The organism is Kaistia granuli DSM 23481 (assembly GCF_000380505.1).
Lineage (GTDB): Bacteria > Pseudomonadota > Alphaproteobacteria > Rhizobiales > Kaistiaceae > Kaistia > Kaistia granuli.
Genome location: NZ_AQYH01000008.1, coordinates 451,691 through 508,810, shown reverse-complemented (window position 1 = coordinate 508,810; position 57,120 = coordinate 451,691). Strand labels below are relative to the sequence as shown.

The 57,120-nt window shown below is 66.6% G+C and carries 52 protein-coding genes (2 of these 52 only partly in view); 34 read left to right on the top strand and 18 right to left on the bottom strand.

All coding sequences use genetic code 11. The annotated features are described in order from the left end of the window. Together G342_RS0114760 and G342_RS0114755 are read left to right on the top strand one after the other, a co-directional pair. Positions 1-673 carry the 3' portion of an amino acid ABC transporter permease gene (locus G342_RS0114760; RefSeq protein WP_018183936.1) on the top strand. The gene continues 272 nt to the left of window position 1, outside the view, so 673 of the gene's 945 nt are visible here — the last part of the coding sequence; its start codon lies beyond the left edge, outside the window; it ends in the stop codon at positions 671-673. Then, positions 670-1,473 (top strand): amino acid ABC transporter ATP-binding protein, encoded by an 804-nt coding sequence (locus G342_RS0114755; protein ID WP_026304460.1) that lies wholly within the window; start codon positions 670-672, stop codon positions 1,471-1,473. The genes G342_RS0114760 and G342_RS0114755 overlap by 4 nt, the downstream gene beginning before the upstream one ends. Before the next feature lie 240 nt (positions 1,474-1,713). Here the strand turns inward: G342_RS0114755 and G342_RS0114750 are convergent, their stop codons facing one another. Further along, positions 1,714-3,171, bottom strand: coding sequence for a metal-dependent hydrolase family protein (locus tag G342_RS0114750; protein ID WP_018183934.1), 1,458 nt, complete (start codon positions 3,169-3,171; stop codon positions 1,714-1,716). Between the two features lie 527 nt (positions 3,172-3,698). Here G342_RS0114750 and G342_RS0114745 point away from each other — a divergent pair. The 3 genes from G342_RS0114745 to G342_RS0114735 all read left to right on the top strand — a co-directional run bounded on the left by G342_RS0114745 (position 3,699) and on the right by G342_RS0114735 (position 9,821). After that, on the top strand, positions 3,699-4,826 hold the full coding sequence (locus G342_RS0114745) for an efflux RND transporter periplasmic adaptor subunit (RefSeq protein ID WP_018183933.1): 1,128 nt from the start codon (positions 3,699-3,701) through the stop codon (positions 4,824-4,826). Continuing rightward, positions 4,823-7,990: an efflux RND transporter permease subunit gene (locus G342_RS0114740; RefSeq protein WP_018183932.1), complete on the top strand. Its 3,168-nt coding sequence runs from the start codon at positions 4,823-4,825 to the stop codon at positions 7,988-7,990. The genes G342_RS0114745 and G342_RS0114740 overlap by 4 nt, the downstream gene beginning before the upstream one ends. 202 nt (positions 7,991-8,192) lie before the next feature. Continuing rightward, positions 8,193-9,821, top strand: coding sequence for a GMC family oxidoreductase (locus G342_RS0114735; protein ID WP_018183931.1), 1,629 nt, complete (start codon positions 8,193-8,195; stop codon positions 9,819-9,821). 129 nt (positions 9,822-9,950) lie between these two features. Here G342_RS0114735 and G342_RS0114730 read toward each other — a convergent pair whose 3' ends face one another. The 6 genes from G342_RS0114730 to G342_RS0114705 form a co-directional block, all read right to left on the bottom strand. Beyond that, the gene (locus G342_RS0114730; protein WP_026304459.1) at positions 9,951-10,958 is read right to left on the bottom strand and encodes a LacI family DNA-binding transcriptional regulator; all 1,008 of its coding nucleotides are present in this window, start codon (positions 10,956-10,958) and stop codon (positions 9,951-9,953) included. Positions 10,959-11,058: 100 nt separating this feature from the next. Then, positions 11,059-11,850 carry an SDR family NAD(P)-dependent oxidoreductase gene (locus tag G342_RS0114725; RefSeq protein ID WP_018183929.1) on the bottom strand — a complete coding sequence of 264 codons (792 nt, stop codon included), beginning with the start codon at positions 11,848-11,850 and terminating at the stop codon, positions 11,059-11,061. Between the two features lie 27 nt (positions 11,851-11,877). After that, complete coding sequence (locus tag G342_RS0114720; protein ID WP_018183928.1) at positions 11,878-12,837, bottom strand: ABC transporter permease; 960 nt, start codon at positions 12,835-12,837, stop codon at positions 11,878-11,880. A gap of 2 nt (positions 12,838-12,839) precedes the next feature. After that, positions 12,840-14,405 carry a sugar ABC transporter ATP-binding protein gene (locus G342_RS0114715; protein WP_018183927.1) on the bottom strand — a complete coding sequence of 522 codons (1,566 nt, stop codon included), beginning with the start codon at positions 14,403-14,405 and terminating at the stop codon, positions 12,840-12,842. Beyond that, a complete protein-coding gene (locus tag G342_RS0114710; RefSeq protein ID WP_018183926.1) occupies positions 14,402-15,403 on the bottom strand; it encodes an ABC transporter permease in 1,002 nt (333 codons plus the stop codon). Before G342_RS0114710 ends, G342_RS0114715 begins: the two co-directional genes overlap by 4 nt. A gap of 163 nt (positions 15,404-15,566) precedes the next feature. Next, on the bottom strand, positions 15,567-16,667 hold the full coding sequence (locus G342_RS0114705) for a sugar ABC transporter substrate-binding protein (protein ID WP_018183925.1): 1,101 nt from the start codon (positions 16,665-16,667) through the stop codon (positions 15,567-15,569). A 606-nt stretch (positions 16,668-17,273) separates the two neighbouring features. On the opposite strand from G342_RS0114705, the gene G342_RS0114700 reads away from it, so the two are divergent. From G342_RS0114700 to G342_RS25335, 10 genes are all read left to right on the top strand, one after another. Then, positions 17,274-18,737: an aldehyde dehydrogenase family protein gene (locus G342_RS0114700; RefSeq protein ID WP_018183924.1), complete on the top strand. Its 1,464-nt coding sequence runs from the start codon at positions 17,274-17,276 to the stop codon at positions 18,735-18,737. A gap of 3 nt (positions 18,738-18,740) precedes the next feature. Beyond that, complete coding sequence (xylB, locus tag G342_RS0114695; protein WP_018183923.1) at positions 18,741-20,264, top strand: xylulokinase; 1,524 nt, start codon at positions 18,741-18,743, stop codon at positions 20,262-20,264. An 18-nt stretch (positions 20,265-20,282) separates the two neighbouring features. After that, entirely contained in the window at positions 20,283-20,963 is a 681-nt protein-coding gene (locus G342_RS0114690; RefSeq protein ID WP_018183922.1) for an HAD family hydrolase, read from the top strand. 1 nt (position 20,964) lies between these two features. Next, positions 20,965-21,807 carry a MurR/RpiR family transcriptional regulator gene (locus tag G342_RS0114685; protein ID WP_018183921.1) on the top strand — a complete coding sequence of 281 codons (843 nt, stop codon included), beginning with the start codon at positions 20,965-20,967 and terminating at the stop codon, positions 21,805-21,807. Positions 21,808-21,841: 34 nt separating this feature from the next. After that, positions 21,842-22,546, top strand: coding sequence for a ribose 5-phosphate isomerase A (rpiA, locus tag G342_RS0114680; protein ID WP_018183920.1), 705 nt, complete (start codon positions 21,842-21,844; stop codon positions 22,544-22,546). A 272-nt stretch (positions 22,547-22,818) separates the two neighbouring features. Further along, positions 22,819-23,895 (top strand): substrate-binding domain-containing protein, encoded by a 1,077-nt coding sequence (locus G342_RS0114675; RefSeq protein WP_245557283.1) that lies wholly within the window; start codon positions 22,819-22,821, stop codon positions 23,893-23,895. Positions 23,896-23,982: 87 nt separating this feature from the next. Then, on the top strand, positions 23,983-25,509 hold the full coding sequence (locus tag G342_RS0114670) for a sugar ABC transporter ATP-binding protein (RefSeq protein ID WP_018183918.1): 1,527 nt from the start codon (positions 23,983-23,985) through the stop codon (positions 25,507-25,509). Positions 25,510-25,568: 59 nt separating this feature from the next. Next, positions 25,569-26,570: an ABC transporter permease gene (locus G342_RS0114665; protein WP_018183917.1), complete on the top strand. Its 1,002-nt coding sequence runs from the start codon at positions 25,569-25,571 to the stop codon at positions 26,568-26,570. A 205-nt stretch (positions 26,571-26,775) separates the two neighbouring features. Further along, the gene (locus tag G342_RS0114660; protein WP_018183916.1) at positions 26,776-27,810 is read left to right on the top strand and encodes an amidohydrolase family protein; all 1,035 of its coding nucleotides are present in this window, start codon (positions 26,776-26,778) and stop codon (positions 27,808-27,810) included. Beyond that, entirely contained in the window at positions 27,797-28,528 is a 732-nt protein-coding gene (locus tag G342_RS25335) for an iron-sulfur cluster assembly protein (RefSeq protein ID WP_018183915.1), read from the top strand. Before G342_RS0114660 ends, G342_RS25335 begins: the two co-directional genes overlap by 14 nt. Before the next feature lie 276 nt (positions 28,529-28,804). Here G342_RS25335 and G342_RS0114650 read toward each other — a convergent pair whose 3' ends face one another. The 7 genes from G342_RS0114650 to G342_RS0114620 all read right to left on the bottom strand — a co-directional run bounded on the left by G342_RS0114650 (position 28,805) and on the right by G342_RS0114620 (position 35,488). Continuing rightward, a complete protein-coding gene (locus G342_RS0114650; RefSeq protein WP_018183914.1) occupies positions 28,805-29,713 on the bottom strand; it encodes a CehA/McbA family metallohydrolase in 909 nt (302 codons plus the stop codon). A 30-nt stretch (positions 29,714-29,743) separates the two neighbouring features. Beyond that, positions 29,744-30,427: an HAD family hydrolase gene (locus tag G342_RS24220; RefSeq protein WP_018183913.1), complete on the bottom strand. Its 684-nt coding sequence runs from the start codon at positions 30,425-30,427 to the stop codon at positions 29,744-29,746. Between the two features lie 68 nt (positions 30,428-30,495). Then, on the bottom strand, positions 30,496-31,776 hold the full coding sequence (locus G342_RS0114640; protein WP_018183912.1) for an ABC transporter substrate-binding protein: 1,281 nt from the start codon (positions 31,774-31,776) through the stop codon (positions 30,496-30,498). Positions 31,777-31,835: 59 nt separating this feature from the next. After that, positions 31,836-32,690, bottom strand: a complete 855-nt coding sequence (locus tag G342_RS0114635) for a carbohydrate ABC transporter permease (protein WP_018183911.1) — start codon at positions 32,688-32,690, stop codon at positions 31,836-31,838. Continuing rightward, positions 32,690-33,622 carry a carbohydrate ABC transporter permease gene (locus G342_RS0114630; protein WP_018183910.1) on the bottom strand — a complete coding sequence of 311 codons (933 nt, stop codon included), beginning with the start codon at positions 33,620-33,622 and terminating at the stop codon, positions 32,690-32,692. Before G342_RS0114630 ends, G342_RS0114635 begins: the two co-directional genes overlap by 1 nt. Then, the gene (locus G342_RS0114625; protein WP_018183909.1) at positions 33,622-34,812 is read right to left on the bottom strand and encodes an ABC transporter ATP-binding protein; all 1,191 of its coding nucleotides are present in this window, start codon (positions 34,810-34,812) and stop codon (positions 33,622-33,624) included. The genes G342_RS0114630 and G342_RS0114625 overlap by 1 nt, the downstream gene beginning before the upstream one ends. Before the next feature lie 196 nt (positions 34,813-35,008). Next, positions 35,009-35,488, bottom strand: coding sequence for an Lrp/AsnC family transcriptional regulator (locus tag G342_RS0114620; RefSeq protein WP_018183908.1), 480 nt, complete (start codon positions 35,486-35,488; stop codon positions 35,009-35,011). A gap of 139 nt (positions 35,489-35,627) precedes the next feature. On the opposite strand from G342_RS0114620, the gene G342_RS0114615 reads away from it, so the two are divergent. The 4 genes from G342_RS0114615 (at position 35,628) to G342_RS0114600 (ending at position 42,283) form a co-directional block, all read left to right on the top strand. Beyond that, positions 35,628-37,112 (top strand): aminotransferase class V-fold PLP-dependent enzyme, encoded by a 1,485-nt coding sequence (locus G342_RS0114615; protein ID WP_018183907.1) that lies wholly within the window; start codon positions 35,628-35,630, stop codon positions 37,110-37,112. 29 nt (positions 37,113-37,141) lie between these two features. Continuing rightward, entirely contained in the window at positions 37,142-38,887 is a 1,746-nt protein-coding gene (locus G342_RS0114610) for a SulP family inorganic anion transporter (RefSeq protein ID WP_018183906.1), read from the top strand. Between the two features lie 176 nt (positions 38,888-39,063). After that, entirely contained in the window at positions 39,064-39,744 is a 681-nt protein-coding gene (locus G342_RS0114605) for a TetR/AcrR family transcriptional regulator (RefSeq protein WP_245557279.1), read from the top strand. Between the two features lie 211 nt (positions 39,745-39,955). Continuing rightward, complete coding sequence (locus G342_RS0114600; protein ID WP_018183904.1) at positions 39,956-42,283, top strand: molybdopterin-dependent oxidoreductase; 2,328 nt, start codon at positions 39,956-39,958, stop codon at positions 42,281-42,283. A gap of 76 nt (positions 42,284-42,359) precedes the next feature. Here the strand turns inward: G342_RS0114600 and G342_RS0114595 are convergent, their stop codons facing one another. Both G342_RS0114595 and G342_RS0114590 read right to left on the bottom strand, forming a co-directional pair. Beyond that, the gene (locus tag G342_RS0114595; protein ID WP_026304452.1) at positions 42,360-43,298 is read right to left on the bottom strand and encodes a 4-hydroxy-tetrahydrodipicolinate synthase family protein; all 939 of its coding nucleotides are present in this window, start codon (positions 43,296-43,298) and stop codon (positions 42,360-42,362) included. 306 nt (positions 43,299-43,604) lie between these two features. Then, positions 43,605-44,513, bottom strand: coding sequence for a hypothetical protein (locus tag G342_RS0114590; protein WP_018183902.1), 909 nt, complete (start codon positions 44,511-44,513; stop codon positions 43,605-43,607). A 299-nt stretch (positions 44,514-44,812) separates the two neighbouring features. Here G342_RS0114590 and G342_RS0114580 point away from each other — a divergent pair, with 299 nt between their 5' ends. Next, positions 44,813-45,205, top strand: coding sequence for a PRC-barrel domain-containing protein (locus tag G342_RS0114580; RefSeq protein ID WP_018183900.1), 393 nt, complete (start codon positions 44,813-44,815; stop codon positions 45,203-45,205). Positions 45,206-45,443: 238 nt separating this feature from the next. Then, complete coding sequence (locus G342_RS0114575; RefSeq protein WP_198010797.1) at positions 45,444-46,886, top strand: PAS domain S-box protein; 1,443 nt, start codon at positions 45,444-45,446, stop codon at positions 46,884-46,886. Between the two features lie 15 nt (positions 46,887-46,901). Here G342_RS0114575 and G342_RS0114570 read toward each other — a convergent pair whose 3' ends face one another. Further along, positions 46,902-47,273, bottom strand: coding sequence for a response regulator (locus G342_RS0114570; protein ID WP_026304450.1), 372 nt, complete (start codon positions 47,271-47,273; stop codon positions 46,902-46,904). Between the two features lie 476 nt (positions 47,274-47,749). On the opposite strand from G342_RS0114570, the gene G342_RS0114565 reads away from it, so the two are divergent. The 6 genes from G342_RS0114565 to G342_RS0114540 all read left to right on the top strand — a co-directional run bounded on the left by G342_RS0114565 (position 47,750) and on the right by G342_RS0114540 (position 52,727). Further along, complete coding sequence (locus G342_RS0114565; RefSeq protein ID WP_018183897.1) at positions 47,750-48,517, top strand: DUF4198 domain-containing protein; 768 nt, start codon at positions 47,750-47,752, stop codon at positions 48,515-48,517. Positions 48,518-48,544: 27 nt separating this feature from the next. Continuing rightward, positions 48,545-49,180, top strand: coding sequence for a cobalt transporter CbiM (cbiM, locus tag G342_RS0114560; protein WP_018183896.1), 636 nt, complete (start codon positions 48,545-48,547; stop codon positions 49,178-49,180). Beyond that, complete coding sequence (locus G342_RS0114555; protein WP_051094239.1) at positions 49,167-49,760, top strand: carboxypeptidase-like regulatory domain-containing protein; 594 nt, start codon at positions 49,167-49,169, stop codon at positions 49,758-49,760. Before cbiM ends, G342_RS0114555 begins: the two co-directional genes overlap by 14 nt. Beyond that, positions 49,757-50,527 (top strand): cobalt ECF transporter T component CbiQ, encoded by a 771-nt coding sequence (gene cbiQ, locus G342_RS24215; protein WP_018183894.1) that lies wholly within the window; start codon positions 49,757-49,759, stop codon positions 50,525-50,527. The genes G342_RS0114555 and cbiQ overlap by 4 nt, the downstream gene beginning before the upstream one ends. Next, complete coding sequence (locus G342_RS0114545; protein WP_018183893.1) at positions 50,524-51,282, top strand: energy-coupling factor ABC transporter ATP-binding protein; 759 nt, start codon at positions 50,524-50,526, stop codon at positions 51,280-51,282. Before cbiQ ends, G342_RS0114545 begins: the two co-directional genes overlap by 4 nt. A gap of 146 nt (positions 51,283-51,428) precedes the next feature. Beyond that, positions 51,429-52,727 carry a DUF1576 domain-containing protein gene (locus G342_RS0114540; RefSeq protein WP_018183892.1) on the top strand — a complete coding sequence of 433 codons (1,299 nt, stop codon included), beginning with the start codon at positions 51,429-51,431 and terminating at the stop codon, positions 52,725-52,727. Here G342_RS0114540 and nikR read toward each other — a convergent pair. Beyond that, positions 52,724-53,260, bottom strand: a complete 537-nt coding sequence (nikR, locus tag G342_RS24210; RefSeq protein WP_083931237.1) for a nickel-responsive transcriptional regulator NikR — start codon at positions 53,258-53,260, stop codon at positions 52,724-52,726. The two genes, G342_RS0114540 and nikR, sit on opposite strands and share 4 nt — an antisense overlap. Positions 53,261-53,430: 170 nt before the next feature. On the opposite strand from nikR, the gene G342_RS0114530 reads away from it, so the two are divergent. The 7 genes in view from G342_RS0114530 to G342_RS0114500 are tightly spaced (at most 17 nt apart) and all read left to right on the top strand, a layout consistent with a single transcriptional unit that may run on beyond the window. Then, positions 53,431-53,910: a Na+/H+ antiporter subunit E gene (locus G342_RS0114530; RefSeq protein WP_018183890.1), complete on the top strand. Its 480-nt coding sequence runs from the start codon at positions 53,431-53,433 to the stop codon at positions 53,908-53,910. Further along, positions 53,903-54,163 carry an MrpF/PhaF family protein gene (locus tag G342_RS0114525; protein WP_018183889.1) on the top strand — a complete coding sequence of 87 codons (261 nt, stop codon included), beginning with the start codon at positions 53,903-53,905 and terminating at the stop codon, positions 54,161-54,163. The genes G342_RS0114530 and G342_RS0114525 overlap by 8 nt, the downstream gene beginning before the upstream one ends. After that, on the top strand, positions 54,164-54,406 hold the full coding sequence (locus G342_RS0114520) for a hydrogenase subunit MbhD domain-containing protein (protein WP_018183888.1): 243 nt from the start codon (positions 54,164-54,166) through the stop codon (positions 54,404-54,406). A 3-nt stretch (positions 54,407-54,409) separates the two neighbouring features. Continuing rightward, complete coding sequence (gene mnhG, locus G342_RS0114515; RefSeq protein WP_018183887.1) at positions 54,410-54,775, top strand: monovalent cation/H(+) antiporter subunit G; 366 nt, start codon at positions 54,410-54,412, stop codon at positions 54,773-54,775. Then, positions 54,772-55,647 (top strand): hydrogen gas-evolving membrane-bound hydrogenase subunit E, encoded by an 876-nt coding sequence (mbhE, locus tag G342_RS0114510; protein WP_018183886.1) that lies wholly within the window; start codon positions 54,772-54,774, stop codon positions 55,645-55,647. The genes mnhG and mbhE overlap by 4 nt, the downstream gene beginning before the upstream one ends. Before the next feature lie 17 nt (positions 55,648-55,664). After that, on the top strand, positions 55,665-56,039 hold the full coding sequence (locus G342_RS0114505; RefSeq protein WP_018183885.1) for a sodium:proton antiporter: 375 nt from the start codon (positions 55,665-55,667) through the stop codon (positions 56,037-56,039). Further along, a protein-coding gene (locus tag G342_RS0114500; RefSeq protein ID WP_018183884.1) for a complex I subunit 5 family protein crosses the window boundary here: on the top strand, positions 56,033-57,120 show its 5' end (the start). Its footprint extends 2,011 nt past the window's final position; the window shows 1,088 of its 3,099 coding nt (coding positions 1-1,088); its start codon is at positions 56,033-56,035; the stop codon falls past the right edge of the window. Before G342_RS0114505 ends, G342_RS0114500 begins: the two co-directional genes overlap by 7 nt.

Sequence of the window (57,120 nt, the reverse complement as noted above, 5' to 3'; positions counted from 1 at the left end):
CACGATCATCGCCATCATGCGCGTCTCGCCAAGCGCGGTGCTGCAGACTTTCGCCAGCGCCTATGTCTGGTTCTTCCGCGGTGTCCCGGCGCTGATCCAGCTGATCTTCTGGTTCAATCTGTCGCTGCTGTTCCGGACCGCCACGCTGTCCATCCCCGGTTTCGGCACGGTCTTCTCGGTCAACACCAACGATTTCATGACGCCCTTCGTCTCGGCCGTCGTCGCCCTGTCGCTCTGCGAGGCGGGCTATCTGGCCGAGATCATCCGGGCCGGCATCAAGTCGGTGCCGCACGGCCAGTTCGAGGCGGCGAGCGGCCTCGGCATGTCCTACCGGCAGATCCTGCGCCGGATCATCCTGCCGCAGGCGATGCGCTTCATCGTGCCGCCGACCGGCAACGAGGCGATCAGCCTGCTGAAGATGACGTCACTCGTCACCTTCATCGCGGTCGACGACCTGTTCTATACCGCCCAGAGCATCTATGCCCGCACGTTTGAGACCATCCCGCTGCTGATCGTCGTGGCGTTCTGGTACCTGTTCGTGGTCACGGTGATGTCGATCGGGCAGCACTTCCTCGAACGTTATTACGGCCGCAGCGACCGCCGCCAGGAGAATCCGGTGATCCGGCTGCTCCAGTCGCTGCTTGGATCTCGCAAGGGGAGGGCGCAGCCATGACATCCCAGGCGGAAACCCGCGCACGCTTTGGCGTGCCCCCGGATGCGATGGTCTTCGCGCGCTCGGTCCGCAAGTCCTACGGCTCGGTCGAAGTCCTGAAGGGCATCGATCTGACGGTGCCGAAGGGCTCGGTCGCCTGTATCATCGGGCCGTCCGGCTCGGGCAAGAGCACCTTCCTGCGCTGCATCAACCACCTCGAGCAATTGACCGGGGGCGTGCTGCTCGTTGACGGCGAGTTCGTCGGCTACGATCTGCGCGACGGCAAGCTGTATGAGGTGAAGGACAGCCTGCTGTGCAAGCGCCGCGCCGATATCGGCATGGTGTTCCAGTCGTTCAACCTGTTCTCGCACATGACCGTCATGGAGAACCTGATCGAGGCGCCGACCCGCGTGCGCGGCGTTCCCGTCGCCGAGGCCAAGGCCAGCGCCGAGGTCCTGTTGGCGCGCGTCGGCCTTTCCGACAAGGCCAGCCGGTATCCGCGGGAACTCTCCGGCGGCCAGCAGCAGCGCGTTGCCATTGCCCGCGCGCTCGCCATGAACCCCAAGGTGCTGCTGTTCGACGAGCCGACCTCGGCCCTCGACCCGGAGCTGGTCGGCGAGGTGCTGCAGGTGATGCGCGACCTGGCCGAGAGCGGCATGACCATGGTGGTGGTGACGCATGAGATCGGCTTCGCCCGCGAAGTCGGCGACGACCTGATCTTCATGGACGAGGGCGTCATCATCGAGCGAGGCGCACCGCGCGAGGTGATTGCCAACCCGAAATCCGCCCGCACCCGCGAATTTCTCTCGCGCGTGCTGTAGCGCAGACGTCCGGGGCGGCCTGGCGGCGGCACGTTGGCTTGCTGCCGTCGCGCCAGACCCTGGTTGGTGCCGGATCGCTTGTCCGGCCCTCATTGCCCTGGCCTCCGGCCGAGCCCGGCTGCCCCGACATTGGCGCCGCCGCGCGCTATGCCGCCATTGGCGGCTGGACGGCGTACTAGCCGCCAACGGGAGGGCGGGCGGAGAGGATGTTGAGGCTCTCCGTCCCGATCGGTCGGGACCTCACGCGGCCAGCGTATCCTTGTGGATTCGGCCGTCCTTCATGATGACAACCAGGCTCGACTCGGGCCGGGCGAGGAGATGGATGTCCTCAAGCGGGTTGCCGTCGACGAGCAGCAGATCGGCGAACGCTTCGTCCTCGATCACCCCGAGCTTGCCAGGATAGGGATTGCGCGGCCCCGATAGGCCCAGAAGCTCGGCATTCGTGCTCGTCGCCATCGTCAGGATCTGGGCGTTCGAATACCAGCGCGTCAGATGCGTCAGCATGATGCCCTGGCGCGCCGCCAGCGCCGCCGAGAACAGCATGTCGGATCCGAAGGCGGTCTTGATACCGTGCTTGATGGCCAGCTTGTAGGCCGTGTCGGTACCGCCGAACACCTTGAGCTGCGCCACCCGGCTCGGGCCGGTGAGCGGCACCGAGTCGTCGTCGGTCAGGAAGGGCTGCAGGCTGAGCCACACGTCCTTCTCGGCCAACATCGCCGCGGTGGCCTCGTCCATCAGGTGGCCGTGCTCGATGCAGCGGGCACCGGCCTGGATGGCGCGCTGGATGGTCGTCGGAGCATAGGCGTGCACGGTTGCATAGGCGCCCCAGCCGGCAGCCGTCTCGATGCCGGCGCGCAGTTCCTCGATGCTGAAGGTCGTCACATCGACGGGACTGCGCGGCGATGACACGCCGCCGCCGCCGACCAGCTTGACCTGCGAAGCGCCCTGCAGAAGCTGCTCGCGCGAGCGCAGGCGAACCTCGTCGGCGCCGTCGGCGATCGCCACGCCGCCGGTTTGCTCCGCCAGGCTCGCCTCTCCGCCGGGGCTGCGCGGCACGTCGGTCAGCGGCCGCAGGTCGCCATGGCCGCCCGAGGTTGTGATCATGGCACCGGAGGGATAGATGCGCGGGCCGGTCACCAGGCCCTCGTCGATGGCCTGCTTGAAGGCGAAGGCCGGGCCGCCGAGATCCCGAACCGTCGTGAATCCGCGCATCAAGGTGCGCTCGGACTCGGCGCTGGCCGCCAGATGGATATAGCCGATGTCGCTGTTGAGCAGGCTCGATATGGGCAACGCAGCGAACAGCGAGTGCCAGTGCGCGTCGATCAGGCCCGGCATCAGCACGCGTCCGCCGCAATCGATCACCCGGGCGCGTTCCGGCGGCGCCGGGTTGCCCGGCGTGAGAGAGGCAATGCGGTTTCCCTCGACGAGAAGGCTCAGTCCGTCGCGCAGGTTGGCCGACTTGCCGTCGAAGAGGCGGAAATTGCGAAACAGGGTGGACTGCGCCGGAGGCGTCGGCTGGGCAGCGGCCCGCCGCGGCAGGCCGAGCATGGCGAGCGAGGCGCCGAGACCGGCGACGAAGCCACGCCGCGAGAGGTCCGCATTCAGCCGGCGGGTGAGGGCCTGTAGTTCCGGCCTGTGGCAGGCGCAGCCAGCATGGCCTGTCAGCGGTTCATCGTGGTCGGGTGTGCACGAAAACATGGGCTGCTCCAGTCGTGGGATGCGACCGACGCAAAGGGAAACCTCCGGAGAAGTCCTTCGCAGGAAGTCTTCCTGTCGATCCGCAAGGCCGTCAGTGTAGTCTGCCTCGCCGGCGTAGGGTACCGCCGAGCCCCTCGGAACCGAGCAGCCATCAAACATTCGTTGCTGGCTATTCCGGGGCGGTTTCGAGCGCCGCCACGGCTGCCAGTGCGACTGGGATATCCGCGCCGGACAACGAGCGAGGGGCGATGCGTTGCTCCTGCCGTCGAGCCGGCTGAGTATCTGGCCAAGCGTCGCACCGCGCTCAAGACTGGCAGCGGACCTTGGATGCCGCTTCGGCAGACGGGCCCCGTCTGCAGGCTGGGCGGCGTTGTCGGCGCATCGCGTTGCTGTGACTGCCAGACCGCGCGGGGCATTAGGTGGGCCGAGCCTATCAATGCTTCGAAGCACTTATCGCTTGACCGCCTCCTGCAAGGAAGGCTGTACTGAGCACTAGCGCGTCGTCATGGCGCCGAGGGAAATGCTTCATGGCTGGACTTTCCTCTCCCCTCCGGGCAGTTGCTGTCTCTCTCGCCTGCCTGTTCTTCACTCCGGATGCCTTCGCCCAACAGCCCGCCGAGCCGCCGGCGGTCGTCGTCCAGCGCATCGCGGTCGAAGACATCAAGAAGCCGGAAGAGTTCACCGCCCGCGTCGAGGCCATCGACTCGGTCGATATCCGGGCCCGCGTCGAGGGATTTCTCCGGTCGATCGATTTCCAGCCCGGTCAGCAGGTCAAGGTCAACGATCCGCTGTTCAACATCGAGCCGGACCAGTTCGAGGCGCAGCTCGCCTCCGCCAAGGCGGAGCTCGAGCGCACCCAGGCGACGCTCACCTCGGCGACGCAGGCGCTGAAGCGTACCCAGGAACTCTTCGTGACCCGGACCATCTCGCAGGCCGCGATGGACACGGCGCAGGAGAACTATGACATCGCCGCCGCCAATGTCGCCGCGGCGCAGGCGGCGGTCGACCTGGCGGATCTCAACGTTTCCTACACCCGCATCAAGGCCCCGATCGCCGGCGTCATCAGCAAATCCAATTTCTCGGTCGGCAGCCTCGTCAGCGCCAGCTCCGGCCCGCTGGCGCGGATCGTCAGCCTGGATCCGCTCCGCGTCGCGTTTTCGCTGGCCGAAGGAACCCTGATCACCTTCCGGCAGCAGGAGACCCTTGGCGAACTGCCGCCAAAGCTCGACCTTTCGCTGCGGCTCGCCAACGGCACGATCTTCAAGGGCACCGGCAAGCTCGAATATGTCGACAGCGAGGTAAACCCGCAGACCGGTACGGTGACGGTGCGGGCGATCTTCGACAATCCCCGGCATGTCCTGGTTCCGGGCCAGTTCGTCACCCTGATCGCGGAGGAAAAGAACGCGCCGCGACTGCCGGTGGTGCCGCAGACCGCCGTTCTGCGCGACAAGATCGGCCCCTATGTCTATGTACTCGGCGCCGATGACGTGGTGTCGATCCGCCGGATCGAACTCGGCCCGCAGGTCGAGACGGGCTGGGCTGTCACCAAGGGCCTGAGCGGCGACGAACAGGTCGTCGTGCAGGGCGTGCAGCGGCTGCGGGAAGGGATCAAGGTCCGGCCGACGGAAGGGACACCGGTCGGTGACATGCCATGATCTCGAGCCTGTTCATCAGTCGACCCCGCTTCGCAATGGTGATCTCGATCATCGTCGCGCTCGCCGGCCTGATCTCGATCAATTTCCTGCCGGTCCAGCAATATCCTGAAATCTCGCCGCCGACGGTCAACGTATCGGCCGTCTATCCCGGTGCCAGCGCCGAGGTCATCGCCGATGTCGTCGGCGGGCCCCTGGAGACCGCGATCAACGGCGTCGACGACATGATGTACATGTCGTCGACCAGCTCGAATGCCGGGCAATATTCGCTTTCGGTGACGTTCCAGATCGGCACCAACGCCGATATCGCCCAGGTCAACGTCCAGAACCGGGCCCAGCTGGCGATCTCGAAGCTGCCGGCCGAGGTGCAGGCGCAGGGTGTCAGTGTCTCGTCGCGCTCGCCCGATTTCGTCCTCGCGCTCGGCTTCTATTCCCCCGACAACAAGGTCGCGCCGCTCGAGATCAACAATTTCGTCACCACGGCGATCGTCGATGCGATGGTGCGGGTGCCCGGCGTCGGCGAAGCCTCGGTCATCGGATCCAGCGAATATTCGATACGGATCTGGACCAATCCGACGCAGATGCTGGCGCTCGGCCTGACGCCGCAGGACATCTCCGCCGCGATCAAGGCGCAGAACATCCAGGCGTCGCTCGGCCAGGTGGGTGGCCAGCCCGCGCCGCCGGGAACCGAGGTCGAGTACACGCTGGTGGCACAGGGCCGCCTCGAAACCGCGACGGAATTCGGCAACATCGTGCTGAGGACGGGCGCGGACGGCGCCATCATCCGCCTGCGCGATGTCGCCCGCATCGAGCTCGGCGCGCAGAGCTACTCCACCAACGCCCAATTGAACGGCCTGCCGACGGCGATGCTGACGATTTCGCAGGCGCCCGGCGCCAACGCGATCAGCACCGCCAATGCCGTCGAAGCCGAACTGGAACGGTTGCGGCCGACCTTTCCGGCCGGACTCGAGTACCAGATCGTCTACGATGCCACGCAGTTCGTGCGCGCCAGCATCGCCTCGATCGTGCAGATCCTGGTCGAGGCCTTCATCATCGTCCTCGTGATCACCTTCCTTTTCCTGCAGGACTGGCGGGCGACGGTGATCTCGGCCATCGCCATTCCTGTCTCGCTGCTGGGGGCGATGGCGGTCCTCTATGCGCTCGGCTATTCGGCCAATACGATCACCTTGCTGGCGCTGATCCTGGCGATCGGGCTTGTCGTCGACGATGCCATCCTGGTGGTCGAGAACGTCCAGCATGTGATGGAGCAACATCCGGACCTCGACACGGCGGGCGCCACCCGGATGGCGATGGGCCAGATCACCGGGCCGATCATCGCGACGACCTTCGTCCTGCTCGCCGTGGTGACGCCGACCGGCTTCCTGCCCGGGATCAACGGACAGCTCTATCGCCAGTTCGCCGTGACCATATCGTCGTCGCTCGTCGTGTCGGCGATCGTTGCGCTGACCCTTAGCCCGGCGCTCAGCGTCGTCATGCTCAAGCCGGTGCATGCCGGCTACCGGCGCGGACCGCTCGGCTGGTTCGCCCGCTTCCTCGACGCGACCCGCACGGCCTATGGCCATCTGGTCGGCTATTTCGTCCATCACGCGATCATTCCGATCCTCGTCCTGGTCGCGCTTTTCGCCGGGGCGGCGTTCCTGTTCGTCAAGCTGCCTTCCACCTTCCTGCCGGACGAGGACCAGGGCGCGCTGTTCCTCGACCTCCAATTGCCGAATGCCGCTTCGCTGAACCGCACCCGCGAGATCATGGCCGAGGTCGAGGGAATCCTGAAGGAGACGGAGGGTGTCGCCAACGTCATGTCGGTCGCCGGCTACAGCATCCTGCAAGGGACGCAATTGCCGAATGGCGGCTTCGCGCTCGCCTCGCTCGAACCCTGGAGCAAGCGGGACACGCCGGCATTGCAGATCAATTCCCTGCTCAGCAAGCTCAGGGCGAGGTTCTCGACCATACCGGGCGCCAACGTCGCGATCTTCGTGCCGCCGCCTATCCCGGGCCTCGGCACGGTCGGCGGCCTCGACCTCCGGCTGCAGGCCCTGCGCGGCCAGCCGCCGACCGAAATCGCCCAGGTGGCTCGCTCGCTGATCAGCGCCGCCAACAAGGAGCCGGCCATTGGCGGCCTTTCGACAACCTTCAATCCCGACGTGCCGCAGGTCTACATCAATGTCGATCGGACGCGCGCCGAGGCGCTCGGACTGAGCGTCGACGGCATCTATGCGACGCTCGGCGCCAATTTCGGCCCGCTCTACGTCAACGACTTCACGCATGAGGGGCGCGTCTATCAGGTCAATCTGCAGGCGGATGCCTCGTTCCGGGCCAAGCCCGATGATGTCCTCAACATCTATGTCCGCAATGCTTCCGGCGACATGGTGCCGCTGCGCACGGTCGTGTCGCTGACGACCATTCTCGGGCCCTATGTCATCTCGCGCTACAATCTGCTGCCGGCGGCACCGATCAACGGCGTCGCGGCGCCCGGCGCCAGTTCGGGCCAGGCGATCGCCGCGGTCGAGCGGGTCGCCGCGGACACGCTGCCGGCGGGCTATTCCTACGAATGGTCGGGCCTTTCCTATCAGGAGACCACGAGTTCGGGCCAGGAGCCGATCGTCATCGGCCTTGCTCTGCTGTTCGCCTTCCTGTTCCTGGTCGCCCAGTATGAAAGCTGGATCCTGCCGATCTCGATCATCCTGTCGCTGGGGGCGGCCGCCTTCGGCGCGGTGGCGGCGCTGACGCTGGTCGGGTTGCAGAACAGCCTCTACGCGCAGATCGCCATCGTGCTGCTGATCGGCCTCGCGTCGAAAAACGCGATCCTGATCGTCGAGTTCGCGAAAGAGCAGTACGAGGCCGGCCATTCCATTGCCGAAGCGGCGAGGATGGGCGCGGAGCAACGCTTCCGCGCCGTGTTGATGACGGCGCTCGCCTTCATATTCGGCGTGTTGCCGCTCGCCGTCTCGACGGGAGCCGGCGCCGGCGCGCGCCAGGCCGTCGGCGTGACGATCGTCGGCGGCATGCTGGCGGCGTCGACCATCGGCCTGTTCATCATTCCGAGCCTGTTCGCCGTGATCGAATATGCGGTGTCGTGGGTGACGCGCAGAAAGACGGGGGAGGTCCAGCCGGTTCCGGCTGGCCACGAGCCGCCCGGCGAGGCCTGACGCTCGTCCCATCACGCCCGGGTATGCGGCGCGCGGTTTTCCATCCGGACGTCTCCCAAAAGGCGAGCGGCATGGTGTTTCCTGCGCTAGCATCGGCGAAAGACCGTCGACAGCGGCCGCGTTCGGGAGGACGTCGCGACCGCGCGATCGACCCCGCCGAACCGGAAGCGGGCGTTGCCGGCGGGCGCAAGGGAGGGGATGCATGCCTGACTATGTCATCGTCGGCGGAGGATCCGCCGGCTGCGTGATGGCCGCCCGGCTCAGCGAGGACCCGGACGTTTCGGTGCTGCTGCTCGAGGCCGGCCCGCGCGATACAGACCGCTACATCCATATGCCGGTCGGCTTCTTCAAGATCTCGGCCGGGCCGCTTTCTTGGGGCTACGAGACCGAGCCGGGCAAGGCGCTCGAAGGCCGTACCATCGTCTATCCGCAGGGGCGGGTGCTCGGCGGCGGCAGCTCGATCAACGCCCAGGTTTTTACCCGCGGCTGCCCGGAGGATTATGACGCCTGGGCCGAGGAGGAAGGTTGTTCCGGCTGGTCGTTTCGCGAGGTCCTGCCTCTCTTCATCCGCTCCGAGGACAACGACACTTTCGCCGGTCCCTATCACGGCCATGGCGGTCCGCTCGGTGTCAGCAGCGGCACGCCGCATCCGCTGACGCGTGTCTTCGTGCAGGCGGCGCAGGAGGCGGGTCTGCCGTTCACCGCCGATTTCAATGGTCTCCGGCAGGCCGGCACCGGCTACTACCAGACGACGACGCGCGGCGGCAGGCGTTGCAGCACGGCGGTCGGCTATCTGAAGCCGGTGCTCGGCCGCCCCAACCTGACGGTTCGCACCGGTGTCCTGACCCGGCGGATCGTGATCGAGAACGGCCGCGCCGTCGGGGTCGAGATCGTGACCGAGGATGGCGCGAGCGAGGTCGTGCGGGCCGAGCGCGAGGTGCTCGTCTGCGCCGGCGCGATCGGCTCGCCGAAGCTTTTGATGCTCTCCGGCATCGGTCCGGCCGCGCATCTCGCCGAGCACGGCATCGCGGTGGTCCGGGATTTGCCCGGGGTCGGGCAGAACCTGCAGGACCACACCAATATCGACGTCGTCTACGAGCTGACCGGACCGTACAGCTTCGACAAATACAAGAAGCCGCACTGGAAGCTGATGGCGGGACTCGAATATCTCGCCTTCGGCAAGGGGCCAGTCGCCTCGAACATTGTCGAGGGCGGTGCGTTCTGGTGGGGCGACCGGGCGGAGAAGACGCCCGACCTGCAGTTCCACTTCCTGCCCGGCGCCGGCGTCGAGAAAGGCGTCGGAAGCGTGCCGGGCGGCAATGGCTGCACGCTGAACTCCTATCATCTTCGGCCGCGTTCGCGCGGGTCGGTCACCTTGCGCTCGGCCGATCCGAACGACGCCCCGCGGATCGACACCAACGCCTTCGCCGATCCCTATGATCTCGCCCGCGCCGTCGACGGCGTGAAGATCAGCCAGGAGATCATGTCGCAAGGCGCTTTCAAGCGTTTCATCCGGCGCGAGCATATTCCAGGCTCCGGCGTGCGCACCCTGCGCGAGTATCAGGATTTCGCCCGCCAGGCCGCCCGCACCGCCTATCACCCGGTCGGCACCTGCCGGATGGGGCACGGCGAGGACGCGGTCGTCGATCCGGAACTGCGTGTGCACGGCATCGAGGGGCTCAGGGTCTGCGACAGCTCGATCATGCCGCGTCTGGTCTCGTCCAACACCAACGCCCCGACCGTGATGATCGGCGAGAAGGCGTCGGATCTCGTACGGGGAAACCGGGCGGGCGCAAGCGCGGCAGAGGTGGGCCTGGCGGTGGGGGCCTAGACGCCGACGTCCGGTGGCGAGGATCTTTTCCCGGCGTTTCGGCTGAATGGGTCCCGGATTTCCGCTGTGCTGCGTCCAGGATGACGGCGAGCGTGAGGCGGTTGACGGGGATCGCCGGGAGCCTCGGTTCTACCGCCGCGTTGTCGCCCGTTCCGCCAGGCGGACCGGTACCGTGGTGGTGACGCCGTCCGTGGGTTCGGTGTCGGCCATGCGGGCGTGCAGGATGGCGATCGCCGCCGCTACCATCGCCTGATGGCCGTGCACCACCGTCGTCAGGTCGAACGAGCCCCAGGCGGCGGCCGGGACGTCGTCATAGCCGGCGACCAGGACATCCTCCGGCACCCGCAGCCCGGCCCGGCGCAGCGCGTCGAGCGCGCCGAAGGCCATCAGGTCGTTGGCGCAGAACAGCGCATCCGGAACCTCGCGCCGTTCCGCCATCGCCGCGGTCGCCGCGAAGGCGTCCTCGTAGAGATAGTCGCCATTCGCGGTCCGGACCTGGTCGAAGCCATGCGTCCGCAGCCGCTCGCGAAAGCCGCGCAGGCGCTCGTCGCTGGCATAGTCGCCCTGCATGCCGCCGATGAAGCCGAAGGATCGGGCGCCACGCTTCACGAACAGGTCCGCCACCAGGGCGGCGCCGCCGGCATTGTCGGAACAGACCGACGAGACCCATTGGTTGCGCGCCGGCGTATTGAACGAGACGATTGGGATGCGGATGCGGGCGAACGCCTCGGCCGCCGCCTTGGTGACCACCGGCAGCGCGCTGACGATGGCGTCGACCCGGTAGCTGGCCAGGCGCGGCAGGATGCCGTCCAGCGCATTGCCGCCGTCGACGCTGACCAGGAGAACCTGGTGCCCGGTCTCCTGCAACGCTTTCGAGAAGGCATCGACCGCCGCGGCATAGAAGGGGTTGGAGGTGTCGCTGATGACGATCGCGACCAGGTCCGAGCGATGCTTCAACAGCATGCGCGGGAGGAAGTTCGGACTGTAGCCGAGCTGCTTGGCTGCTTCGAACACCTTGCGGCTGGTCTCCTCGGAGACGCTCTTGCCCTCGCTGAAGGCGCGCGAGACGGCGGATTGCGAGACGCCGGCGAGGCGCGCGACATCCGTCGATGACGGGTACTTTCTCGACGCTTTCATTTCGCGCAACCACAAGATGGAACGGAGGGCCTGCGTAGCGCCCGCCTCGCCGGAGTTCAATGGCTTCCGGCGTCGGCGGACGTGCCCGCAGGCCCGGCGCTCAGATCGTCTTCAGCATGCCGCCATCGATGAAATAGGTGGAGCCGACCGAGTAGCTCGCGCGGGCGGAACAGAGGAAGACGAAGAAATCGGCGATTTCCTCCGGCGAGGCGAAGCGGCCGATCGGGGCGTTCTCGCGCGCCAGATTGTCGAGATAGCCCTTCCAGTCGCCGCCGGTATCGGCCGTCAGCTGGGTCGCCGTCTTGATCCAGTCCGGTGTCAGCACGAAGCCGGGATTGACCGCGTTGACGCGGATATTGTCCGTGATGAATTCGGTCGACATCGTCTTCGAGGCCATGATCAGGGCTGCCTTGGTGACATTGTAGATCGGCTCGTACCAGAGCGGCTGCGAGGCGCAGATCGAGGCGTTGTTGAGGATGACGCCGCCGCCGCGCCGTTTCATCGACGGCACCAGTCCGCGTGCCAGCCGGATCGCCGCCATGACGTGCAGGTCCCAGTAGAACTGCCACTTGTCGTCCGGCGCATCCATGATCGTCTCGTTGCTGCCGGTACCGGCATTGTTGACGAGGATGTCGGCGCCGCCGAAGGCCTCCTCGGTCGCGGCGAGCAGCCGGTCGCAGCCGAGCGCGGTCGAGACGTCGCAATCGACGGCCAGCACGGTGACGGGGTGGGCCGCGACAATCTCGGCGCGGGCCGCCTCGAGCCGCTCGGCATTGCGGGCGGCGATGACGATCTGGGCGCCTTCGGCCGCCAGCCCCTTGGCGACGGCGAGGCCGATGCCGATGCTGCCACCGGTGATGACGGCGACCTTGTCGCGCAGTCCGAGATCCATGTTCCTGCTCCTGGGTTTGGCAAAGGTCTATTTGACGATCGGAATTTTCGATCGGTCGATGGTGATGGCGACGGCGGCGACCAGCACGACGCCGAAGACGATGTTCTGGGCGAAGATATTGACGCCGAGGAAGGTCATGCCGATGCGCACGACCGAGATGATCAGCGCGCCGACCAGCGTGCGCCAGATGCTGCCGACGCCGCCGGTGATCGAGGTGCCGCCGACGACGACGGCGGCGATCGAGGGCAGCAGCAGCTCGCTGGCGAGCGTCGGCGAGCCGCTGGCGAGGCGGCCGACCAGCACGATGCCGGCGAGGGCGGCGCAGCTCGCCGAGAGCACGAAGGCGAAGATCTTCTGGCGGTCGACCTTGACGCCGGAGGCATAGGCGGCCGGTTCGCCGGCGCCGATCGCGGCGCTGTAGCGGCCGAACGGCGTGCGGCTCTGCAGGATGTGGGCGACGACGAGCACGATCAGCGCGATGATGACCACATTCGGAATGCCGAATACGGTGCCGGTGATCCAGCCGAGATAGGCGCGTTCGCTTTCACCAAGCGTGATCGAGCGCTCCCGTGAGGTGACCAGCGCGGCGCTCGAGAGCACACCGCCCATGGCGAGCGTGGCGATGAAGGAGGGAATGCGCAGCCGGACATGGGCGATGCCGGAAAGGAGCCCCGCCAGCGCGCCGAGCGCGAACGCGAAGACAAACGCGCCGTAGCCGAAGCGCGCGAGCGTCAGCGCGACGACGACGCTGGAAAGCGAGGCCATCGACTGGATCGACAGGTCGATGCCGCCCAGCATGATGACGAAGGTGACCCCGGTCGCCAGGATGAATAGCACGGCCGTGTCGCTCGCCAGCTGCAGCAGCGTGTTCACGTCGAGAAAGGCCGGCTGGAACGCGCCGACCAGGATCACCAGGAGGATCAGCGTCGCGAGCGGCAGCCACTGTCGCATGCCGTCGTTCCGGAAAGTGTCGAGGAGCGTGTTCATGCCTAGACCATGTATCCGATGAGATCGACCTGCCTGGGTTTCTGGCCGGGGCTGGCGTCGACGCGGTGGGTGATCGCGCCGTCGCGCATCACCAGCACGGTGTGGCTGAGGCCGATCGTCTCCTCCAGCGTGTCGGAGGTCAGGATGACGGCGACGCCCTCGGCGGTGACGGCGCGGATCAGTTCGTAGACCTCCTCCTTGGCGCCGACATCGAGGCCGCGCGTCGGGTGATCGAGGATCAGGATGCGCGCCTCCGCGTTCAGCCACTTGGCCAGAACGACCTTCTGCTGGTTACCGCCGGACAGGTTGAGGCAGAGCGTATTAATGCCGGGCGTGCGCACCTTGAGGCGTTCGACCCAGCTTTCCGCCAGCCGTCGCTCCTCACGGGTGTTGATCAGGCCGGCGCGGGTCAGGCTGCCGAGGTCGGCGAGCGTGATGTTGGCGGCAACCGGCAGGAACAGCACCAGCCCCTCCACGCGCCGCTCGCGCGGGACGTAGCCGACGCCGATGTCGACGGCCTCGGCCGGGGTGCGCAGCTTGACCTCCCGCCCGCGGGCAAGAAGCCGGCCGCCATCATGCGGCGCGAATCCGGCGAGTGTGCGGGTCAGTTCCTCGCGGCCCGATCCGATGACGCCGGCGATGCCGAGGATCTCGCCGGCATGCAGCTTGAACGAGATGTCGCGATAGGCGCTGTCGTGGCGAAGGCTGTCGAGCTCGAGCACGACCTCGTCGCGATAGGGTCGCTGCAGCGGTTCGCGGTAATATTCCGCCTGCAGGCTGCGGCCGACCATCAGATGATGCAGCTGCGTGATGTCGGCCTCGGACGCTACCAGATCGGCGACGACGGCGCCGTCCTTCATCACATAGATGCGATCCGAGAGTTCCAGCACCTCGTCGAGCCGATGCGAGACGAAGATGAAGGAGGCGCGGGCGCGCAGCGCCCGGACGCGGGCGAACAGGATTTCGATCTCGGCTCGCTCCAGCACAGAGGTCGGCTCGTCGAGCAGGATGACGAGATGGCCGGGCGCGTTTTCCTCCAGCGTCAGCGCCTTGGCGAGCTCGACCATCTGGCGCGCCGCGAAGCCGAGATCGTCGGCCCGCATCCTTGGGTCGGCGTCGATCTGCACCTTGGCGAGTTGGCGCGATGCGGCGGCGTAGAGGGCGCGCCAGTCGACAATGCCGAAGCGGGTAAACTGCTTCTCATTGCCGAGATAGATGTTCTCGCCGACGGTGAGGTTGGTCAGCAGCGACTGCTCCTGGAATACCATGCCGATGCCCTGGCTCATGGCGTCGGAGGCGCTGACGAAGCGGGTCTTCTTGCCGTCGAGCAGGATATCGCCGGAATCGGGCTGGTAGACGCCGCTCAGGATCTTCATCAGCGTCGATTTGCCGGCGCCGTTCTCGCCGACCAGGCCAACCACCTCGCCGGGGCGGATCTCGATCGTGACGTCCTTCAGCGCATGCACGCCGGGGAAGCGCTTTTCGACATGCATGAGGGCGAGGGCAGGGGGCGGTGGGGCCGTGCCGGGCGCGGCGGCGGACGGGGCGGGGGTGAGGGTCGCGCTCATTTGACGATCCGCATCCGCTTGCGGTCGATCGACAGCGCGACCGCCGCGATGATCATGAGGCCCTGCACGCCGATCTGCACACTGGGCGGCACGCCCATCAGCACCATGCCGTTGGAGAGCACGACGACGATCAGCACGCCGACCAGCGTCTGCAGCACGCTGCCCTGGCCGCCGGAAAGTGCCGTGCCGCCGACGACGACGGCGGTGATCGTCGTGAACAGGCGGCCGGTGCCGATCTGGGCGTTGCCGAGGCCGAGTTGCGCCGCCGCCAGCACGCCGCCGACGGCATAGAACACGCCGGCCAGCGTGAAGGTGAGGATGCGGACGCGGCCGACCGGAATGCCGGACAGCGCCGCCAGTTCCTCGCCGCCGCCGAGCGCGTAGATGTAGCGGCCGAGGCGAGTGTAGTTCTGGATCACCAGCGCGATGGCCAGGCACAGGAGCGCGACCCAGACGCCCCAGGGGAAGCCGAGGAAGCGCTCGATGGCGAGGCCGCGAATGAGCGGGTCGTTGATGCGGATCGCCATGCCGCCGAGCAGCGCGTTGGCGGCGCCGACGCCGACAAACCACATGCCGAGCGTCACCATGAAGGAGGGGATCTTCAGGCGGACATGGATGACGCCGTTGGCGAAGCCGACGCCCGCGCCGACGATGAGCACCAGCAGCACGCCGAGCAGGCCGAAGGCGTTCTCGTTGGCGCCGTTGATCACCAGCATCGACAGGATGACGGCGGAAAGCGTCAGCCCACCCTCGACCGAGAGGTCGATCGAGCCCATCAGGATGATGAAGGTGGCGCCCATGCCGAGCACCAGCGGGATCATCGCCGCCTGGCTGATGCGGACCAGATTGCCGAAGGTCAGGAAGTTCGGATTGATCAGCGTGATGATGCCGCAGAGCAGCACCAGCACGATCAGCGGCGCCCAGGAGGCGATGCGCCAGCGACGCCGGGTGGCGGGCCTGGCCGCGGGGCCTGGATGGATGGACGTCTCGATAGTCATCAGCCGGATCGCCTCATGGGCCCGATCAGGAATGGGCTCGATCAGGAGTGCGCAAGCTCGCCGGACGATCGTCAGGGCGCTGCGCGCATCGGGCCGTCGGCTCCGGCGGACCGGAGCCGACGAAGAGGCGCGCTTGGGGAGGCGCGCCCCGCCGGGGTGAAGGCTACTCGTACTGGATCTGGCCCGTCACCCGGCCCCAGATGTCGTTCCAGTCCATCTTCGGCTCGGCCGCGATGTTCTCGTCGTAAAAGGCCTTGGCGTTGTCGGCGGTGATGATGACGCCCTTGCCATAGAACTCGCGATGGTCCTTCGGCTCCTTTGACGGGTCGAATCCGCCGGTCTTGGCCTGATAGCCAATCGAGAGGCCCATGCCGCCCTGCCAGTAGGGATCCCAGGCGACGGTGCCCGCGAGTTCGCCTTTCTGGATCGCCTCGACAGCGAGCTGGATGCCGTCGATGCCGGTGACCGGAACCTTGCCGGCCCGGCCATCGGCCCGGAGCGCCTCGACGGCGGCGAGCGCCATGTCGTCATTCGCCGCCCAGATCGCGCTGATCTGGTCGCCGAACTGCGTCAGCCAGGCATTGGTCTTGTCGAGCGCCTCGGTCGCCGACCAGTTCGCCACCTGGTAGTCGAGCAGCTTGACGTCGGGATTGGCGGCGAGCGCCTGTTCGAGGCCCTTCTTGCGCTCGATCGCTGGGACGTTCGATTCGATGCCGCCGAGTGCCACGATGCCGCCCTTGCCGCCGATCGCCTTGATCAGCGTGTCGGCCATGGCCTTGCCGTAGGGGACGCCGCTGAACGAGATATGGGCGACGTAGTTCGGGTCGAAGTCCCACGGGTGCAGGTCGGCCGGCTTGTTCCACTGGGTGACGACATAGGCGCCGGCGGCCTTGGCCGCCTCGACGATCGGACGGGCGTCCGGGCTGTCGTTCGGGTCGACATTGATGACGCAATTGCCGCCGGTCTTGGCGAGGATCGCCTTGATGTCGGCGATGCCCTTCTCGCTGTTGCCTTCGGTGACCAGCGTCACATAGTCGGCGCCGACCGATTTTGCGAAGGCGGCGCCGCCCTTGTTCCAGGTCGCGTGATAGGGGTTCGAGAGCGACCGGATCGAGTTGACGACGGTCGGCTTGTCGGCGGCGAAGGCGCGCCTTGTGATGATGGCGGGGAACGCGCTGGCGATGCCGAGGACGCCGGCGCCCTTCAGCAGATCGCGTCGCCTGATCCGCAGGCCGGACGCGCTGGAGATGAGCTTCTTGTCCATTGACCACTCCTCCCTGTTTGAAGCGCCCGGGCCTCAGGTGCGCCTATCGTTTCTGGGTCGTCGCCGTCTGTCCTGTTCCCTGGATGTGCATGTCTGGAGGTCCGCCCCTGCAGGACGGCGTTGGCGCGCCGGTCTGCCGGATGGAGTTCTGGCGGTTCTGCCCGTTGGACCTTCCGCAGCGACCCTCTGAATTATTTGGCCTTGCATAGCTATGCATGCGGCTTTCGGGCTGTCAATCGGACGCGCGCAGTCGTCCGGTTCTCCGGCCGGACGCGCTCCGCTGTTCCATCCGGCGCTCCGCGGGTTCCGGCCAATAGGGTTCGTTAGTAAAACTACTTTTCTGTTGAAAATCCGGCCTGAAACTCCACGACGAACCGATTTCTTGAGGGTGGTCATGATGAGGGGGCCTGGGCAGGAAAGTGCCAGATATCGCTTTGAATGCAGCCAGATACGGTGCAGACGCGGGGGCACGTCGGGGGCGGAATCCGGCGGCCGCGCGGCTCCCTTGCGGTTATGTAGTAATGCTATATCCTGTCATCCAGATTGAGCTTTTCGAGTGTTGCGGCGTGGTGTGATCGCCGTCGCCGGGCTGCAGGGATGGATGGAATGATCTCGGAATTGAGCGGCAAGCTGTTCATCGGCGGCGCGTGGGTGAACGGTGCCGGCGGGCGTATCCCGGTGGAGAATCCGGCCACCGGCGATGTTGTCGGCGAGATCGCCGCGTCGACCGTCGACGAGGTGAATTCGGCCGTCGCCGCGGCCCGCGCCGCATTCCGCCCCTGGGCCGACCTGCCGCCCCGCCTGCGGGCGGCGGCGCTGAAGCGGCTCGGCACGCTGATTGCGGCGGATGCCGACCGCATGGCGCGGATCATGACGCTTGAGCAGGGCAAGCCGCTCAACGAGGCGCGCGGCGAGATCCTGAAGCTCGGCGAGGCCTGCCATTTCTATGCCGAGGAAGCGGTCCGCGTGCATGGCGAGATCATTCCGAACGACACCAACGACCATCAGAGCCTGGTGATCCGAGAGCCGATCGGCGTGGTCGGCGCCATTACGCCCTGGAACTACCCGGCCGAGCTGGTCGGCTGGAAGCTGTGCGCGTCGCTCGCCGCCGGCTGCACCATCGTCATCAAGCCGGCCGACCTGACGCCGTTCACCGCGCTCGCGATCGCGCAGAAGGTCGAGGAATCAGGCATTCCGGCCGGCGTCGTCAATGTGGTGACCGGGCCGGGTTCGGTCGTTGGCCAGGCGCTGGTCGAGCACCCGGATGTCGACAAGATCGCCTTCACCGGCTCGAGCAAGGTCGGCCTGCAGATCCAGCAGTCCGCCACCACGGTGAAGCGCATGTCGCTGGAACTCGGCGGCAATTGCCCGCTGATCGTCACGGCGACGGCCGATCTCGATGCGGCGGTGAAGGGCGCGGCGCGGCGCTCGTTCCGCAACATGGGTCAGATCTGCATCGCCATCAATCGCGTCTATGTCGCCCGCGCCGTCTATGACGAATTCCTGGCCAAGCTGAAGGTCGCGGCCGAGAAGCTGACCATTGGCAACGGCATCGAGACGCCGGACGCCGATCTCGGCGCCATGGCTTCGGCCGCGCCGCTCGCCAAGACGCGCGAGCATCTCGCCGATGCGCTCGCCAAGGGCGCCACGCTGGTGACGGGCGGCTCCGCGCCGGAAGGCGCGATCTATGCGCGCGGCCATTTCTTCCGCCCGACCGTCGTCGCCGGCTGCTCGCACGACATGAAGGTGATGTCCGAGGAGACGTTCGGCCCGCTGATCGGCGTTATGCCCTTCGACGGTCTGGACGAGGCGATCGCCCATGCCAACGACACGCCCTACGGCCTCGCCTCCTATGTCTACGCCAAGGACATGGACGAGGTGCGCTACCTGACCACCCGCCTCGACTATGGCAACGTCGCCGTCAACAATGTCGACGCCGGCGTGATGAACGCCCCCTATGGCGGTCGCAAGCAGAGCGGCGTCGGCTATGAACACGGCCGCGAGGGCATGCTCGAATACATGAACTTCAAGCACATCCGCGTCCGTACCGACGATCCCAAGGGGCGCTAGATCATGACGACAGCCCTTCTGGGGATCGATATCGGCACCTCGGGCTGCAAGGCCCTGCTGATTGACGCGGACGGTGCCGTGCTCGCCAGTTCGACCGCGACCTATCCGCTGGCGCAGCCGCGACCCGGCTGGACCGAACAGGATCCGGCGCTCTGGATCGAGGGCGCGCGCCAGTCGGTCGCCGGGGTGCTGGCGGCGCGGCCGGACGTGGAAATCGCCGGCATCGGCCTGTCGGGCCAGATGCACGGCCTGACGCCGCTCGACGAGGCGCATCGGGTGCTGCGGCCGGCACTGCTCTGGAACGATCAGCGCAACGGCGCCGAATGCGCCGAGATCACGGAGCGAGCCGGCGGATTGGAGGGGCTCCTCGCCCTCACCAACAACCGCATGCTGGTCGGCTATACCGGCGGTAAGATCCTTTGGATACGCAACCACGAGCCGGAGCTCTATGGCCGCATCCGCCATATCCTTAACCCGAAGGACTATCTGCGCCTGGTGCTGACCGGCGAGATCGCCACCGAGGTTTCGGACGCGTCCGGCACCGGGCTGTTCGATGTCCGCAAGCGCGCCTGGTCGGCGCCGCTGCTCGACCGTCTCGATATCGATCCGGCGCTGCTGCCGGAGTGCCATGAATCGCAATTCGTCAGTGGCCGCGTCAGCCGCGCCGGCGCGGCGCTGTTCGGCCTCGCCGAAGGCATTCCCGTTGTCGGCGGTGGTGGTGACAGCGTGATCCAGACGCTCGGCTCGGGCGTGATGCGGCCGGGTGAGCTGCAGACGACGATCGGCACGGCCGGCATCGTCGCCAGCGCGCTCGAGACGCCGATGGACAATCCCGACGGCCGCCTGCAGGTGTTCTGCAACGTCGCGCCCGAGACCTGGCACTGCATGGGCGTCTCGCTCAATGCGGGCGGCGCGATGTCGTGGTTCCGCGACCTGGTGGCGGGCTTCGCCGGCGACGCCGGCAAGCTCTCCTTCGACGAGATCGTCGCGCGGGCCGAGACGAGCCCGGCCGGGGCGAAGGGCTTGTTCTTCCTGCCCTATCTCTATGGCGAGCGCTGCCCCCACCCCGATCCGGCGGCGCGCGGCGCGTTCGTCGGGCTCACCGCCCGGCACGATGCCGGCGACATGGCGCGCAGCGTCATGGAGGGGGTGACCCATGCGCTGCGCGACATTCACGGCCTGATGCAGAAGGCAGGCCTTCGGCACGACGTGATCAAGGCTTCGGGCGGTGGCGCGCGCTCGGCGCTCTGGCGCCAGATGCAGGCGGACCTGTTCGATTGCGAGGTAGTGACGACCGAGGGCGCGGCCGAGGGCGGCGCCTTTGGCGCGGCGCTGGTCGCCGGCGTCGGGCTCGGCGTCTGGCCGGACGCGCGCACGGCGGCGCTGGTCTGCAAATCGTTGACCCGGCAGGCGCCGGATCGCGCCACCGGCGAAACGCTCCGCAGTGCATTCGCGATTTTCGAGGGCCTTTATCCGGTGATGTCGCCCAGCTTCGCGGCGATCTCGGAATCGGCGCTGGACCGATAAGGCGGCAGAGAGGCCGATATGACCAAACCACTCGCCGCCTACAAGGCGCTCATCTTCGATCTTGACGGCACGCTGATCGACAGCGCGCCCGATATCGCCGCCGCCGTGAACGGCTATCTCGCGTCGCGGGGGTGGCCGACGCAGGAGACCGCCTTCGTCGAGCGCTTCATCGGCAACGGCCCGCGCCGGCTGCTGCTCGACATGTTCGTCGAACTGGGCCTGCCCAGCGACGACGCGACGGTCTCGGCGGCGCACGCCGCCTATCTGGCGAATTACGGCGAGGCGCCGGCGCGGCTGACGAAATTCTATCACCATGTCCGCGAGGATCTGGCGGCGCTCAGGGAAGCCGGATTTCGGCTCGGCATCTGCACCAACAAGCCGCATGAGCTGACGCTGCGGATCCTCGGTCTCCTCGGTATCGCGCCGTTGTTCGACGCCGTGCTCGGCGCCGATGCGGTGCCAGCCTGCAAGCCCGATCCCGGCCATCTCCTCGCCGTGGCGCGGCGCATGGGACTTGCCGAGGGCGACTGGGCCTATGTCGGCGATACCGCCGTCGACCAGGCGACGGCCCGGTCGGCCGAGGCTCCGTTCTTCGTCGTCCCTTGGGGCGGCGGCGCGTTGGTCCGCACCCAGCCGGAACAGCGCTTGACGAGATTGCTCGACCTGCTGGCCTATCGGCCGATCCACCAGGAAAGCTGACATGTCGACCAACAGTCTGCTGCAGCGGATTCTCCAGGAACATGACCGCATGGGACCGGCCGAGCAGCGGCTGGGCAATTTCGTCAAGACCCATCCCGGCAAGGTCATCCACATGAGCATGGCGCGGCTGTCGCAGGAATGCGACGTCAGCGATCCGACCGTGATGCGGTTCTGCCGGCGCTTCGGCTTCGAGGGCTACCAGGATTTCAAGCTCAATCTGGCGCAGAGCCTCGTGCCCTCGGCGCCGTTCGCCTATGAGCAGATCGTGCCCGGCGACTCGATCGAGAGCATCGTGCGCAAGACGGCGCGCAACTCGCTGAACGCCATTCAGCGGGCGCTGGAAGACCTGCTGCCCTATCAGATCGAGGAGGGCGCCAAGCTGCTGCAGGCGGCGAGCTGGGTCGGCATCTACGCCACCGGCATTTCCGAGGTGACGGCGATCGACGCCGAGCACAAGTTCCAGCGTCTCGGCATGCGCTGCTCGGCCGTCATGGGGCGCACCAAGCAGTGGCTGCACGCCGAGGCGTCGCGGCCCAACGAGGTGGCGCTGATCTTCTCCCAGTCCGGCCACACCAAGCAGATGGTCGAACTTGCCATCGCCGCCCGCACCGGGGGCGCCCGGGTCGTCTCGATCACCGCCGCCGAGAGCCCGCTGGCGCGCGTCTCGGACGTGCTGATCGCTGTGACGCCCTATGACCGCACCGAGCTGCTGACGCCGCTCGCCTCGCGCCTGAACCACCATCTGGTGATCAACATGCTGGTCACCTCGATTGCCGTCACCAGCGGCAGCGAATTCCCCGACCAGTTGCCGGCGCTCGATTCCTGGCAGACCGACAAGATCTGACCGCCGCCCCCTTTTCGTGTTCCAAGGACAAGCCATGACCGTACAGGATGAAGCCAAGAAGCTGGCCGGCCGCAAGGTGATCGACGAGTTCGTGCGGGACGGCATGAAGCTCGGCCTCGGCTCCGGCACCACCTCACATTTCTTCGTCCGCGAGCTGGGCAAGCATGTCGCCGAGGGCCTGAAGGTCACCTGCACCACGACCTCGCGCGCCACCAACGACGTCGCCCGCGAGGTGGGCATCAAGATCACCGATCCGAACGAGATCGGCGAGCTCGACCTGACCGTCGACGGCCCGGACGAGATCGACCGCCAGTTCCGCATGATCAAGGGCGGCGGTGCCTGCCTGCTCTGGGAAAAGATCATCGCCCATGCCTCGCGCCAGATGATCACCGTCTGCGACGAGACCAAGATCGTCGATCAGCTCGGCGGCTTTCCGCTGCCGGTCGAGGTGGTGCAATTCGCCTGGAAGCAGACCGAGCGCATGGTCGCCGGCCTGCTCGTCGAGCACGGCATAGACGGCGCCGTGATCGTCCGGCGGATGCGCGACGGCCAGCCGGTCGTCACCGATTCCGGCAATTTCATCCTCGATTGCCGCTGCCTCGCCATTCCCGGCCCGGAAGCGCTGGAGATCGAGCTGAACCGCATCCCGGGTGTCGTGGAGAACGGCCTTTTCACGCGCGAGTCGCAGGGCATGGTGGTTGGCTGCTTCGACGGCACTGCCTATGTCGGCATGCGGTGATGTAGTAAAACAAACATTCTGCCGTCGCGGCGTGTCGGCGCTTCGGAATCACCCGCCCAGGCCGGGCGGGACGGCGGGGCATGGTTATTCGATTTAATTCTTGAGTCGAACGCCATCTATTCATGAAATCCTCGCGTTTTACCAACAGGCAGGCGTGCGTCGCGGCGCGTCGTCCCATTGACAGTTGGACCGCGATGTAGTGAAACTAGATTGCTATCCCATTCGGCAGGGACCAGGGAGCCGACGGGAATTGGGAGGATCGATTGACCAACGTGAACAATCTCAGCCGCCGTGGCCTGCTCAAGGCCGGCGCGGCGCTCGGTGTCGGAACGATGCTCGGCGGCGGAACCGCCATGGCGGCCGACCGCGTCTTCGTGCCGTACAGTAACAAGAGCCTCGATTACTACTTCTTCGTCATCCAGGAAGAAGCAGTGAAGCGCGCAGTACAGGCGAATACCTGGGAATTCCAGGCGACCAACGCCAATTTCGACAATACGCGGCAGCTGGAACAGTGGCAGAGCCTGATGCTCTCCGATCCGTCCGCGATCATCAGCGACCCGATCGACAGCCAGGCGATTGTCAGCGCCATCCGCCGCTACAACCAGAAGGGCATTCCGGTCGGTATCATCGACACGCCTGCCGATGGCGGCGATGTCGCGATCACCGTCTCCTTCGACAATTATCTCGGCGGCCAGATGGCGGCGCAGGAGATAATCAAGCGGCTGATTGCCAAGCATGGCAGCCCGAAGGGCACGGTGCTCAACTGCTTCGGCGCGCTGCAGAGCGTGGCTTGGCGCCTCCGGAAGGAAGGCATGGACGCCGAATTCGCCAAATATCCGGAGATCAAGTATCTGGCCCGCCCGACCGAAGGCGCGCTGGACCAGATGCTCGCGGTGACGCTCTCGACCCTGTCGGAATTCCCGGATCTCGACGCCGTCCACGCTCCGTCCGACTCGCCTTCGCGCGGCATCGTCACGGCGCTGCAGCAGAAGGGTCGCTGGAAGAAGGTCGGCGAGGAAGGCCACGTCATCTTCGTCAACATTGACGGCGAACCGGTCGCGCTCAAGTGGATCCAGGACGGCTTCATGGATGCCTGCGTCTCGCAGGATCCGATCGCCTATGGCGAGATCGCCGTCGAGATGCTCGGCAAGCACGCGATGAAGGGGCAGCCGGTTCCGATCGGCGCCTATGAGAACAAGAAGTACTTCTGGGAGAAGGGCGACATCGTCGCCGGCAAGACCGGCCCGACGCTGATCATTCCGCCCTTCGTCATCGACCAGTCCAATTCGGCCGATCCGCGCCATTGGGGCGCGATTGCCGAAACCGAGTGGAAGATCCCCTATACCTAGGGAGACCAGGCGCCGCGCCCCTGACGGGCGCGGCGTCGCCTTCTGCTGCGCCGCGCCGATGCGCGGTCGATCCGATCAAGACGGGAGATGCGCGTGACGGTGCCGATGACAGCCGGATCGCAGGCCGCGGGCGACTATGTTCTCAAGGTGGAGAAGCTCGGCAAGGTCTATGGCGGCGCGATCGCGCTTCGCGATGTCAGCCTCGCCATCCGGCGCGGAACCATTCACGGACTTCTCGGCGAAAACGGCGCCGGCAAGAGCACGCTGGTCGGCCTGATTTCCGGGCAGCGCCAGCCGAGCTCGGGCACCATCTATCTCAACGACGTGCCGCTCGCCCATTCCGACGTGCAGAAGATGGAGGAGGCGGGCGTCTTCCTGGTCACCCAGGAGCCGATGATCATCGATCATCTGAGCGCCGCCGAGAACCTGATGCTGGGCATCTGGCCCCGCCGCTTCGGCTTCGTGAACTGGCGCAAGCTCCGGGCCGATGCGGCGCGCATGCTGGCCGGCACCGGCATCGACGGCGCCATGCGGGCCGGCGCGCTCGACGCGGTCGCCCGGCGCAAGCTCAACATCCTGCGGGCCATGTTCAGCGGCGGCAAGGTCATCATCCTCGATGAGCCGACCGCCGCCCTGACCGTCGAGGACCGCAAGCAGCTGTTCGATTTCATGCGCCGCCTGAAGGCCGACGGCGTCACCTTCATTTTCATCTCGCACTACAATGACGAGATCCTCGACATCTGCGACGCCGTGTCGGTGCTGCGCGACGGCGCGCTCGCCGGCGGCTCGGAGGATGTCGGCAGCCTGACCTCGGCGCAGCTTTCCGAACTGGTGCTCGGCCGCGGCCTCGTGCTGTTCCAGCGCGAGCGCCGGTCGTTCGCCACTGACACTCCGGCCGTCGAGCTGCGCGATATCGTCGGTCCCAGCGTCCGGGTGCCAGCGCTCGATCTCCGGCCCGGCGAGGTCGTCGGCTTCACCGGGCTTCCCGGTGCCGGCGCCAAGGAGCTGGCCCGCTGCATCTTCGGGCTGACGCCGGTCGAAAGTGGCACCATCCGCTTCGCCGACGGATCGGCGACGCAGGACCTGCCGACCTCGCCGCGCGACGCCTTCGCCTCGGGTATCGCTTTCCTGTCCGATGACCGTCGCCGCGACGGCGCGATTGGCCAGATGTCGATCGGCGCCAACATCTCGCTGTCGTCGCTGACGTCGGTCGCCCGCTCGGGCTTCCTGAGCAAGGAGGCCGAGCTGGCCCTGTCGCAACGCTATTTCGACGCGATGGGCATCAAGGCGCCGTCGGCCGAGGTTGCGGTCGACACACTTTCCGGCGGCAACCAGCAGAAGGTCTGCCTCGGCCGCGTGCTGGCGACCGAGCCGCGCGTGCTGATCCTCGACGAGCCGACGCGCGGCATCGATGTCGGCGTCAAGCAGGACGTGCTGCGGATCGTCGACGAATTGAGCCGGACGGGCGTGGCGGTCATCATCGTCTCGACCGATACGGACGAGATCACCCGCGCGGTCGATCGCGTCTGCATCTTCGAGAACGGCACCATCGCCCGCGAACTGACGGGCTCCGAGATAACCAATGACCGGCTCCGTGGCCTCGAGCCGAGCTAGGGCCCGCCAAGGGACCCTGCGCCAGCCGCCATGGACGCCATGCTGATAGCGAGGAAAAGATGAGCCGCACGATGACCGTCGCTGCCAAGACCCCGTCCCAGGCCGGGGCCAAAGCGGGCAGCCGCTCCGCCCTCGGCTGGGTGCTTCACAACGTCGTCTGGATCTGGCTGATCGCGCTGGTCGTGATCTTCGGCCTGTTCAACCAGTTCTTCTTCACCGTCAACAACATGCAGAACATCATGGTGCAGGCCACGGTGCTCGGCATGCTGGGGCTGGCGGTGGCGTTGCCGCTGCTGGTCGCCGAGATCGATCTGTCGCTGCCGGCCAATCTAGGTTTCTCGTCGGCGATCGGCGCCATGGCCTATTCCGACTGGGGCCTGCCTTGGTTCCCGGGCATGCTGATCGGCGTCGGCGTCGCCACCTTCATCGGCTTCTTCAACGGGCTCTGCATCACCAAGTTGAAGATGGTGTCGCTGATCCAGACGCTGTCGATGATGATCATCCTGCAGGGCGCGCTGCTGGCGCTGACGCAGGGCCGCACCATCACCAATCTTTCCGACGGCTATGTCTGGATCGGGCAGGCGACGATCGGCGGCTGGCCGATCATGCCGTTCATCTTCGTCGTCGCGCTGGTCGGCGTCGGCATCCTGCTGACCCGCACCGTGTTCGGCCGGCGCGTCTATGCCGTCGGCGGCAATCCGGTCGCCTCGAATTCGGCCGGCATCCGCGTCGACAGCGTCAAGATCATGATCTACACGCTGGCCGGCTTCCTGGCGGGCATCGCCGGCTTCCTGCTGGCCTCGTGGCAGATGGCGATCACCTCGAACCAGGGCTCGAGCTACCTGCTCTATGCCATCGCCGCGCCGATCATCGGCGGCGTCAGCGTGTTCGGCGGCCGCGGCAACGTCATCGGCGTGCTCGGCGGCGTGCTGCTCCTGACCGTCATCCAGGTTGGCCTCGCCATCATCTCGGTGCCGTCCTTCTATGTCGGCATGATCGGCGGCTTCATGATCTTCGTCGCCGTGGCGATCGACGCGATCCGGGTTCGCTATTTCAGCTGAGCGACAGCCTGGAAGGCTTCGCAGCGCGATTTGCTGCGTTGCAAAAGAATAGAGGAAGCAGCGCGGCATGGCCGGTCGGCTTCCGGACCATGCCGGCCCGAAGACAGACCAAAAGGCGCATCGGGCAGTGATCGCTAAGACAGCAACTAGTGTGGAACCACCAATCGTGGCGTAGTCTCTGCCGATATCACCTGGGAGGGGATTCATGTTTGTGACGTCTGAGGGCGAACGCGTCCTGATTGTCGATGGCCACACCCATCTCTGGGACGGACGTCCTTCGAATTGGCGCAACGACTACGGCAGGACCTTCATCGACACCTTCTGGGGCGGTCATGTCGGCTTTACGCCGATCGAGAAGCGCTGGAACCAGGACCAGTTCCGCTACTACGGAGCGGAGAAGGCGGCGCGCGACCTTTTCATCGACGGCTATTGCGACGCGGCCGTCATGCTCCCCGTCGACCTCCGGGATTTCTACAATGACGGCTTCAACACCACCGAGCAGTGCAGCGAGCTGAAGGCGCTCTGTCCGGACCGCGTCGTGCTGAACGGCCGCATCGATCCGCGCGAAGGCGCGCGCGGGCTGGCGAAGCTCGAAAAGGACCATGACCGTTTCGGCTTCAAGGGCGTCAAGCTCTATACCGGCGAATGGAACGGCAATTCTCGCGGCTACCGGCTCTCCGACGATTTCGTCCGGCCCTATCTGGAGAAGTGCCGCGAGCTCGGCATCGGCATCGTCCATGTCCACAAGGGGCCGACGACGCATCCGCTCGACTATGACGCCTTCGACGTCCGCGACGTAGACCAGGTCGCCACCTCATTCCCGGACTTGAAATTCGTCATCGACCATTGCGGCATGCCGCGCATCGACGATTTCTGCGCCGTCGCCGGCCAGGAGCCCAACGTCTATGGCGGGCTGGCGCTCGTCACCTCCTTCATCCGGGCGCGGCCGCGCCATTTCAAGGCGATGCTGATCGACCTGCTCTGGGGCGTCGGGCCGGACCGGCTGATCTTCGGCTCGGACTACGCCATCACCAGTCCGGACTGGATCATCGAGGCCTTCATGGCCTTCGAGCTCGATGAGGCGGATACGACCGAGGCGGGACACGCGCTCGATCTCGAGGCCAAGCGCAAGATCCTGGGCCTGAACGCCGCCAAGCTTTACGGGCTCGACGTCGAGGCGCTGATGAACCTGCCGCCCGTCACGCTGCCGGGCGACGAGGCCCGCCATGCGGCCGAATGACGGCGTCGCTTCGCCGGCTCAGGACGGCCGGGCTCCCGGCATCCTGACCGCGACCCGGACGGCCGAGGTTGTCGATCGGCTCGGCGAGATCCGCGATCCGGAGCTCGACGAGCCGGTCACCGCCATGGGCTTCATCCAGGCGATCGAGATCGTCGACGGCAAGGTCGGCGTGACCTTCCAGCTGCCGACAGCCTGGTGCGCGGCCAACTTCGCTTTTCTGATGGCGGTCGACATGAAGGCGGCGGTGCGGGCCTTGCCCTGGGTCACGACGGTCGAGATCGTGCTGCTGGAGCATTTCGCAGCGCGCCGCATCAACGAGGCGGTCGGGCAGGATCTCTCCTTCGTCGAGGCGTTTCCGCAGAAGGCCGAGGCCGAGCTGGACAGGCTGCGCCACACCTTCGTCGAGAAGGCGTTCCTGGCCCGCCAGCACGCGGTGCTCGAAAGCCTGCCGAACAGGCCCGGTGATGAGCCGGCGAACTGGACGATCGCCGAGCTGGAAGGACTGGCGCGGCAATCAAGGGCGCTGGCCGAACCGGTCACCCGCTATCTGGCGCTGCGTCGCCCTTTAGGTGGGACATCGGCCTTCGTCAACGCCAGGGGCGAGGCGGTCGCGCCGTCCGGGTGGCCGGCGCATAGACGCGATCTCCGGCGCACGGCGATGACGATGGCTGCGAATGCCGAGCATTGCCGCGTCCTCGCCTCCGCGCGGCTTGCCTGACGATCGTCGGGAAGCCGAAGAGAGAGGCGATGCGGCGCGGGCGGGATAGGGGCTCGACTACCGTTGCGTTGGTCAGGGGGAGAAACCGGAAAAATCGACCCCTGTTCCCCGTACCGCCATGTCCGGTTGACGCGCGCCGCATCTGGTGGGGCAACTGCCGGGACCGGGCTTGGTTCCCGGGACCGGGGTACGTCGGGATCGTCCGACGGGGCTGGCGGCTCCCGCTTCGGCGCGGCGCATGGCCCCTGGGCCACGCGCCGCCCTTGTTTCCAGAGCCTACAGCGTATCCTTCCAGACCGGGTTGGACCAGGCGCGCTTGCCGTCCTCGCCCATCACGATGACACGGAACCACGGGCTTTTCGCCAGCGGCTCGAGCGGCAGCGTCGCGCGGGTCAGACCGGTGCCGAACTGGAAGCTCATCAGATAGCCCTGGCCGACGACGAGCACGCCCTTGGCCGGCGAGCAGGCGACGGTGAGGCTGTCGCCCGAGATCGCGATGTCGTCGATGCGCGGGCCCTGGGTCGAATAGAACTGGCCCTGCTTCAGTGCTTCCAGGATGGCGTCCGGCTCGTTGGCCGAGGCCTTCAGCTCGATCCAGCCGCCGCCGAAATCGGGCGAGCGGAAATGGGCGTCGTCGCAGGCATAGGTGGTCAGTCGGTGACCCTTGTCGAGCATGCCGTCGAGCAGATAGGCGCCGTCGCCCTTGTCGTGCATCAGCTGGCAGCCGTGATTGTAGATCTCGACCGAATGGGCGGCGTCGAGCGTCTCGGCGTCGGCGAGCGACAGGCTGTACCAGGCCGGATGGGCGATGCCGACAAAGGCGCCGGCGGCGCGGGCGCGGCGGGCCAGCGCCGGACCGTCCTCATCCGGCGTCGCCGGAGCGAAGTCGAGCGGCAGGCCGACGGCGACGAAATGCCAGATATCGCTCATCTCCGTGCGCGGGGCGTGCAGTTCGGCCCCGAGCAGGGTGGTGAACTTGTCATCGCGGAAGGCGCGCGTGTCGACCAGCGGCCATTCGTAGTCGGCGAGGAAATGGTCGGTGATGGCGAGGAAGTCATAGCCGGCGTCGCGATAGGTCGCGATCACCTGCTCGGTGGTCAGCAGACCGTCCGAGCGGGTGGTGTGGGTATGGATGTTGCCGCGCAGGAAGCGGCCGACGGTCGAGAAGGGGGCAAGCGAGGTCATGGGGAGGGTCCCGGAAGGGCGAAAGGGGGATCAGGCGGAAGGCTGGAGCGCGTCTTCGGCGACGAGCGGCAGATAGGCGGCGAGCTCTTGGTACGAGCGGACGATCGCTTCGACACCGAGCGCGCGGAGCTTCTCCTCGTGGCCGTCGCGGATATGCGAGGCGCCGCAGAAGCCGATCACCCGCATGCCGGCGGCCCGCGCGGCGGTCACGCCGGTGACGCTGTCCTCGATGACGAGGCAGCGATCGGGCGCGACGCCCATGGCCTTCGCCGCCCGCAGGAACAGATCCGGCGCCGGCTTGCCGTGCGCGACATCGTCGGCGCTGAAGACACGGCCGATGAGGAGTGGCGCCAGCCCGGTCGTCTCGAAGGTGAGGGCGAGGCGGGGATGGCTGCTGTTGGAGCCGACGCAGAAGGGCACGGCGAGCTTCTCGATCAGCGCCTTGACGCCGGGCAGCGTTTGCAATTCGGCGCGAAAGGCGATTTCGAGGGCGCGCGCCGACGTGACGTTGAAATCGTCAGGCAGCGTGACGCCGTATTCCGTCTGAACGCGCCGGTGCGAGGCGCGCTCGTCGAGGCCGACGAAGCCGGCGAGGAATTCCTCCGGCGAAACGGACACGCCGTAGAGGCCGAGCTGCTCGGTCATCACGCGGACGGCGAGCATCTCGCTGTCGACGAGGACGCCGTCGCAATCGAAGATAACGAGGTCGATCATGGAGTCTCCAGGGCTGGACGCCGCGTCGGCAGCTTTGCCGGCGCGGCGCAGCACGCAGATGGCTTGTATTACTTGCCGGCGAGCGCGTTGGTCTCTTCGACCATGGTCTTCAGGCCGTCTTCCGGCGTCCGGTCGCCCCGCATCACCGTACCGATAATATCGCGCTGCTGGCGCCAGATCTTGACGCCATTATTGCCGGGATAGCCACCCCAGGCGGCGGCGCGGTCGATCTGGTTCAGGCTGGTCTTCCAGTTCGGGTTCTGGACGTAGAAATTGCCGAGCAGTTCCGGCGCCAGCGACGCCTTGTTGGTCGGCATGTAGCCCGAGCCGAGGACGGCGATCTTCTGGCCCTCGGGGCCGGCGGCAAACTTGATGTATTCCCAAGCCGCCTTCTGCTTGGCCTCGTCCTTGGTCAGGATCATGCCGGCATTGCCGCCCGTCGGGATGGTGCCGTTGACCTTGTCGGCCACGGGATAGATCGCCGAGCGCAGGTTGAAGCGATTGCCGACCAGATCGGTGAAGGCGCGCGCGCCATTGGTCGAGGAGAACAGGATGCCGACCTTGCCGGCGGCGAACTGCTGGCGGGACTGCTCGAAATCGCGCAGTTCCATGCCGCCCTCGGTGACGAAGCGGCGCGCGAGCTTGAGCGCCTCGAGGCCGGACTGACCGCCGAAGGCGACCGTCACGCCGTCCTCGTTCATGACCGGCGCCCCCTGCTGGGTGATGAGGGCCCGCCACAGCCAGTCGTCCGGCCAGGCCTGGACGTCATAGGCCATGCCGTCGACGCCGTCGCCGAGCGCCTTGATCTTGGCGCCGAGCGCGATCATCTCGTTCCAGTCGGTCGGGAACTTGTCGGGATCACCGCCGGCCTGCTTGACCAGATCGCCATTGTAGAAGACGACCGGCGTCGAGGCGTTGAAGGCGAGGCCGTACTGCTTGCCGTCGACCTGGGCGAGCTTCAGCATGGCGGGGTCGTAATTGGCGGCGAGCCAGTCGGCGCCTTCCGCCTCGACGAAGCCGTCGAGCGCTAGCACCTGGTCGCGCTTGCCGAGATTGTGCACGACTTCGGGCAGAAGGTGGAAGCCGGAGAAATAGATGTCGGGCAGCTGGTTGGTGATGGCGCCGCGCAGCAGGGCCTGATGGCCTTCGTCATAGCTCGGCGGCGAGGCGCGGAACTTGATGATGATGTCGGGGTGCTGCTTCATGAATTCGGCCGCGACCGCTTCATGGAAGGGGTTGTGCGCCGGCCAGGCATGTACGGCGTCGAGCGTGACTGGCTCGGCCTGGGCGGCGCTGGCGCCCATGGCCATGACCGCGCCGAGAAGCGCCGTCCGAAGCAAGGTCTTCATGGAAGTCTCCGTTGGGTTTCGGAAGAGGAGAGGGAGTGGGCAGGGGGCCGCTGCGCGGGTCACTTGACGCCCGTCATGGTGACGCCGCGGATGAAGTGGCGCTGGGCGAACAGGAAGATGATCATCAGGGGCGCGGTCAGCAGGGTCGCCGCCGCCATCAGCGCGCCGAAGGTCGTGCCGCTGTCATTGTCGGCGAAATACATCATGCCGAGCGGCGGCGGCGCGAGCTCGGGGCTGGTGATGACGATCAGCGGCCAGTAGAGATCGTTCCAGTGCGCCGTGATCGAGAAGATCGCGAAGGCGGCGATGGCCGGGCCGGCGCTCGGCACGACGATGCGCCAGAGGATCTCCGCCTCGCCGATGCCGTCGAGGCGGGCGGCGTGGATGATGTCGTCCGGGAACGACTTGAACACCTGGCGGAACAGGAAGATGGCGAAGACCGACAGGAAGAACGGCACCATCAGCGCGAAATAGCTGTCGAGCGTGCCGGTGAAGGCGAGCGCCACATAGAGCGGCAACGCCGGTACCTGGATCGGCACGCAGAGCGCGAACAGTACCAGCGCGAACAGCAGTGCCTTGCCGCGAAACTCGAACTTCGCCAGGGCGTAGGCGCAGGGGATGGCCGTCAGCAGCTGGACGATCAGGATGCCGGCGCAGACCAGCACGCCGTTCAGCATGAAGCGCAGCAGCGGCGCCTGCGACAGCGCGGCGCGGAAATTGTCGAGGCCGACAAAGGTCTCCGGCCACCAGCTGAAATGCGCCGTGAAGACTTCGCTCGCCGGGCGCAGCGAGGTCAGGATCATCCAGTAGAACGGGAACAGGGTGATGAAGACGAAGACGAGCAGGAAGGCGTGCACCGCAAGGTCGCGCGGGCCGAGGCCCTGCCGCCGCAGCCGGGTCAGGAGGGCGGTCATCAGTAGTGCACCTTGCGGTCGAGCAGCCGGGACTGCAGCAGCGACAGGACGAGGATGATGGCGAGGAAGACGATCGTCATCGCCGCCGCCGAGCCCATGCGCAGATACTGGAAGCCTTCGAGATAGGTGGTGTAGAGCAGCACGTCGCTCGCCCCCTGGGGGCCGCCCCGCGTCAGCACGGCAACCGTGTCGAACACCTTGAAGGCGGTGATCGACGAGGTGATGATGACGAACATCGTCGTCGGCCCGAGCATGGGCAACGTCACGGTAAAGAAGCGCTCCCACGGTCGGTCGATGCCATCGACGGCCGCCGCCTCGTAGAGGTCGGCGGGGATCGCCGTCAGCCCGGCGGTGAACAGCACCATGTTGAAGCCGGCCAGCTGCCAGATGCCGATGACGGCCAGCGCCGGCATGATCAGCTCGGGATCGCCGAAGAACTCGAACTGCGGCAGGCCGAGCGCTGCCAGCAGGTGGTTGACCGGTCCGATGCGGCCGTGCAGCAGGTATTTCCAGACCGTCGCCATGGCGATCAGGGTCGAGGTCACCGGCAGGAAGAAGGCGATCTGGTAGAAGCGCCGGCCGCGGATGAGGTCGTTGACCAGAACGGCGAGCAGCAGGCCGCTCAGCACCGAGCCCGGAACGACGAGGGCCACGTAGTAGAGCGTGTTGCGGAAGCCGCGCCAGAAGGTGGGGTCGCTCGCCAGCGCGGTGTAGTTGTCGAGGCCGAGGAACGAGATGCCGAGCGCGCCGAGTTCGTAGTCGGTGAAGCTGAGCGCGAACACCACGATGATCGGCAGCAGGAGCGTGACGATCAAGAGGACGATCGAGGGAGCGGCGAACCAGTAGGCGATGCCGGGCGCGATCTCCGCGCCGAGGCGCCGCCGGCGCTTCGCGCTGCCTTGATGCTCGGCGCCGGCGAGAGCGATCGACATCAGCTTGCCCTCTGCAGGATCAGGTCGTCGTTGCGGGCCGCGCCGGTCGCGCGCAGCTCAAGTCGCTTGCCGTCTGTGCCGAACAGCAGCGCGGCGTCGGCGTCGGCGCCGATGGTGAGAGGCGCGTCGAGGCGACCGCTTCGGCGCAGCGCCTCGATCTCCGCAAGCGGTAGGCGCAGGGTGGCGCGCTGGTCGCCGCCCTGGTCGTGGCGAAGATGGAGCAGCGCGTCGGGACCGAGATTCTCGATCCGGTGAAGCCGCGCCTTCAGGGTCAGCGCCGTGGTGCGATCGGCGATCCGCAACGCTTCCGGTCGTAATCCGAGGGTGACCGGGCCGCGCGCGTCGCACCGCAGCGGCGTCGCCTCGTCACCGAGGGCGATCCGCCCATCGGGGCCGGCATGCGCCGTGAACAGGTTGATCTCGGGGCTGCCGATGAAGCGGGCGACGCGGATATCGGAAGGGTTGGCGTAGAGCTCGGCCGGCGGGGCGACTTGGACGATCTCGCCATCCATCATCAGGGCGACGCGCGTCGACATCGTCATCGCCTCGACCTGGTCGTGCGTGACATAGATGAAGGTGGCGCCGAGCCGGCGGTGCAATTCCGCCAGTTCGCCGCGCATGTGCACGCGCAGCCGGGCGTCGAGGTTGGAGAGCGGCTCGTCCATCAGGAAGACGCGGGGCTGCCGCACCATGGCGCGGGCGAGCGCCACGCGCTGGCGCTGGCCGCCGGAAAGCTGGGCCGGGCGGCGGTCGAGCAGGCTGGTGATCTCGACCTGCGCCGCGACCTTGCCGACATCCTCGGCGACGCCGGCGCGGGCCGCCTTGAGGCCGGGCATCCAGCGGCCGAGAACGGGCAGCCGCGCCAATGTCGGCAGCCGGCGCACCTTGAGCGGCGTCGCGATGTTGTCGAACACCGTCATGTGCGGATAGAGCGCGTAGCTCTGGAACACCATGGCGACGTCGCGGGCCTTGGGCGGCGCGTCGTCGACCACCTGGCCATCAATGGCGATCGAGCCGCCATCCTGGGGGATCAGGCCGGCGATGATGCGCAGCAGCGTGGACTTTCCGCAGCCGGACGGACCGATCAGCGTCAGGAACTCGCCTGCCTCGATCTCCAGCGAGACGCCTTTCAGCGTGCGCGAGCCGCCGAAGTTCTTCTCGATCGAGGCAATGGAAACGGTTGCCGTCATGGCCAGGTCCTTTCGATTTCGGCGGGACCATGGGGACGTTCTATTTCATCAATGTGACACGTCGCGCGTGCAGCCGGGCTCGCGCGACGGCAACTGGCGCCTGCGCGAGGGAAGAGTCGGCCCCTGCAAGGCTTTGCAATGACAGGGTTATTCGGAGCGCGGGCCTATTGATATCCACACGCGGGAATAAGTCGGACTAGCCGCCGACGTCGCGGATCGGGAAGGGGCGCTGCTCCTCGATCGCCTCCATGGCGAAATAGGAGGTGACGGTGTCCAATTCGACCTTCTCGATGAGGCGCTGGTAGAAGCGGTCATAGGAAGCGAGGTCGTGCGTCACGATCTTCAGCATGTAGTCGTAATCGCCGCCGATCCGGTAGAAATCGACGACTTCCGGCATCGACTGCACATGCTGGCGGAAGGTTTCCAGCCACGCCTTGGAGTGGTGGCGGGTCCGGATCATGACGAAGACCACGACATTCATGTCGACGGCCAGGCGGTTCAGCCGGACGGAATAGCCCTGGATGACGCCGCTCTGGTGGATCGCCTGCAGCCGGCGCCAGCAGGCGTTCTGCGACAGGTTCACCTTTTCGGCGAGCTCGCGCTGCGACAGCGATGAATCATTCTGCAAGGCACGCAGAATTCGCAGGTCCATATGATCGAACTTTGGCTTCTTCATCCGATCAAATGATCGAACTTTGCTCTGTAAGTCAATTTGAACGGTGTATTTTCCGCGATGCGAAGTTGAAAGGATGCATCCACCAGCGTCTCCGGCCCGCCCCCGGAGACGAACCGCATCCATCAGAAGGCGCATCGGCATGAATGCCATCAGCGACACGATCGAGACCTCTAGCGCCACCCCGCTGCAGCGCTTTCGCGCCGGCCTCGCAAGTCCTGACGTGGTGCGCGAGCTGCGCGGCGGGCTGATCGGCGAGGGCCGCATGATCGAGGGCCCGTTCGGGCCGAAGCCGCTGCTCTATGCCGATTATGTCGCCTCGGGGCGGGCGCTGCGGCAGGTCGAGGGCTTCGTGATGGACGAAGTGCTGCCCTATTACGCCAACAGCCACACCGAGGCTTCCTATTGCGGTGGCGCCATGACGCGCCTCCGTCGCGAGGCCCGCGCCACGATCGCGCGACTGGTCGGCGCCGATGGCGATTGCGCCGTGATCTTCACCGGCTCGGGCGCCACCGCCGGCATCAACCGGCTCGTGTCGCTGTTCGGCGTCGCCGAGGCGGCGCGGCGCGGCGAGGCGCCGCTGGTGCTGGTCGGCCCGTATGAGCATCATTCCAACATCCTGCCCTGGCGCGAGAGCGGCGCCGAGGTGATTGAGATCGCCGAGGCGGCAGCCGGCGGCCCGGACCTGGCGCAGCTGGAGGCAATTCTGGCCGAGACCGGCGATCGCCGCCTGCGGATCGGCGCGTTCTCGGCCGCGTCGAACGTCACCGGCATACTGACCGACAGCGACGCCGTCACGGCGATCCTGAAGCGGCATGGCGCGCTCGCCGTCTGGGATTATGCCGGCGGCGGTCCCTATCTGCCGATGGACATGGCGCCGGGCGCAGGGCTCGAAAAGGACGCCATCGTGCTGTCGCCGCACAAGTTCGTCGGCGGTCCCGGCGCCTCCGGCATCCTCGTCGTTCGCAAGTCCGCCGTGGCGCGCACCGCGCCGAGCTGGCCGGGCGGCGGCACGGTGTCGTTCGTCTCGCCCTGGGGGCATGACTATGTGAAGGACCTCGCGGCCCGCGAGGAGGCGGGGACGCCGAATGTCGTCGGCGACATCCGCGCCGCGCTCGCCTTCCTCGTCAAGGAAGCGGTCGGCCAGGATTTTCTCGACAGGCGCCATGCCGAGCTGAACGCCCGCGCGCTGGCGACCTGGCGACAGAATCCGCGACTAGGGCTGCTCGGCGTCGACAAGGGCGCGCGCCTGCCGATCTTCTCGATGCGCGTGCTCGACGGCGAGGGCGGATTCGTCCACCACCAGCTATTCACCCGGATGCTGAGCGATTGCTTCGGCGTGCAGGCGCGTGGCGGCTGCGCCTGCGCCGGCCCCTATGCGCATCGCCTGCTCGGCATCGACCAGCCGGCCTCGGACGCCATTCGCGCCAGCCTCGGCGCCGGCCAGGAGATCGAGAAGCCGGGCTGGGTGCGGCTGAACTTCAGCTTTCTGATGGAGGACGCCAAGGCGGATTTCCTGATCCAGGCCGTCGATGCCCTGGCCCGCGACCCTTCCGCATCCGCCACCTATCTGGCCGACGTGGCGACCGCTAGGTTCAAGCCAGGCGCATCGAGCCGCGCCGCCTGACACCTCCTCCAGAACGCGGGCCCGATGCGGTGACTTCCCTTGAACGCTATCTGCCGATCCTCGGTTGGGGCCGTCGCTACAACCGCGTCACGCTGACGAGCGACCTGATCGCGGCGGTCATCGTCACCGTGATGCTGGTGCCGCAATCGCTCGCCTATGCAATGCTGGCCGGCCTGCCGCCGCAGGTCGGCCTCTATGCGTCGATGCTGCCGCTCGTCGCCTACATGCTGTTCGGCACCAGCCGGACGCTGGCCGTCGGGCCGGTCGCCGTCATCTCGCTGATGACCGCGGCGGCGATCAGCCAGGTCGCGGCGCCGGGCTCGCCCGAATATCTCGCCATGGCAGTGGCGCTCGCCTTCCTTTCCGGCGTCATCCTGGTGCTGATGGGCGTGTTCCGGCTCGGCTTCCTGGCCGGCCTGCTGAGCCGGCCGGTCATTTCGGGCTTCATCACCGCCTCGGGCGTCCTGATCGCCTTCAGCCAGCTCAAGCATATTCTCGGCGTTTCCGCCGGCGGCAGCACGCTGCCCGACATGATCGCCGGCCTGATCGGGTCGTTGGCGACGTTCAACCCCTATGCCCTCGCGGTCGGCATCGGCGTGCTCGCCTTTCTCATCTTCGTGCGTTCCTTCCTGAAGGGCCTGCTGCTGCGTCTCGGCGTCGGCCGGTCGCTGGCGGAGCTTCTGGTCCGGCTCGGGCCGATCGCGGCGATCGTCGTGACCACGGCGGCGGCCGTGCTGTTCGATCTCGGCGAGCGAGGGGTGCAGCTGGTCGGTACCATCCCGCAGGGCCTGCCCGTCTTTGCGCTGCCGGAGCTCTCGCTGGCGACAGTGACGACGCTCGCCGGTCCGGCGCTGCTGCTCAGCGTTGTCGGCTTCGTCGAATCGATCTCGATCGCCCAGACGCTGGCGGCGAAGCGGCGGCAGCGCATCTCGCCCAATCAGGAACTGATCGGCCTCGGCGTCGCCAATCTCGCCTCCGGCCTGTCCTCGGGCTATCCGGTCACCGGCGGCTTCGCCCGCTCGGTGGTGAATTTCGACGCCGGCGCCGAGACTCCGGCGGCCGGGCTCTTCACCGCCATCGGCATCGGGCTGGTGACCCTGTTCCTGACGCCCTTCCTCGCCCATCTGCCGCAGGCGACGCTCGCCGCCACCATCATCGTCGCGGTGCTGTCGCTGGTTGATATCGGCGCAATCCGGCGCGTCTACGCCTATTCGCGGCCGGATTTCATCGCCATCGCTGCGACGATCCTGGTGACGTGGATCTTGGGCGTCGAGATCGGCGTCGTCACCGGCGTGGGCGTGTCGCTGGTCCTGCATCTCTATCGCACCAGCCGCCCGCATATGGCGATCGTCGGCCAGATGCCCGGCACCGAGCATTTCCGCAATGTCGAGCGCCATGCCGTCATCACCGATGACAGCGTGCTCGGCCTGCGCGTCGACGAAAGCCTCTATTTCGGCAATTGCAGCTATCTGGAAGACAGCATCTCGAAGCTGGTGGCGGAGCGGCCGAAGGTGAGGCACCTGATCCTGATGTGCCCGGCCGTCAACACCATCGACGCGAGCGCGCTCGACAGCCTCTACGAGATCAACCGGCGGCTCGCGGATGCCGGCATCAGTTTCAACCTGTCGGAAGTGAAGGGCCCGGTCATGGACCGGCTGCATCGTTCCGATTTCCTGTCGCAGCTGTCCGGGCGGGTGTTCCTGAGCCAGATGGAGGCGGTTCGCGCCCTGACCGGGAAGGCTTCGGCCGCCCCGGCGTTTCAGCCGGCCGAATGAGGCGCCCTCCGGCGCGGCCTGGAAAATGCTGGTGACAAAGGCCGCCGAAACGGGCGGGCGACCGACTTCCTTCTCGCGGCGGGCATGGCCAGCCGGGACCATTGCGCTACTGTTGCCGGATGGGCGTCTCGGCGCCGGTTGAGCGCGAAGCGGCGCGGCAGGGGAGGCTTGGCGCCTTGGCAGCCATCGAAGGCACAGGGACGGCCGGCCGGGAGGCCGACACGCGCGAGAGGCTGATCAAGGCGGCGCTGCGCGTCTTCGCCGATCGCGGCATCGCCTCCGCGACGTTGCGCGAGATCACCGAGGAAGCGGGCGCCAATGTCGCGGCGGTCAACTACTACTTCCGCTCGAAGGAAGAGCTGACCCGCACCGTGCTGGAAACCTGCCTGCGGCCGATCAACGAGAACCGCCTGCGGTCGCTCGAATCGCTGGTGGCGGAGCATGGCGACCGACCGGTTCCGCTCGAGGATCTCGTCGAGGCACTGGTGCGGCCGATGGTGGTGAACAGCCTCGACGATTCCGGCGGTCGCTCGCCGATCCGGCTGATCCTGCAGGTCCGCGCCTTGCCGCAACCGCTGACCAATACCATCCTCGCCGACCAGTTTGATCGCATCCACCGCGCCTTCCTCGCCGCTCTCGGCCCGGCATTGCCGGGGCTGACGCGGTCCGAGCTCGCCTTGCGCTATGATTTCGCCCGCGGCTCGATCATGCAGATCCTGGGCGATCTCGATCCGGCGGCGCGCGACCTGCCGGATCTGGCGATCCAGCATGCCGGCCTCGACAATGAGGACATTATCCGCCAGCTGGTCGCCTTCATCGCCGCCGGCTTCCGCGCGCCGGCATTTTCGCCGCGCTAGCAAACTGGATCCCTCGGCAAAGGGGGAAGTCGGCCGGATCGACCCGACAGACGCCGCATTTTGAAACGGTTGCCCCTTGCCAGAAGGGGCGGCGACCGCGATGTTCCGACCCTTGAGGACTTTGGCGCGGGCCCTCGCGCCGCCTGCCCCCCGGGCGAGCCGAACGGGCCCCACCTTCGTCCCGGCGACCGATCCGTTCAGAGGGCAGACCATGACCACCAGCCGTTCGTTCCAATCCCTGGCCCATTGGGGCGCGTTCACGGCGCATGTGGAGGATGGCCGGCTGGTTCGGGTCTCGCCCTTCGCCGAGGACAAGCAGCCGAACGACCTGATCGATGCCTGGCCCGAGATGGTCTATGCCGACAATCGCGTCCAGCGCCCGTCGATCCGGCGCGGCTGGCTGGAGACCGTCGGTCGCGGCCTGCCGCATACCGGCAGCGGCCGCGGCGATGACAGCTTCGTCGAGGTTCCCTGGGACGAGGCGCTCGATCTGGTGTCGCGCGAATTGCACCGCGTCCGCAGCCAGCACGGCAATGCCTCTATCTTCGGCGGCTCCTATGGCTGGTCGAGCGCCGGCCGCTTCCACCACGCCCGCACGCTGGTGCACCGCTTCCTGGCGTCGATCGGCGGCTGCACAGGCCAGGTCACCAATTACAGCTATGGCGCGGCGATGCGGCTGCTGCCGCATGTGCTGGGCGACATGGCGGCGGTGGCCGGTCCTGTCACCGATTGGCCCGCGATCCTCGAAAACTGCGAGCGCTTCGTCGCCATCGGCGGCATCGCCGGCAAGAACTGGAAGATCCAGTCCGGCGGCGGCGGTCTGCACCCCTATGGCGAATGGATGGAGAAGGCGGCGCAAAGCGGTATCCGCTTCACCAACATCTCGCCGCTGCGCTCCGACACGGCTGATGTGCTGGACGCCGAATGGATCCAGATCCGCCCCGGCACCGACATGGCTCTGATCCTGGCGACGGCCTGGCTCGTGCATGCCCGCGGCAAGACGGACATGGATTTCGTCACCCGGCATTGCGTCGGCTTCGACCGCTTCCTCGGCTATCTGCAGGGCACCGAGGATGGCGTCGTCAAGGATCCGGCCTGGGCAGCGCCCATCACCGGCCTTTCCGTCGAGACCATCACCGCTTTCGCCGAGAGCCTGTTCGACCGCCGCGTCATGCTGAGCGCCGCCTGGTCGCTGCAGCGCGCCGAGCATGGCGAGCAGCCCTATTGGGGGCTGGTCGCGCTGGCGGCGATGCTCGGCCAGATCGGCCGGCCGGGCGGCGGCGTCGCCTTCGGCTATGGCTCGATGAACGGCATGGGCAATCCGCTCTACGACCTGCCGGTCGCCGGCATGGAAGTGCCGAAGGTTCCGGGCGAGCTGAAGATTCCGGTCGCCCGCATCGCCGATCTGCTGCTGATGCCGGGTACGCCCTGCGAGTTCGACGGCAGGACCTTCCCCTATCCGGACATCAAGCTGGTCTATTGGGCCGGCGGCAATCCGTTCCACCACCACCAGGACCTGTTCCGGCTGCGCGAGGCGTTCCAGCGGCCGGAGACGATCATCGTGCACGAGCCGTGGTGGACGGCCACGGCCCGCCATGCCGACATCGTGCTGCCGGCGACGACGCCGCTCGAGCGCAACGACATCGGCGGCTCGTCGCGCGATCCCTATCTCTTCGCCATGCACAAGGCGATCGAGCCGGTCGGCGAGGCGCGCGACGATTTCGCCATCTTCAGCGCCGTCGCCGACAGGATGGGCGAGGGCGCCAAATTCCACGAGAACCGCGGCGAGGCGGAATGGCTGCGCATCCTCTATGATCGCTTCTCGACGGCGATGGCCAAGCGCGGCGTCAATCCGCCTGACTTCGAGACGTTCTGGGAAGCCGGTCACGTCCGCATTCCGGATCCGGTCAGCACTTTCACGCTCTACCGTCAGTTCCGCGACGATCCCGCCGCCCATCCGCTGCGCACGCCGTCCGGCAAGGTCGAGATCTTTTCCGAGACGGTCGCCGGCTTCGGCTATGACGAGTGCCCCGGCATGCCGGTCTGGCGCGCGCCGTCCGAATGGCTGGGCTCGGAGCTGGCGGAGCGTTATCCGCTGCACATGATCTCCAACCAGCCGGAGGACAAGCTGCACGGCCAGATGGATGCGAGCGAGCCGAGCCGTCGCAACAAGGTGCGCGACCGGGCGGGCCTGATCATGAGCCCGGCCGACGCCGCCGCGCGCGGGCTTGTCGAGGGCGATGTCGTGCGCATCTTCAACGACCGCGGCGTCAGCCTCGCCGGCCTCCGGATCTCGGACAAGATCATGCCGGGCGTTGTCTGCCTGCCGACCGGCGCGACCTTCGATCCGATCCCTGACGGCAAGGGCGGCTGGATTGAGAACCACGGCAATCCGAACGCGCTCACCAAGGATATCGGCACGTCGCGGCTCGGCCAGGGGCCGAGCGCCCAGACCTGCTTGGTCGAAGTGGTGCGGCACGAACTGGAGGCGGCGCCGGTCACGGTGCTGGCGCAGCCAGAGATCGAGGCCGCCGCCTGAGACTTTCCGGAATGGCGCATGAAAAAGGGCAGCGGCGCCAGGCGCCGCTGCCCTTTCGATTCAAGGCCGGGGCCTGCTACTCGGCGGCGATCTTGGACGCCGAGCCGAGGCCGTACTGGTCGAGCAGGCCGAGCTTCCGCATGATCTCGACGCCGCTATCGAGCGCCGGTCCCTTGAGGGCGGTGAGCGGGCGGCGGAGATCGCCGGCCGGCAGGCCGACGGCCTTCATCAGCGACTTCACCGCGACCGGATTGATGGCCGAATAGGTGTAGTGCAGCAGCGGCAGCAGACGCAGGTAGTTTTCGCGGAAGGCGCGCGCATCGGTGTCGGCCGTCCACGGCTTCGACAGCGCCGCCATCTCGGCCGGCGCCAGATTGCCGGTCATATTGGCGGTGCCGTGGCCGCCCAGCGCCATGGTCGGCACGACGAGGCCGAGATTGGGTGAATCGCAGCACATCACCGTGACATCGGGCTGCCCGGCGATGACCTGCGCTACTTGGCCGACGCGGCCGGTCGATTCCTTGTGCACGACGAAGTTCGGATGCTTGAACAGGCGGAGCAGCGCCTCGTGGCCAAGGTCGGTCTTCACGCGCGGCGGGTTGTTGTAGATGCCCATCGGCAGTTCCGTCGACTCGGCGATATCGAGGAAATACTGCTCGATGTCGGCCTCGGAGGCGCAGATATAGGCCGGGGCGGCGAGGATGGCGCCGTCGGCGCCTTCGCCCTTGGCAAAGCGGACCAGGTCGATCGAGGCCTTGGTGTCGCCACCGGTGCAGCCATAGAACAGCTTCATGCCGCCGGTCTTCATCTTCGCCGTCTTCGCGATGATGTCGCGGCGCTCCTCCAGGCTAAGCATCGAGATCTCGCCGGTCGAGCCGAGGATCAGTACGGCCGAAGTGCCGTTGTCCTCCTGGAACTTCAGCAGGTCCTCGAACGCCTTGTAGTCGACCGTGCCGTCCTCGTTGAAAGGCGTGATCAGGGCGACGAACGACCCCTCGATGCGCATCTTGCTCATGGTCATGTCTCTCCGAAGGAAGGCGGCCCGGAAGGGCGCCGAAGAACGCGTCTGAAATTGAAACATGTATTTGAAATGTGTGTTCGTCAACGCGCCGAGGCCGCGGTTGCGCAGGCCGGAGGCAGGCCCGGCGCAAGGGATTTGCGCGTGGCGACGATGGGCGGGAACGAATTGCCGTCTCGCGCCGGAAACGCTTGGGCGAATGCCTGCCGGGCGGGCGTCGCGGAGAAATCGTGGCACCGGCGAACGATGCACACAAAAAACGCCGCCGCTTGGTAGCGGCGGCGTCGATGGCTCAAGGCGGGCCTAGCGGCGGAATTCGACGACTTCGTCGTCATCCCGCAGGCGGCCGGCATAGGCGGCGGCGACGGCGGCGATGAAGGCGCCGACCAGCAGCGAGACCACCGTCAGCAGCGACATGGTGAGCGCCGCTTTGCGTGCCGTGTCGGCGGCTTCCTTGGCCTTGACCTTGAGCGCCTCGATCTGGGCGAGCACGTCATTGACGCGCTTCTCCGCGTCGGCCTGCGGAATGCCGGTCCGGCTGGCGATCGTCTGTGCGAGATAGGCCTTGTCGTCGGCCGGGAATTCGCCGGCCGCCGTGTCCTGGATCAGGATGCGGGTGACTTCGCTCCGCACTGCCGCGCTGTCGCCCTGCGGGGCAGGCGCCGCGGTCGCACCGGCGGTCGGGCGGAACATCCAGTCGACGAAATAGCCGGTCGGATCGGCCGCGCCGGAAGTGCTGGACTGGGTCGCGCCCTGGGCGGCGCCCTGCGCCGCGCCGGAGACCAGCGAGGTCGTCGTCTGCACGCCCTGCGAGACGACGGCTCCGATCGCCGAGGACAGCAAGGCCGCGACCAGGATGGTGGCGACGCACCAGGCGAGGAAACCATGCGCGGTATCGCGAAAGAACACCTCGTCGGTGTGGAGGCCGGTCCATTTGGTGCGCAGCCGTCCGGTGATGTAGCCGCCGAACGCCGAGGCGACCCATTGCATGACCACCAGCCAGATTACCGTCGAGACGGCGAAGGTGGTGGCCGAGGCCCCGCTGCCCGACCATGGCGACACCACGGAAAGGCCGAGGCCGGAACCGAGCAGGGCCATGACGAGGGTCACCGCCATGGCCGCCGCCGCGCCGGCCAGGATCGCGCTCCACGATACGGCGGATTGCGATGCCTCGGACGTGGCCGAGGTTGTTTCGACTTCGATGAGGGCCATGATCTCTCCCCCTATCGGAAGAACAGGGCGAGAAGAATGATGATCGGGATCGGAACTCCCAGCAACCAAAGCAATATACCGCGTCCCATGGCTCGTCTCCAGTTCGAGAATGCGATGGAAAACGGCATGGCGTCTGTTTGGTTCCGTGTCGACATCGTGACACTTGCGTGATTCAAGCGGCGAGCCGAATTGTATTCGTGGAGCGATCTTTGCTGTGGATGAAACAAGAACTCGCGCCGAATGACGGAACCGGTTCGGGGCCGGTGCATTGTCTGCCTGCAATTCGAAAGGACCATGACATGAACAAGCAGTTGATCGCCCTGACCGTCTTCGCCGCCCTGACGGGCCCGGTTCTCGCGCAGGACGCCAAGCCGGCGCCGCAGGAAACCGTCGGCGTTGCCAAGGTCGACCCGGCCACGATCTCTACCGGCTGGCGGGCCTCCAAGATCATCGGTTCGACCGTCGAGAACGAGAATGGCGACACCATCGGCACTGTCGACGACCTGATCCTGACCGCCGACCAGCAGGTGCCCTTCGCCGTCCTCTCCGTCGGCGGTTTCCTCGGCATCGGCTCGAAGCTGGTCGCCGTCTCCTATCTCGATCTCGACACCACCCAGAAGGGCAAGACCATCCTGAAGGGAGCGACCAAGGAGAGCCTGACCTCGGCGCCTGAATTCAAATATGCGGAGTGACGAAGCGGATCGACGTTCGGCTGCAGCCAACGACAGATTGCACCTGAACAGATAACCCGAGATCGGAAGTGAACCCCGCCGTCCCCGGCGGGGTTTTCCTGCCGAAAGCCTTGGAGGAGCAGACGTCGTGATGGGTCTCGCGAAGCGCCATTCGGCATTTATTTGTGAGCAGGTCGCGTCTTGATTGGCGGTCGGTTCTGCGACGTAATTGCAGCTTGAGGGTCTTTGGGAGGACGCGTTGGGTTCTGCATTCGACACTGTGGCGACCACGACTCCGGTAAGCGGGGATGACGGCGACGGGCAGGAGCCCGTAGCCCGGCTCACCGGCTCGATCGGCGGTGTCATCAATGCGCTGCCGGCGGCGATCTACACGGTCGATGCGGCGGGCCGCCTCACGTCCTTCAACGAGGCGGCAGCGGTGCTTTGGGGCCGGCGCCCTGCACTCTATCAGGAGGAGTGGTGTGGTTCCTGGCGGCTGTTCCGGTCGGACGGCACGCCCCTGCCGCATGCGGAATGTCCGATGGCGGTGGCGCTGCGGGAAGGGCGCGCCATTGCCGGCGCCGAGGCTATGGCCGAGCGCCCGGACGGCAGCCGCGTATCCTTCCTGGCCTATCCGACGCCGCTTCGCGATGCGGAGGGCCGCATCACGGGCGCCGTCAACATGCTGGTCGACGTCACGGAGCGAAAGGTGGGCCTCCTCTCGGAGGCGCGCCTATCGGCGATCGTCGAATCCTCGCATGACGCCATCATCAGCAAGGATCTCAACGGCATCATTGCGACTTGGAACAACGGCGCCCAGGCGCTGTTCGGCTATACCGCCGAGGAGGCGATCGGCCAGCCGATGACCCTGATCATTCCGCCGGACCGGCTGCAGGAGGAGCCGGCCATCCTGGATCGGATCCGCTCCGGCGAACTGGTGGATCATTTCGAGACGGTGCGACGGCGCAAGGATGGCAGTCTGGTCGATATCTCGCTGACGATCTCGCCAGTTCGAGATCTGGGCGGTCGTATCGTCGGCGCCTCGAAGATCGCGCGCGACATTTCCGAGCGCCGGCTGGCCGAGCAGCAGCAGCAGCTGATCCTGCGCGAGATGAGCCACCGCATCAAAAACCTGTTCGCCATCGCCGGCTCGATCGTATCGATGAATGCCCGCGTTGCCAGCTCGGCTGCCGAATTGGCGCAATCCGTCCGCCAGCGGCTGGACGCGTTGACCCGGGCGCATGCCTTGACGCGGCCGGGCCTCCTCGATGATGATGCCAGCGCCGATCGCGACACGAGTGTGCGCGGCCTCCTCGACGCGATCCTCCTGCCTTATCTTGCCGGTGAGACCGGCTCAGGGAAGGTGATCCTGAAGGGGGAGGATCTGCCGGTGGGGGGCGCCGCAGTTTCGAACCTCGCGCTCGTCTTCAACGAATTCGCGACCAACGCGGCCAAGTATGGCGCGCTGACCGCCGATGGCGGACAGGTCGTCGTCAGCTGGACGGTGGAAGGCGACAAACTGCGCGTTCTCTGGCGGGAGTCAGGTGGGCCTCCGATCGAGCAGGAGCCATTGCGGCGCGGCTTCGGCAGCACCCTGGCCGACCGCATCATCATCGGCCAATTGGGCGGGACGCTTTACCGCGACTGGCAGCCCGACGGTCTGCGCATCACCCTGGAGCTGGACCGCCAGCGGCTCGGCTAACGGGGATCCGGCGGTTCAGGCCGCCAGACGCCAGAGGGCCTGCGAAATCGCGGCGACATCGTAGGGCTTGGAAAAGAAGGCGCTTTCCGACGGCAGCATGGACTGCTCGGGCGACTGATGGCCGGAAACCAGCACCAGCTTGACCGGGGGCCAGCGTTCGCGCACGGCATGGGCCAGCCGAATGCCGTCCATCGAGCCCGGCATGTCTATGTCTGTAAAGAGGATCGAAATTTCCGGATGCGTCTCCAGCATCCGGATCGCCTGATCGGCGTTTGCCGCTTCCAGCACGGAAAAGCCGGCATCGGTCAGTTCGTCGGCGGTCGCCATTCGGACCAGACCCTCATCCTCGACGATGAGGACTACGGGGGGCACATTCCTGCTACTCATGTCGACACAATGCCCCGCATAGCTAATCCTCTCGATGCCGTGTGTTCGCGGTGCTGGCGCCCGAAGCACGTCGGCGTAATCTGATGTCCTTCCAACGCAACGGACCTATCATCGTTCCATTCCGTTACGGTATTCTCAACGGGCCCCAGGGGGGGGGGCCGCACGCGTGTCGGGCCGCTGAAACATCTCAGCCCGGAACCGCTTGCCATGTCGCTGGAGCTTAAGCAGCCGGGCCCCTTCGTTGCGCATCCGGGTTGCGCTTTCCTTAACCGCGGGACCGTCCGTGTCAGGTCGTGGCGGGGGATTCGTCCTGTGGGAGAGGGGCCCGTGTTACCAGGCCGAGCAAGATCTCCGGCTGCGAGAATGGTGACGGCGCGGACTATAGCGAAAATGTGTTTCGCATCCTTGACGCGTATGATGTTCCTATACAATCCTCATACATGGCCGATGCCGGACCTTACGTGTGGGGATTCGAATTGAGAACGCTTTGTATCGCGGCGCTCGCCGTCGCCATTCTGCTTCCCGCGGCCTCGGCTAGCGCGCATTTCCAGGAAGTCCTGCCCTCGACCGACAATTTCGGCGAAGGCGACAGCGAACTCGTCCTCGATCTTGTATTTACCCATCCGATGGATCGCGGCCCGACCATGGAAATGGCGAAGCCGACCCGTTTCGGCGTCGTCACGGAGGCCGGCGAGACGGACCTGCTCGGCACGCTCGTCGAGGCGCCGCGCGACGGCAAGACCGCCTGGAAGGCGAGCTACAAGCCGGCGAAGCCGGGAAACTACACCTTCTTCGTCGAGCCGAAGCCCTATTGGGAGCCGGCCGAGGGCAAGTCGATCATCCACTATTCGAAGGTCGTGGTCGACGCTTTCGGCTGGGGCTCCGACTGGGACCGGGCCGTCGGCCTGCCGGTCGAGATCGAGCCGCTGGTCCGGCCCTATGGCCTGTGGACGGGCAATCTCTTCAGCGGCGTCGTGCGTCGCAACGGCCAGCCCGTGCCCTTCGCCGAGGTCGAAGTCGAGTGGGTGAATGACGGTTCCGTCGCGCCGCCGGCCGACGCCTTCGTCACCCAGGTGATCAAGGCGGACGGCCAGGGCGTGTTCCACTATGCGCTGCCGCGCGGCGGCTGGTGGGGCTTCGCGGCGCTGGTCGACGCCGACTACGAACTGCCCGATCCGGAAGGCAAGCCGAAGCCGGTGGAGCTGGGCGGGCTGATCTGGGTCCAGGCCGTGGACATGAAATAGCGGCAGGCGGCAAGCGCGAGGCGCGACATGGCCCATATTCCAGACGGCATCCTTTCCATCCCGGTCCTCGCCGGGGGCGCCGTCGTCACGGCCGTTTCGCTCGGCATCGCGCTGAAGCGGCTCGACGAGGACAGCCTGCCCCGCGTCGCCGTCGTGGCGGCGCTGTTCTTCGTCGCCAGCCTGATCAATGTCTCGATCGGCCCGACCAGCGTGCATCTGCTGCTCTCCGGTCTGATGGGGCTGGTGCTCGGCTGGGCGGCCGTGCCGGCCGTCTTTGTCGGCCTCGTGCTGCAGGCGATCTTCTTCGGCTTCGGCGGTGTCACGACGCTCGGCGTCAACACGATGAACATCGCGCTGCCTGGCATTCTGTGGGCGTTCCTCTTTTCGCCTGTGATCGCCGACGCGACGCCGCGCCGCGCCGCCTTTGTCGGCGCCGCCGTGGCGGCGCTGTCGGTCGCCTCGACGGCGGTGATGGTGGCGCTGGTGCTCACCCTGAGCGACACCGCCTATACGATTTCGGCGCGGATCGTGCTCATTTCCTACGGCCCGCTGCTTGTCGGCGAGGCCGTCATCACCGGCTTCGCCTGCGCCTTTCTCGCGCGCGTCAGCCCGGAGATGCTGTGGGCGCGGCACCGGCGGGGAGGCAAGATTGCGGTATCCTGAGGCCCGCCGGCGCCTGTGCCACGCTCTGCTGTCCCTCGCGATCCTCGCGGCGATGGCGGCGCCTGCCTCGGCGCACCGGCTGAAGGTCTTCGCCTCCGCCATCGGCGACAGCATCGAGGGGGAGGCCTATTTCGTCGGCAGCGGCCCGGCCGCAGGCGTCGCCGTCACCCTTCGCGATGATGCCGGCAAGGTGCTTACCTCCGGCACGACGGGCGCCGACGGACGCTTTGCGTTGCCGGCTTCCGGCACCGGCGACATCGTCGTCACCGTCGATGCGCAGGATGGGCATATCGCCCGCTTCACCATCGCCGGATCCGGGCCGGCAGCGGCATCGTCCAAGCCACAGCCGTCCGCGGCGGGTGCGCCGTCCGCTGCCCTCAGCCCGGCTGCGACCGTGCCGCTCGCCGAGATCGAACTCGCCGTGGCGCGCAAGATCGCGCCGCTCGCCGAGCAGGTCGATGCGCTGCAATCGTCGCTGCGGCTGCAGGATATCGTCGGCGGTGTCGGCTATATCGTCGGCCTGTTCGGACTGCTCGCCTTCTTGAAAAGCCGGCGATCCGGCAAAGGCGGGGCGCCATGAGCGGCAAGGCGAGCGCCGAAGCGATCTTCGCGGAAAACCGCGACGTCGGCCCGCTCGCCGCGATCGATCCGCGCGCCCGGCTGGCCGCGGCGCTGACCTTCCTGGCCTTGCTGGCCATGCTCCATTCCGCGCCGGCGCTGGCCGCGGCGCTCGCGGCCTCGGTCGCGGTCGCGATTTATGCCCGGCTACCGCTGCTGCCGACCCTGCGCCGGCTGATGGCGGTCGAGGGGTTTCTCGTCTTCTTGCTGGTGACGCTGCCGCTGACCATCCCCGGGCCGGCGCTGTTCAGCCTATTCGGCCTGCCGGTCTCGGCGGAAGGATTACGCCGGGCCATCGTGATCCTCGTTCGGGTCAATGCCGGCGTGCTGATGGCGGCGGCGCTGCTGTCGACCATGGGCACGATGCGGCTCGCGGCCGCCATGAACGGCATCGGCATACCGGCCAGCCTCGCGCATCTCTTCCAGCTCACCGTGCGCTACATCGCCGTCTTTTACGAGGAATATGCCCGGCTCAGGCGGGCGATGCGGGCGCGCGGCTTCCGGGCCGGCAGCAACCGGCACAGTTGGCGCAGTCTCGGCCATCTTCTCGGCATGCTGGTGCTCAGGAGCGCCGAGCGGGCCGAGCGGGTCGCCTGGGCGATGCGGGCGCGCGGCTTCACGGGGCGCTATCCCGCCTTCGTGCAGCGGCCTCTCGAGCGTATCGATCGCCGCTTCCTCCTCGTCTGGCCGCTGCTGCTCGTCGCTCTCGCCTGGCTGGAGTTCGCATGACCGTGACCAATCCCCTGATCCGCCTTTCGGGTGTCGTCGCCGGCTATGCCGGCCGGCCGGTGCTCGACGGCGTCGATCTCGAACTGAAGCCGGGCGAACGCATGGTGCTGCTCGGCGCCAACGGCGCCGGCAAGAGCACGCTGCTTCACGTCATCACCGGCTTTCTTCCCGTACGCGCCGGAACCATCGAGGCCTTTGGCTCGCCTCGGCGCACGGAGGCCGATTTTCGCGCCGTTCGCATCCGGGCCGGGCTGGTTTTCCAGGATGCCGACGACCAGCTATTCTGCCCGACCGTGATCGAGGATGTCGCCTTCGGGCCGATTAATCTCGGCCAGAGCCGGGACGAAGCGCGGGAGACGGCGCACGCGACGTTGCGCTCGCTCGAACTCGGCCATCTCGCCGATCGGGTCACCCATCGCCTGTCGGGCGGCGAGAAGCGGCTGGTCTCGATCGCCGCCGTGCTGGCGATGCAGCCCGAAGTGCTGCTGCTCGACGAGCCGACCGTCGGGCTCGACCCCGACGCCTATGCGCGGCTCGGCGATATCCTCGTCGCGCTGCCGCAGGCGATGATCATCGTCGCGCATGACGCGCACTTCATGGCCCGGCTGGCGACGACGGCGCTGCTGCTCAAGGATGGCCGTGGCCATCGCGGCACGGTGCACCAGCATGCGCACCATCACAGCCACGCCCATGTCCATTTCGAGCATGAGGTTTCCGGCGAGACGACGATCGGTTTCGGTACGCCGCGGGCGTGATCCGGCGCCCGCGCGTCCCATGACTGTGCGTAGCGTCTCGCTCTGGCCGGTAAAGGCAGGTTTTCATTCCCCCCGCGTTTCGACCATGATATCGGCGAACCGCTTGCCGCTGCGTCGCGGCGACGAGGCACGACGGGGTGGAGTGGATGACGGCAACCAAGGTGACAGCGGGCGAAGCCACGCCAGAGCTTTCCGATCGCGGATTGCTGCTGATCGTCGCCGCGGTCGCTGGCGCCTTCATCCTGTTCGGTCTGATCGTCTCACCGCCGGGCGAGATCGCCAGCGGCCTGGTCAAGATCCTGCTCGCGCGCGACACGCTGATCACCGACTATATCGGCGTGGGTGGCATGGGCGCCGCCTTCGTCAATGCCGGCCTTCTGACCTGGGTGACGGCGGCGATCTACCGCCTTTCCGGCGCCAAGATCGGCGGCGGCGCCATCGCCTGCATGATGCTGGTGCTCGGCTTCGGCTTGTTCGGCAAGAACCTCCTGAACATCTGGCCGATCGTCGGCGGCGTCTACCTCTATTCGCTCTACAAGCAGGAGGATTTCGCCGCCCACATCAACACCGCCTTCTTCGGCTGCGCGCTCGCGCCGGTGTTTTCGGAGATCCTGTTCTCGACGGCGATCCCGATCTCGCTTGGGCTGCCGCTCGGCCTGGCGACCGGCCTGCTGATGGGCTTCATGCTGCCGGCGGCGGCGGCGCAGCTGTTCAAGGCCCATATGGGCTTCAGCCTCTACAATATGGGCTTTACCGCCGGCATCGTCGGCACGCTGGTCGTGGCCATCTACAAGTCCTACGGCTTCGTGCCGGATCCGGTCTTCATCTGGACCACCGGCAATAATGCGTTGCTCGGCACCTTCCTCGCCGTGCTGTTCCTGGGGCTGATCGGCGGCGGGCTCTATCTCGACCGCGCGGCGCTTTGGAAGATGAAGGACATTGTCGCGCTGACGGGGCAGGCGCCCTCCGATTTCATCGAGAAGGTCGGCATCGCCCCGACGCTGGTGAACATGGGGCTCACCGGCGCCATCGGCATGATCTACGTCTTCCTCGTGGGCGGCGATCTGAACGGCCCGGTCATCGGCGCGATCTTCACGATCGTCGGCTTCGCCGCCTATGGCAAGCATCCGAAGAACATCGTGCCGATCATGGTCGGCGTGTTCGTGGGCTCGCTCGCCAAGCCCTGGGGCGCCGCCGATCCGTCGATCGTGCTGGCGGCGCTGTTCGGCACCACGCTGGCGCCGATCTCCGGCCGGTTCGGCTGGCACTGGGGCATCGTCGCCGGCTTCGTGCATTCCTCCGCCGCGCAGTCGGTCGGCGTGCTGCATGGCGGGCTCAATCTCTACAATAACGGCTTCGCCGCCGGCATCGTCGCTTCCGTGCTGGCGCCGGTGATCACGGCGATCCAGTGGCGCAAGGCCGACCACCCCGAAGAGAAGCTCTAGTCGTCGTGATCGTGGCCATGCCCATCGCCGTTGTCATGACCGTGCCGGTGTCCGTGAGCATGGCCGTGCTCGTGGTCGTGATGGTGGTGGCGATGCGTATGGCCTTCTTCCGGCTCGGCGGTCGCGGTCGGCATGATGTGCAGGGCGCCATGGCGGACGCCGCGCTGGCTGATGACGCTGTCGGCGAAGACCTGCAACTTGGCGACCGGGCCGCGCAGGATCGAGACCTCGAGGCAGTTGTCATGGTCCATGTGGACATGGGTCGTCGAGATCGACATGTCGGAATGATGGTGATGGTTGGTGGTCAGCCGGCTCGCCAGCGCCCGGGTCTCGTGGTTGTAAACGTAGGTCAGCGTGGCGTGGCAGATCTCGTCGTCGCCGGGGATTTCGGCCGCCTCGGCGCTGGCGCGCGACAGTTCGGAACGGACGATGTCGCGCAAGGCTTCCGACCGGCTCTGGTAGCCCTTGCGCTGGCAGAGGGCATCGATCGCGTCCAGCAGGTCGTCGTCGATCGTCACGGTCACGCGCTGCACGGCCATTCCTCCCTAAATATTTGCGGAGCCTAGCATAATGTGGATGGCGAGCCGTCTCCAGCACGGGCGGCGAATTGATTTGGACACGGTTGCAATCTAGAGTTTTCACCATTCGCCCGGGGGCCGAAATCGTGGACGAGAACAGTCGGAAATCTATCGCGCCGCAGGGGATGCTCAGCCTCTGGATCGTGCTGTTCGTCGTCTGGATGGTCGCCAACGCCACGCTGGCGCCGGAAGTGGCCGTGCTCGGCGCCGCGATCACGCTGGCGCTCGCCTATGTCTTTTCGAAGTCGAGCGACGCCTGGCGCCAGATCCGCTGGACGCCGGCCGGGCTCTATCATTTCGCGGCCTATACCGGCACCTTCCTGGTCGAACTGGTCAAGGCCAACATCGCCATGATGCGGGTCGTCTATGCGCCGCGCATCGATATCAAGCCCGGCATCGTCAAGATCCGCACCAGGCTGAAGTCGCCGATCGGCCGGCTGGCGCTCGCCAACACCATCGCGCTGACGCCGGGCTCGCTCGTCATCGATATCCAGGACGAGACCCTGTACATCCATTGGCTCGACGTCCAGACGACGGATCCCGACAAGGCGACCGAGGCCCTCGCGGGTCCGTTCGAGACGCATCTGGAGAAAGTCTTTGGCTGAGATCATCATTCAGATCGCCGCCGTCCTGATCTTCTTCGCGATCCTGTTCGCCGTCATTCGCCTGGTCATCGGCAAGACGCTGGTCGACCGCATCGTCGCCGTCGACATGCTGACGGTCATCTCGATCTCGCTGATCGCGCTCTATGCGCATGTGTCGGGCCGCTTCGTCTATATCGACGTGGCGCTGGTCTATGGCCTGCTCAGCTTCCTGGCCGTGCTGGCGATCGCCCGCTTCCTGGAAAAGGGGCTCTAGATGCTCGAGTTCCTGCTCCTCCTGGTCTGCGCCAGCATCCTCACCGCCGGCTTCCTCGCGGTCTGCCTGAAGAACGTGCTGGCGGCGATGGTCGCCTCCGGCCTTGCCAGCCTGTTCGCGGCGGTCTCGTTCCTGCTGCTGGCGGCGCCTGACGTCGCGATGGCGGAAGCGGCGATCGGCTCCGGCCTCGCCACCTTCATCTTCCTCTACGCCATCCGCAAAACCGGCAATGGGAAGGGCTGAGGCATGATCGAGCTGATCGGCAGCCTGTTTATCCTGGCCGGCGCCATCTTCCTGTTTTCCGCCGGCCTCGGCCTGTTGCGCATGCCAGATGCCTTCACCCGCATCCAGGCCGGCACCAAGGCGACGACGCTCGGCAATCTGCTCGTCCTCGTCGGCCTCGCCATCTACCACCCCGACTGGACCTTCAAGCTGATCCTCGCGATCTATTTCGTGCTGATGACCAATCCGATCTCGTCGCACGCGCTGTCCCGCGCCGCCTACCGGATCCGCACGCCGATGACGTCGACCACCAGCGTGGACATGCTGGCCGAGGACGAGGCGGCCGGCGGCGAGCCCGGCAAGAAGCCCGGCCGGAGGAAGCGGTCATGATGCGCCATGTCGTGATCGCGATCGTCGTCATCCTGTTCGGGCTGGTCTTCGCCCGCATGGTCGGCGGTTATGTGGAGCTCTCGGCGCTGCGGCCGCTCGCCGAACAATATGTGACGCTGGCGCCGGTCGAGCTCGGCACGCCCAACATCATCACCGGCATCCTGATCACCTATCGCGGCTTCGACACGCTGGGCGAAGTGGCGGTGCTTTTCATGGTGGCGGCCAGCGTCGGCCTGCTGCTGAAGAAGGACGACGCGCCCGCCAAGGCGAAGGCGGCGTCGACCAAGGCGATCCCGGCCAAGGCGAGCGCCACCAAGCCCGTGGTGCCGAAGACGGCGGCAGCCAGGGCCGCGGCGGCACGGACGGCGGCGGCGAAGGCAAATGCCGGTGCTCGGGGCAGCGCCCAGACAGCCGTGGCCGTGACGTCGGCCAAGGTGGCGGAGAGCGCCGAGGATGACGAGACGGCGCCGCGCGAGGCGAGCGAGATCGTTCGCACTGGCACCGAGGTGCTGCTGCCGCTGATCTTCACCTTCGGCGCCTATGTCATCGTCAACGGCCATCTCTCGGCCGGCGGCGGCTTCCAGGGCGGCGCCATCGTCGCTTCCGGCGTCATGCTGATGCTGCTGGCGCGGCCGGGTTCGGCGCTCAACGTCGCCATGCTGAGCATCATCGAATCCTTCGCCGGCGTCTTCTATGTCGGCCTCGGTATTCTCGGCCTCGTGCTGGCCGGCGGCTTCCTCGATCCGCGCTTCCTGCCGATCGGCACTTTCGGCGCCTTCATCAGCGCCGGCGCCATTCCGCTGATCTCGGCCCTCCTCGGCATCAAGGTCGGCGCCGAGCTCAGCGTCATCATCGACCGTTTCAGAAGCTGAGCGGGGCAGGGACGGACATGACGACAGGTCTACCGGTTTCCACCATCCTGCTGATCACCGGCTTCGGCCTGGCGCTGATCGGCATCTGGGGCATGCTGACCCATCGCAACATCATGCGCATCATCATCGGTTTCGCCGTGATGGATACAGGCCTGCACCTCGTCATGGTCGCGACCGGCTACATCACCGGCGGCACCGCGCCGATCCTCGACGGCGCGCTCAGCAAGGCCGACGCCGCCCGCCGCGCCATCGACCCGATCCCCTCGGCGCTGGTGGTGACGGCGATCGTCATCGGCCTGTCGGTGACGGCCGTCATGCTCGCCTACGCCATCCGCCTCTATGCCGCCAAGAAGACGCTCTCCATCGACGCGTTCACGGAGTCGAAATGGTAGCGCTCCTTTTCCACCCGCTGAACATCTTCCTGCTCGGGCTCGGCGGTGGCTTCCTCATCCCGTTGCTCTACCGGCTCGGCAAGCCGTGGCTGCATGCCGGCTTCTGGCTGGCGCTCGCCGGCATCGTCGCCGTCAGCGGCGTCTCCTGGCTCGGCATCCTGCAGGGCGGCCCGACGATCGAGGTCCTGACGGCCGGCGCGGCGCCGCCGCTCTCGATCAATCTGCGCTTTGGCCTGCAGGAAGGGTTCTTCACCTTCACCGTCGGTCTCGTCTCGCTGCTCGGCGCGCTGCATCTCTGGGATCGCCTCAAGGGCAATTACGGCGCGCTGCTGCTCTATCTCATCCTGGTGATGGGCATAGACGGCATGGTGATGACCCGCGACCTGTTCAATCTCTTCGTTTTCCTGGAGATCGTCTCGATCGCCACCTACGGCCTGCTCGGGCTGGAACGGACGCCGGCGGCAATGGCGGCGGCGTTCAAGTACATCATGGCGACGGTGATCGCCTCGACGCTGTTCCTGCTCGGCACGGTTCTGCTCTACTACGTCACCGGCACGCTCAACATCGACGCGCTGATCGAGGGCCGGGCGGAGATCACCGGTCCGATCGCCACCACGGCGCTGCTCATGGTGCTCGCCTGCCTGATCCTCGAACTGAAGCCGTTCCCGGCCAATGGCTGGGGCCTCGACGTCTACGAGACGGCGCCGAGCGGTATCGCCTCGCTGGTCTCGGTCGGCGTCTCGGCCGGTGTGTTCTTTGCGCTCTGGAAGTTGTTGCCGCTGTTCGAGGGCCAGCTCGGCATCATCGCCGTTTCCGGCGGCATAACCTTCCTGTTCTCCAACCTGATCGGGCTGAAGCAGGGCAAGGTGCAGCGCCTGCTCGGCTATTCGTCGATCAGCCAGATGGGCCTGATGATGCTGGCCCTGGCGCTGTTGACCAAGATCGGCGCGACGGCCTCGATCCCGCTCGTCATCGGCGGCCTGTTCGTCAATCACCTGCTCGCCAAGGCGGGCCTGTTCTGGCTCGCTGGCGTGTTGAAGCAGGATGATGTCGACGCGCGCACCAGCCTGTCCGGCCGGCC

Bases quoted from the DNA above. Each gene is read 5' to 3' on its own strand.
- G342_RS0114755 (WP_026304460.1), top strand. From the start codon at position 670: ATGACATCCCAGGCGGAAACCCGCGCACGCTTTGGCGTGCCCCCGGAT.
- G342_RS0114750 (WP_018183934.1), bottom strand. From the start codon at position 3,171: ATGTTTTCGTGCACACCCGACCACGATGAACCGCTGACAGGCCATGCT.
- G342_RS0114745 (WP_018183933.1), top strand. From the start codon at position 3,699: ATGGCTGGACTTTCCTCTCCCCTCCGGGCAGTTGCTGTCTCTCTCGCC.
- G342_RS0114740 (WP_018183932.1), top strand. From the start codon at position 4,823: ATGATCTCGAGCCTGTTCATCAGTCGACCCCGCTTCGCAATGGTGATC.
- G342_RS0114735 (WP_018183931.1), top strand. From the start codon at position 8,193: ATGCCTGACTATGTCATCGTCGGCGGAGGATCCGCCGGCTGCGTGATG.
- G342_RS0114730 (WP_026304459.1), bottom strand. From the start codon at position 10,958: ATGAAAGCGTCGAGAAAGTACCCGTCATCGACGGATGTCGCGCGCCTC.
- G342_RS0114725 (WP_018183929.1), bottom strand. From the start codon at position 11,850: ATGGATCTCGGACTGCGCGACAAGGTCGCCGTCATCACCGGTGGCAGC.
- G342_RS0114720 (WP_018183928.1), bottom strand. From the start codon at position 12,837: ATGAACACGCTCCTCGACACTTTCCGGAACGACGGCATGCGACAGTGG.
- G342_RS0114715 (WP_018183927.1), bottom strand. From the start codon at position 14,405: ATGAGCGCGACCCTCACCCCCGCCCCGTCCGCCGCCGCGCCCGGCACG.
- G342_RS0114710 (WP_018183926.1), bottom strand. From the start codon at position 15,403: ATGACTATCGAGACGTCCATCCATCCAGGCCCCGCGGCCAGGCCCGCC.
- G342_RS0114705 (WP_018183925.1), bottom strand. From the start codon at position 16,667: ATGGACAAGAAGCTCATCTCCAGCGCGTCCGGCCTGCGGATCAGGCGA.
- G342_RS0114700 (WP_018183924.1), top strand. From the start codon at position 17,274: ATGATCTCGGAATTGAGCGGCAAGCTGTTCATCGGCGGCGCGTGGGTG.
- xylB (WP_018183923.1), top strand. From the start codon at position 18,741: ATGACGACAGCCCTTCTGGGGATCGATATCGGCACCTCGGGCTGCAAG.
- G342_RS0114690 (WP_018183922.1), top strand. From the start codon at position 20,283: ATGACCAAACCACTCGCCGCCTACAAGGCGCTCATCTTCGATCTTGAC.
- G342_RS0114685 (WP_018183921.1), top strand. From the start codon at position 20,965: ATGTCGACCAACAGTCTGCTGCAGCGGATTCTCCAGGAACATGACCGC.
- rpiA (WP_018183920.1), top strand. From the start codon at position 21,842: ATGACCGTACAGGATGAAGCCAAGAAGCTGGCCGGCCGCAAGGTGATC.
- G342_RS0114670 (WP_018183918.1), top strand. From the start codon at position 23,983: ATGCGCGTGACGGTGCCGATGACAGCCGGATCGCAGGCCGCGGGCGAC.
- G342_RS0114665 (WP_018183917.1), top strand. From the start codon at position 25,569: ATGAGCCGCACGATGACCGTCGCTGCCAAGACCCCGTCCCAGGCCGGG.
- G342_RS0114660 (WP_018183916.1), top strand. From the start codon at position 26,776: ATGTTTGTGACGTCTGAGGGCGAACGCGTCCTGATTGTCGATGGCCAC.
- G342_RS25335 (WP_018183915.1), top strand. From the start codon at position 27,797: ATGCGGCCGAATGACGGCGTCGCTTCGCCGGCTCAGGACGGCCGGGCT.
- G342_RS0114650 (WP_018183914.1), bottom strand. From the start codon at position 29,713: ATGACCTCGCTTGCCCCCTTCTCGACCGTCGGCCGCTTCCTGCGCGGC.
- G342_RS24220 (WP_018183913.1), bottom strand. From the start codon at position 30,427: ATGATCGACCTCGTTATCTTCGATTGCGACGGCGTCCTCGTCGACAGC.
- G342_RS0114640 (WP_018183912.1), bottom strand. From the start codon at position 31,776: ATGAAGACCTTGCTTCGGACGGCGCTTCTCGGCGCGGTCATGGCCATG.
- G342_RS0114635 (WP_018183911.1), bottom strand. From the start codon at position 32,690: ATGACCGCCCTCCTGACCCGGCTGCGGCGGCAGGGCCTCGGCCCGCGC.
- G342_RS0114630 (WP_018183910.1), bottom strand. From the start codon at position 33,622: ATGTCGATCGCTCTCGCCGGCGCCGAGCATCAAGGCAGCGCGAAGCGC.
- G342_RS0114625 (WP_018183909.1), bottom strand. From the start codon at position 34,812: ATGACGGCAACCGTTTCCATTGCCTCGATCGAGAAGAACTTCGGCGGC.
- G342_RS0114620 (WP_018183908.1), bottom strand. From the start codon at position 35,488: ATGAAGAAGCCAAAGTTCGATCATATGGACCTGCGAATTCTGCGTGCC.
- G342_RS0114615 (WP_018183907.1), top strand. From the start codon at position 35,628: ATGAATGCCATCAGCGACACGATCGAGACCTCTAGCGCCACCCCGCTG.
- G342_RS0114600 (WP_018183904.1), top strand. From the start codon at position 39,956: ATGACCACCAGCCGTTCGTTCCAATCCCTGGCCCATTGGGGCGCGTTC.
- G342_RS0114595 (WP_026304452.1), bottom strand. From the start codon at position 43,298: ATGAGCAAGATGCGCATCGAGGGGTCGTTCGTCGCCCTGATCACGCCT.
- G342_RS0114590 (WP_018183902.1), bottom strand. From the start codon at position 44,513: ATGGCCCTCATCGAAGTCGAAACAACCTCGGCCACGTCCGAGGCATCG.
- G342_RS0114580 (WP_018183900.1), top strand. From the start codon at position 44,813: ATGAACAAGCAGTTGATCGCCCTGACCGTCTTCGCCGCCCTGACGGGC.
- G342_RS0114570 (WP_026304450.1), bottom strand. From the start codon at position 47,273: ATGAGTAGCAGGAATGTGCCCCCCGTAGTCCTCATCGTCGAGGATGAG.
- cbiM (WP_018183896.1), top strand. From the start codon at position 48,545: ATGGCCCATATTCCAGACGGCATCCTTTCCATCCCGGTCCTCGCCGGG.
- cbiQ (WP_018183894.1), top strand. From the start codon at position 49,757: ATGAGCGGCAAGGCGAGCGCCGAAGCGATCTTCGCGGAAAACCGCGAC.
- G342_RS0114545 (WP_018183893.1), top strand. From the start codon at position 50,524: ATGACCGTGACCAATCCCCTGATCCGCCTTTCGGGTGTCGTCGCCGGC.
- G342_RS0114540 (WP_018183892.1), top strand. From the start codon at position 51,429: ATGACGGCAACCAAGGTGACAGCGGGCGAAGCCACGCCAGAGCTTTCC.
- G342_RS0114530 (WP_018183890.1), top strand. From the start codon at position 53,431: ATGCTCAGCCTCTGGATCGTGCTGTTCGTCGTCTGGATGGTCGCCAAC.
- G342_RS0114520 (WP_018183888.1), top strand. From the start codon at position 54,164: ATGCTCGAGTTCCTGCTCCTCCTGGTCTGCGCCAGCATCCTCACCGCC.
- mnhG (WP_018183887.1), top strand. From the start codon at position 54,410: ATGATCGAGCTGATCGGCAGCCTGTTTATCCTGGCCGGCGCCATCTTC.
- mbhE (WP_018183886.1), top strand. From the start codon at position 54,772: ATGATGCGCCATGTCGTGATCGCGATCGTCGTCATCCTGTTCGGGCTG.
- G342_RS0114505 (WP_018183885.1), top strand. From the start codon at position 55,665: ATGACGACAGGTCTACCGGTTTCCACCATCCTGCTGATCACCGGCTTC.